The sequence below is a fragment of the Pseudomonas sp. TE6288 genome, assembly GCF_054062095.1.
Map to the genome: position 1 here is coordinate 173,015 of NZ_JBSSEW010000009.1, position 57,671 is coordinate 230,685.

48 protein-coding genes (2 of these 48 running past the window's edge) are annotated in these 57,671 nt (G+C 62.5%); 12 read left to right on the forward strand and 36 right to left on the reverse strand.

Features of this window, described 5'->3' with window-relative positions; translation table 11 throughout:
* The 6 genes from ACVWY1_RS11495 to ACVWY1_RS11520 all read right to left on the reverse strand — a co-directional run.
* On the reverse strand, nucleotides 1-53 hold the 5' portion of the coding sequence (locus tag ACVWY1_RS11495; RefSeq protein ID WP_457378293.1) for a hypothetical protein. It extends 580 nt beyond the left edge of the window; only the first 53 of its 633 coding nucleotides appear in the window; the start codon lies at nucleotides 51-53; its stop codon lies off the left edge, out of view.
* A gap of 156 nt (nucleotides 54-209) precedes the next feature.
* Nucleotides 210-482 carry a hypothetical protein gene (locus tag ACVWY1_RS11500; RefSeq protein WP_277503263.1) on the reverse strand — a complete coding sequence of 91 codons (273 nt, stop codon included), beginning with the start codon at nucleotides 480-482 and terminating at the stop codon, nucleotides 210-212.
* A gap of 973 nt (nucleotides 483-1,455) precedes the next feature.
* Nucleotides 1,456-1,884: a hypothetical protein gene (locus tag ACVWY1_RS11505; protein ID WP_146603147.1), complete on the reverse strand. Its 429-nt coding sequence runs from the start codon at nucleotides 1,882-1,884 to the stop codon at nucleotides 1,456-1,458.
* Complete coding sequence (locus tag ACVWY1_RS11510) at nucleotides 1,884-12,656, reverse strand: two-partner secretion domain-containing protein (protein WP_457378294.1); 10,773 nt, start codon at nucleotides 12,654-12,656, stop codon at nucleotides 1,884-1,886. The genes ACVWY1_RS11505 and ACVWY1_RS11510 overlap by 1 nt, the downstream gene beginning before the upstream one ends.
* A gap of 56 nt (nucleotides 12,657-12,712) precedes the next feature.
* Nucleotides 12,713-14,407 (reverse strand): ShlB/FhaC/HecB family hemolysin secretion/activation protein, encoded by a 1,695-nt coding sequence (locus ACVWY1_RS11515; RefSeq protein WP_277503260.1) that lies wholly within the window; start codon nucleotides 14,405-14,407, stop codon nucleotides 12,713-12,715.
* A gap of 149 nt (nucleotides 14,408-14,556) precedes the next feature.
* Nucleotides 14,557-15,456: a DMT family transporter gene (locus ACVWY1_RS11520; RefSeq protein ID WP_277503259.1), complete on the reverse strand. Its 900-nt coding sequence runs from the start codon at nucleotides 15,454-15,456 to the stop codon at nucleotides 14,557-14,559.
* A gap of 133 nt (nucleotides 15,457-15,589) precedes the next feature.
* Between ACVWY1_RS11520 and ACVWY1_RS11525 the strand changes: the two genes are divergently transcribed.
* Complete coding sequence (locus ACVWY1_RS11525) at nucleotides 15,590-16,027, forward strand: Lrp/AsnC family transcriptional regulator (protein WP_277503258.1); 438 nt, start codon at nucleotides 15,590-15,592, stop codon at nucleotides 16,025-16,027.
* A gap of 21 nt (nucleotides 16,028-16,048) precedes the next feature.
* Here ACVWY1_RS11525 and ACVWY1_RS11530 read toward each other — a convergent pair whose 3' ends face one another.
* From ACVWY1_RS11530 to ACVWY1_RS11560, 7 genes are all read right to left on the reverse strand, one after another.
* Nucleotides 16,049-17,161, reverse strand: a complete 1,113-nt coding sequence (locus tag ACVWY1_RS11530) for an SbmA/BacA-like family transporter (RefSeq protein ID WP_277503257.1) — start codon at nucleotides 17,159-17,161, stop codon at nucleotides 16,049-16,051.
* A gap of 128 nt (nucleotides 17,162-17,289) precedes the next feature.
* Entirely contained in the window at nucleotides 17,290-17,445 is a 156-nt protein-coding gene (locus ACVWY1_RS11535) for a hypothetical protein (protein WP_158539556.1), read from the reverse strand.
* A 487-nt stretch (nucleotides 17,446-17,932) separates the two neighbouring features.
* On the reverse strand, nucleotides 17,933-18,154 hold the full coding sequence (locus tag ACVWY1_RS11540) for a hypothetical protein (protein WP_277503256.1): 222 nt from the start codon (nucleotides 18,152-18,154) through the stop codon (nucleotides 17,933-17,935).
* Between the two features lie 51 nt (nucleotides 18,155-18,205).
* A complete protein-coding gene (locus tag ACVWY1_RS11545; protein WP_367856682.1) occupies nucleotides 18,206-18,499 on the reverse strand; it encodes a hypothetical protein in 294 nt (97 codons plus the stop codon).
* Nucleotides 18,500-18,586: 87 nt separating this feature from the next.
* Entirely contained in the window at nucleotides 18,587-19,999 is a 1,413-nt protein-coding gene (locus ACVWY1_RS11550) for a TolC family protein (protein ID WP_277503255.1), read from the reverse strand.
* On the reverse strand, nucleotides 19,996-22,149 hold the full coding sequence (locus ACVWY1_RS11555) for a peptidase domain-containing ABC transporter (protein WP_457378295.1): 2,154 nt from the start codon (nucleotides 22,147-22,149) through the stop codon (nucleotides 19,996-19,998). The genes ACVWY1_RS11550 and ACVWY1_RS11555 overlap by 4 nt, the downstream gene beginning before the upstream one ends.
* A 10-nt stretch (nucleotides 22,150-22,159) precedes the next feature.
* A complete protein-coding gene (locus tag ACVWY1_RS11560) occupies nucleotides 22,160-23,413 on the reverse strand; it encodes an HlyD family secretion protein (RefSeq protein WP_277503253.1) in 1,254 nt (417 codons plus the stop codon).
* A gap of 244 nt (nucleotides 23,414-23,657) precedes the next feature.
* On the opposite strand from ACVWY1_RS11560, the gene ACVWY1_RS11565 reads away from it, so the two are divergent.
* The 5 genes from ACVWY1_RS11565 (at nucleotide 23,658) to ACVWY1_RS11585 (ending at nucleotide 28,953) form a co-directional block, all read left to right on the forward strand.
* Nucleotides 23,658-23,861, forward strand: coding sequence for a response regulator transcription factor (locus ACVWY1_RS11565; RefSeq protein ID WP_110703947.1), 204 nt, complete (start codon nucleotides 23,658-23,660; stop codon nucleotides 23,859-23,861).
* A gap of 156 nt (nucleotides 23,862-24,017) precedes the next feature.
* Nucleotides 24,018-25,739 (forward strand): hypothetical protein, encoded by a 1,722-nt coding sequence (locus ACVWY1_RS11570; RefSeq protein ID WP_457378296.1) that lies wholly within the window; start codon nucleotides 24,018-24,020, stop codon nucleotides 25,737-25,739.
* A 4-nt stretch (nucleotides 25,740-25,743) separates the two neighbouring features.
* A complete protein-coding gene (locus ACVWY1_RS11575; protein ID WP_094010635.1) occupies nucleotides 25,744-26,205 on the forward strand; it encodes a toxin-activating lysine-acyltransferase in 462 nt (153 codons plus the stop codon).
* Between the two features lie 466 nt (nucleotides 26,206-26,671).
* Nucleotides 26,672-28,207: an NCS1 family nucleobase:cation symporter-1 gene (locus ACVWY1_RS11580; RefSeq protein WP_102683572.1), complete on the forward strand. Its 1,536-nt coding sequence runs from the start codon at nucleotides 26,672-26,674 to the stop codon at nucleotides 28,205-28,207.
* Nucleotides 28,208-28,224: 17 nt separating this feature from the next.
* Nucleotides 28,225-28,953 carry an aspartate/glutamate racemase family protein gene (locus ACVWY1_RS11585; protein ID WP_277503251.1) on the forward strand — a complete coding sequence of 243 codons (729 nt, stop codon included), beginning with the start codon at nucleotides 28,225-28,227 and terminating at the stop codon, nucleotides 28,951-28,953.
* A gap of 95 nt (nucleotides 28,954-29,048) precedes the next feature.
* Here ACVWY1_RS11585 and ACVWY1_RS11590 read toward each other — a convergent pair whose 3' ends face one another.
* The 8 genes from ACVWY1_RS11590 to ACVWY1_RS11625 all read right to left on the reverse strand — a co-directional run bounded on the left by ACVWY1_RS11590 (nucleotide 29,049) and on the right by ACVWY1_RS11625 (nucleotide 35,048).
* The gene (locus tag ACVWY1_RS11590; protein ID WP_277503250.1) at nucleotides 29,049-30,239 is read right to left on the reverse strand and encodes a D-amino acid dehydrogenase; all 1,191 of its coding nucleotides are present in this window, start codon (nucleotides 30,237-30,239) and stop codon (nucleotides 29,049-29,051) included.
* 45 nt (nucleotides 30,240-30,284) lie between these two features.
* Nucleotides 30,285-30,947, reverse strand: a complete 663-nt coding sequence (locus tag ACVWY1_RS11595; protein ID WP_102683575.1) for a histidine phosphatase family protein — start codon at nucleotides 30,945-30,947, stop codon at nucleotides 30,285-30,287.
* Between the two features lie 189 nt (nucleotides 30,948-31,136).
* Nucleotides 31,137-31,475: an FKBP-type peptidyl-prolyl cis-trans isomerase gene (locus tag ACVWY1_RS11600; protein ID WP_023629100.1), complete on the reverse strand. Its 339-nt coding sequence runs from the start codon at nucleotides 31,473-31,475 to the stop codon at nucleotides 31,137-31,139.
* Nucleotides 31,476-31,549: 74 nt separating this feature from the next.
* Nucleotides 31,550-31,963, reverse strand: a complete 414-nt coding sequence (locus ACVWY1_RS11605; protein ID WP_277503249.1) for a GFA family protein — start codon at nucleotides 31,961-31,963, stop codon at nucleotides 31,550-31,552.
* 107 nt (nucleotides 31,964-32,070) lie between these two features.
* On the reverse strand, nucleotides 32,071-32,631 hold the full coding sequence (locus ACVWY1_RS11610; protein WP_111532699.1) for a DUF1285 domain-containing protein: 561 nt from the start codon (nucleotides 32,629-32,631) through the stop codon (nucleotides 32,071-32,073).
* 11 nt (nucleotides 32,632-32,642) lie between these two features.
* Nucleotides 32,643-33,248, reverse strand: coding sequence for a DUF4823 domain-containing protein (locus ACVWY1_RS11615; RefSeq protein WP_023629097.1), 606 nt, complete (start codon nucleotides 33,246-33,248; stop codon nucleotides 32,643-32,645).
* Nucleotides 33,249-33,314: 66 nt separating this feature from the next.
* The gene (locus ACVWY1_RS11620; RefSeq protein WP_139672613.1) at nucleotides 33,315-34,283 is read right to left on the reverse strand and encodes a GTP 3',8-cyclase MoaA; all 969 of its coding nucleotides are present in this window, start codon (nucleotides 34,281-34,283) and stop codon (nucleotides 33,315-33,317) included.
* Nucleotides 34,284-34,412: 129 nt separating this feature from the next.
* The gene (locus tag ACVWY1_RS11625) at nucleotides 34,413-35,048 is read right to left on the reverse strand and encodes a TetR/AcrR family transcriptional regulator (RefSeq protein ID WP_023630645.1); all 636 of its coding nucleotides are present in this window, start codon (nucleotides 35,046-35,048) and stop codon (nucleotides 34,413-34,415) included.
* A 73-nt stretch (nucleotides 35,049-35,121) separates the two neighbouring features.
* On the opposite strand from ACVWY1_RS11625, the gene ACVWY1_RS11630 reads away from it, so the two are divergent.
* The gene (locus ACVWY1_RS11630) at nucleotides 35,122-36,255 is read left to right on the forward strand and encodes an aminotransferase class V-fold PLP-dependent enzyme (RefSeq protein ID WP_277503248.1); all 1,134 of its coding nucleotides are present in this window, start codon (nucleotides 35,122-35,124) and stop codon (nucleotides 36,253-36,255) included.
* Between the two features lie 248 nt (nucleotides 36,256-36,503).
* Here ACVWY1_RS11630 and ACVWY1_RS11635 read toward each other — a convergent pair whose 3' ends face one another.
* Together ACVWY1_RS11635 and ACVWY1_RS11640 are read right to left on the reverse strand one after the other, a co-directional pair.
* Entirely contained in the window at nucleotides 36,504-37,286 is a 783-nt protein-coding gene (locus ACVWY1_RS11635; RefSeq protein WP_102683581.1) for a TatD family hydrolase, read from the reverse strand.
* Between the two features lie 34 nt (nucleotides 37,287-37,320).
* Complete coding sequence (locus tag ACVWY1_RS11640) at nucleotides 37,321-38,307, reverse strand: DNA polymerase III subunit delta' (protein ID WP_277503247.1); 987 nt, start codon at nucleotides 38,305-38,307, stop codon at nucleotides 37,321-37,323.
* A 29-nt stretch (nucleotides 38,308-38,336) separates the two neighbouring features.
* Here ACVWY1_RS11640 and ACVWY1_RS11645 point away from each other — a divergent pair, with 29 nt between their 5' ends.
* The 3 genes from ACVWY1_RS11645 to ACVWY1_RS11655 all read left to right on the forward strand — a co-directional run bounded on the left by ACVWY1_RS11645 (nucleotide 38,337) and on the right by ACVWY1_RS11655 (nucleotide 41,770).
* Nucleotides 38,337-39,248, forward strand: coding sequence for a deoxynucleotide monophosphate kinase family protein (locus tag ACVWY1_RS11645; protein WP_256582683.1), 912 nt, complete (start codon nucleotides 38,337-38,339; stop codon nucleotides 39,246-39,248).
* Between the two features lie 75 nt (nucleotides 39,249-39,323).
* Nucleotides 39,324-40,796 (forward strand): AAA family ATPase, encoded by a 1,473-nt coding sequence (locus tag ACVWY1_RS11650; RefSeq protein WP_277503246.1) that lies wholly within the window; start codon nucleotides 39,324-39,326, stop codon nucleotides 40,794-40,796.
* Nucleotides 40,793-41,770 carry an HNH endonuclease gene (locus ACVWY1_RS11655; protein ID WP_457378297.1) on the forward strand — a complete coding sequence of 326 codons (978 nt, stop codon included), beginning with the start codon at nucleotides 40,793-40,795 and terminating at the stop codon, nucleotides 41,768-41,770. Before ACVWY1_RS11650 ends, ACVWY1_RS11655 begins: the two co-directional genes overlap by 4 nt.
* Here ACVWY1_RS11655 and mltG read toward each other — a convergent pair.
* From mltG to ACVWY1_RS11700, 9 genes are all read right to left on the reverse strand, one after another.
* Nucleotides 41,688-42,848, reverse strand: a complete 1,161-nt coding sequence (gene mltG / locus ACVWY1_RS11660) for an endolytic transglycosylase MltG (RefSeq protein ID WP_277503244.1) — start codon at nucleotides 42,846-42,848, stop codon at nucleotides 41,688-41,690. The two genes, ACVWY1_RS11655 and mltG, sit on opposite strands and share 83 nt — an antisense overlap.
* A 3-nt stretch (nucleotides 42,849-42,851) precedes the next feature.
* Nucleotides 42,852-43,667, reverse strand: a complete 816-nt coding sequence (pabC, locus tag ACVWY1_RS11665) for an aminodeoxychorismate lyase (RefSeq protein WP_102683586.1) — start codon at nucleotides 43,665-43,667, stop codon at nucleotides 42,852-42,854.
* Nucleotides 43,667-44,911, reverse strand: a complete 1,245-nt coding sequence (fabF, locus tag ACVWY1_RS11670) for a beta-ketoacyl-ACP synthase II (protein ID WP_277503242.1) — start codon at nucleotides 44,909-44,911, stop codon at nucleotides 43,667-43,669. The genes pabC and fabF overlap by 1 nt, the downstream gene beginning before the upstream one ends.
* Before the next feature lie 154 nt (nucleotides 44,912-45,065).
* Nucleotides 45,066-45,302: an acyl carrier protein gene (gene acpP / locus ACVWY1_RS11675; protein WP_046856533.1), complete on the reverse strand. Its 237-nt coding sequence runs from the start codon at nucleotides 45,300-45,302 to the stop codon at nucleotides 45,066-45,068.
* A 203-nt stretch (nucleotides 45,303-45,505) separates the two neighbouring features.
* Nucleotides 45,506-46,246: a 3-oxoacyl-ACP reductase FabG gene (gene fabG, locus ACVWY1_RS11680; protein ID WP_203647546.1), complete on the reverse strand. Its 741-nt coding sequence runs from the start codon at nucleotides 46,244-46,246 to the stop codon at nucleotides 45,506-45,508.
* A 16-nt stretch (nucleotides 46,247-46,262) separates the two neighbouring features.
* Entirely contained in the window at nucleotides 46,263-47,201 is a 939-nt protein-coding gene (gene fabD, locus ACVWY1_RS11685) for an ACP S-malonyltransferase (protein WP_139672631.1), read from the reverse strand.
* Nucleotides 47,202-47,369: 168 nt separating this feature from the next.
* Complete coding sequence (plsX, locus tag ACVWY1_RS11690; RefSeq protein ID WP_102683589.1) at nucleotides 47,370-48,380, reverse strand: phosphate acyltransferase PlsX; 1,011 nt, start codon at nucleotides 48,378-48,380, stop codon at nucleotides 47,370-47,372.
* Nucleotides 48,381-48,383: 3 nt separating this feature from the next.
* Nucleotides 48,384-48,566 carry a 50S ribosomal protein L32 gene (rpmF, locus tag ACVWY1_RS11695; RefSeq protein ID WP_028690987.1) on the reverse strand — a complete coding sequence of 61 codons (183 nt, stop codon included), beginning with the start codon at nucleotides 48,564-48,566 and terminating at the stop codon, nucleotides 48,384-48,386.
* Nucleotides 48,567-48,579: 13 nt separating this feature from the next.
* On the reverse strand, nucleotides 48,580-49,107 hold the full coding sequence (locus tag ACVWY1_RS11700; protein ID WP_023630499.1) for a YceD family protein: 528 nt from the start codon (nucleotides 49,105-49,107) through the stop codon (nucleotides 48,580-48,582).
* A 96-nt stretch (nucleotides 49,108-49,203) separates the two neighbouring features.
* Here ACVWY1_RS11700 and ACVWY1_RS11705 point away from each other — a divergent pair, with 96 nt between their 5' ends.
* A complete protein-coding gene (locus ACVWY1_RS11705) occupies nucleotides 49,204-49,782 on the forward strand; it encodes a Maf family protein (protein WP_277503236.1) in 579 nt (192 codons plus the stop codon).
* 124 nt (nucleotides 49,783-49,906) lie between these two features.
* Here ACVWY1_RS11705 and ACVWY1_RS11710 read toward each other — a convergent pair whose 3' ends face one another.
* The 3 genes from ACVWY1_RS11710 to rluC are packed head-to-tail and all read right to left on the reverse strand — an operon-like array spanning nucleotide 49,907 to nucleotide 52,533.
* Nucleotides 49,907-50,893 (reverse strand): S49 family peptidase, encoded by a 987-nt coding sequence (locus ACVWY1_RS11710; protein WP_102683591.1) that lies wholly within the window; start codon nucleotides 50,891-50,893, stop codon nucleotides 49,907-49,909.
* A gap of 2 nt (nucleotides 50,894-50,895) precedes the next feature.
* Nucleotides 50,896-51,576, reverse strand: coding sequence for an HAD family hydrolase (locus ACVWY1_RS11715; RefSeq protein WP_277503235.1), 681 nt, complete (start codon nucleotides 51,574-51,576; stop codon nucleotides 50,896-50,898).
* A gap of 3 nt (nucleotides 51,577-51,579) precedes the next feature.
* A complete protein-coding gene (gene rluC, locus ACVWY1_RS11720) occupies nucleotides 51,580-52,533 on the reverse strand; it encodes a 23S rRNA pseudouridine(955/2504/2580) synthase RluC (RefSeq protein WP_102683593.1) in 954 nt (317 codons plus the stop codon).
* Nucleotides 52,534-53,327: 794 nt separating this feature from the next.
* On the opposite strand from rluC, the gene rne reads away from it, so the two are divergent.
* Nucleotides 53,328-56,543 carry a ribonuclease E gene (gene rne, locus ACVWY1_RS11725; RefSeq protein ID WP_277503234.1) on the forward strand — a complete coding sequence of 1,072 codons (3,216 nt, stop codon included), beginning with the start codon at nucleotides 53,328-53,330 and terminating at the stop codon, nucleotides 56,541-56,543.
* 194 nt (nucleotides 56,544-56,737) lie between these two features.
* Here rne and murB read toward each other — a convergent pair whose 3' ends face one another.
* Nucleotides 56,738-57,671: the 3' portion of a UDP-N-acetylmuramate dehydrogenase gene (murB, locus tag ACVWY1_RS11730; protein ID WP_277503233.1), read on the reverse strand. 86 nt of this gene lie beyond the right edge of the window; only the last 934 of its 1,020 coding nucleotides appear in the window; its start codon lies off the right edge, out of view; it ends in the stop codon at nucleotides 56,738-56,740.

Genomic DNA, 57,671 nt, shown 5'->3' on the forward strand with positions numbered 1-57,671 from the left:
TAATCCGCATGTTTTGGAATGTGATTCAAAAGCTCGTATGTTTTCGGCTTCATAAAAAACCTATTTTTTACCGTTTTAATATAGTCGGCCGGCACACAGCCCTTGATCAAACACTCACCGAAAAAGGGGACAGATTTATTTTCCCTACTGCCAGGAGCTGGAATTAGAGTAGGAAAAATAAATCTGTCCCCTTTCCTCTTGCTTTCCTCTTAACTACTTAAATCCCTAAACGGATCAAACAAAACACTTTCTCCAAGCACCCTTGCCTCTAAAGCAAGATCGTCCAAAGAACAAAAAAATCCATCCATTCCACTCGTTGCTCTTGACATATTTTTCAACTCAAGCCGCAACCGATCCAACTGCCCTCCAGAGTACAACCCATAATCATCAAGACACAGTTCCGAGAGCAATGGATAATTTTTAGAATCCGCATTTATGAGCATTGGAATGGCATCTTTAGGAATTTCAATTACCTTCAGCACTCCATCCAACCCCGCAGCGGCCCTTTCCTTACTCCACAACATAGCACAGTACATTCAGAATGTTTTCCCTGGAAAAGCGTTCACAAGATTACCTTTATGATCAGTAATCACTGTCATAGTACTCGTTGGCTTACCTCCAGTTTTTGCGTCTACGCCAATCACCCTATTCATATCGACTAAGAAAAGGGTAAGAAAAGGGGGACAGATTTATTTTCTCGATTTATTTTCTCTACTCTAATTTCGGCCTACCTACATGATGGCTAGATCCCTTCGCCGCCAAGAACCGAAATTAGAGCAAGCAACTTAAATCTGCCCCTTTTTGTCGCGCTTTTCTAGCCCTACATAGTTAACCTACAAAAAGATACTGCCCACCATCTTGGTCAAGCAAATGCCCGCCCAGGCACATTTCATTTAACAGCAGCGAAACTTGACTCTCACCCATGCACTCTCCAGATGACTCGAAGAACTGAAGCAGCCGCCAATCATCGATTATCCTGGGATCATCAAAACACTTATGAACATCCACGACCCAGCACGACTGATACGCTTTTTTTCAAAACGCAAACCTGAACCATGCCTAATAAATCGCCATTTATCGCCACCAACAAAAACCTCACCAGCCTTAGGAAAGTCGAGAAGCCATGTAAAGTCTTTTACGTCGGGGTGTGTCCGCATGAACTCAAGCACCAACTGACACTGAAGCTCTACAAACCGAAAAACACTATCCTTATTTATTTGCCCCATGGATTAGTACCTCACTCGAGCTTCAGCAGCTTCTAAAAAAGGGGATAGATTTATTTTTCCTAATCTAATCTCGGCCTACCTACATGATGGCTAGACCTCTTCGCCGCCAGGAACCAACGTTAAAGTAGCAAAAATAAATCTGCCCCCTTTCTACCGCCTTTTCAATTTTCGGCCATGTATTTTCTCAACATAATTTGAAGCCATAAGCCCTGCACAGGAAAATCTCTCCTCACATTTCACACATGGATCTTATATCTTCCAATTTAGCAACACCTTTCTGATCATCGAAGTACAAACAACCGTCATCATATACAACCTTCCCTCCCCCACCCACACCCACACTATACGAAACTGCAAGAGCGAGATTCCTTCCTTTGCCAACGCTACCTGAAATATGCGCAATAAATGGCATACCAAACTCGTCCTCTTCCAGCAAACAGTCATCTGCACTCAAGAACGTCACCCAGCAACAGACATTTCTTTCATGATCAAAAATATAGATCATGTTCGAGAGCAAGTCAGATGTACCAACCAAATTAACACCAACCGTAACTCTATTAACCACAAACCCTAAAGCAGACAAAGCCTCTTGAAGCCAGTTTTTTAACTCTTCAAATTCAGGCACACGCGTCACAGGGACAAATAAACTTGCTGCCACTACTGCCACCCCTTATGCTGGGAAACCCTACCAGCCGATACATTCAGCCAGCCATCCTGAGTTTTAATATAAACATTTGAGACCGTTCCTTCCCCCACAACATTAGATACCGGAGAGCCAGCCCGGAAATGGTCAATCATTTTCTCCATCGAGACGCCTGTTTTCGAAGCATCAACATACATATCGCCTTTATACCCAGCCTTACGCATATCCTTGGCGCCACTGATAATATTCCGCCGTACAGCATTGATGCTTGTTCCTTCTACGACTTTAAGCTGCACGGGAACTCCATCTAGCCAACCATCAATACCCGCAAAGCTTTTGCCCTCCGCACCTTTGAACTCACCGCCCCTGAAGGCAACGATTTCTGAAGCCTGCTTGAATTCATGGTCCTCCAAAGCTCCCCTGATAACAATGCCTGGCCTTGCTGAGGGCAATGCCAAAGGAGGGTCAAGTTTGGGAGTCTCCTTACTTATAGCCGAACCACCTGCCTCAGCCATTGCAGCACTAACCCGCTTGGCCAGCAACGCCCGCAACACAGCAGGCGCCCCTGTCATCGCCAAAGCGACATCCAGGTCCACCGTTACATCCTTCACACCGCCCGTGGCGATGACCGAGATTCGCTCCATCAGGTCTTTCATTTCCGCCGGGCTGCTTGAGACCTGCCCAATCTCGCGCATGTAGATCGCGGCATTCTTCTCACCAAACTGCCGCTTCCATGCCTCGGGCACCGTATCGACTTCACCGGCCCAGCTGTTACCCGACGCCTGCGTCCATTTCGAGTCGGTATTGAACAACCCGTGGTCCTGGAACTGCTTTCCAGTGGACTGGAATGCTTTGACCTCATCACCATCGGCCGTGATCGGACGGCCATCCTTCCAGGTCAGGACGATGTCCTGGGCCGCCAATTTGGCAATGCTCTGCTGGGCGATCAGCAGATTTTCGGCAAAATGCTGCCCCTCAGGTTTTTTCGGGTCGTACATCTGCAGAAGCGCCTGCAGCCGCTTGTTCTCCGTCTCATCTACCTGCGCGTTGGCAGCCAGCAGCAGCAAGTCGTCCCAGGACAAATCGGTCCCTGGCTTGCCAAGTCGCTTCTGCAGTTCTGCTGCCTCGGTCGTAAGTGCCTTCTTTTCGGCGTCATGCAACAGGCGATTGTAAGAGGTTGCACTGCTCGCGACCCACGACCCCGTCTGCAGGTCCTTGGCGTCGCCGCCAGCGGCGGCAGCGGTCAATACGCCAATGAGCTGCGAGTTCATCACCAACAGCCGGTTTTTTTCTTCTTTCGGCATCTTGGTGTACTGATCGGCCAGCAGTCCGACCACAGCTTCGTTCACACCAGCTGACAGGGCCCCCATCCTGAAGTTGCCTCCCGCAGCCTCCGCTGCAAGGCCGCCCATGAGCGCATGGAGCGCGATCTTGGGTAACCCCCCATCCTTCAGGTTGAGTTTGTTCTCTGCGCTGATATCACCAACCCATTTGAATCCAGCCGCCGCAAAGGTGTTGACCAGGCTATTGCGCAATGCATCGCTGAACGAGCTGTTGCCGCCCAGTGCGCGGTCGAGCACAGCGGACGTACCGTTCTGCAACATCTGGCTACCGGCGAAACGCCCGATACCGTCCAGCGTGGAAAGCCCGCCCGGCGGCAGCACCGCAGTTGTCTTCGCAACGACCCCGGTCGCGCCAGCCGCACCAGCAACGTCAGTCTTCGTCTCCGTCCACCCGTCGAACAGCCCCGCGGTCAGCCCGGCGGTGATACCCGAGACGGCGTATCCTCGCAGCGCATCCTTGGACGTCACGTCCTTGAGCACCAGACTCAGGTTGCCCTTGTTGTTGATCGTGCTGATGGCTGCATTGCTGGTCATGCCCATAGCGCCTGCAGTCACCATTGCGTTGGCCCAACCAATACCCTGCAAGGACGCCCCCGTACCGGCCGCCCACATGCCACTGGCTGTAGTCGCAGCCGTGGAAGCACCTGCGGCCGAGGCTCCGCTGGCAACCAACCCACTGGCCGCACCTGCGGTGAAATAGGCGATCAGGATGGCGATGACCATCTGCGCCCCTGCCCCAAGCCCGGAATGGCTGTACTTGAAGGAGTCATGCACCTCCTTCACCTGCCGCCAGTCCACATCCCCGCGCTTCTCGACTTCCTTCAGCCAAGCCAGCTGTGGATCGGCCGCGACCATGGCGTCGATGCTCTGGCTGATGGTCGCCTGGTCGACATGTTTCACATCGACCTTCAAGCCATCCACCGCCTTGATCACCAGGTCGCCCTTGGCCGTCAATTGGCTCTGGCGCAGGGTCTCGTCGGTGCTGCCCTTGCCCTTCATGCTGTTCCAGGCAAGGTCACCCTTGCTCTTCTCGTGACTCTCCTGATGCATGTCCTTGACCGCTTCGAAGGTCACCGAACCGCCGCTATCAATGGTCAGGTCCGCACCGGAGGCGAGTTTCGCGCCCTGGTACAGCTGGTCACCGCCGCTCTCGAGGGTCAGGTCGCCACCACTGGTGATCTCACTGCCCACCGCCTTGACGTCGGTCACTTCATCACGCAGGGTCTTCTTGCTCCCCCAACCACCCTTCTTGTTCATGTCATACAGCGAGTACTGGCTGTCGTTGGCGGCCAGCAGCTCGAGCTTGTCGCCGGCCACCAGGTAGGCTTCGTCGCCGGCGCTGGCCTTGCTCGCCACCATGCGCAGGTCGCGCCCGGCGTCGATGGTCAGGTCGCCGCCGGCCTTCACATCAGCCGACTGCTGCTCGACGTCGTCTTCCTGGCGCTCGTACTTGGTCTTGCCCTTCTTGCCCTTGGCGTAGCTGTGCTCCTCGTTCGCCGCAGCAGCCAGGGTTACGTCACGGCCGGCCTGCAGGGCCAGGTCGCGGCGGGCCTCGATCTCGCTGGCGACGATGCTCAGGTCCTGGCCGGCCGTGGCGGTGAGGTTGCCGCCGGCCTTCACCTCGCTGCCGTACTGGGTGATGCTGGTGTCGTGGCCACTGACGCGGCGGCGCTGGTACTCGTGGCTGTCGACACCTTCCTGGCTGGCGATGATCAGGTCACGCCCGGCATCGAGGTCGATGTTGCCGCCGGCCTGCACGGCGCCGCCGACAATGCCGATGTCCTGCCCCGCCGTGATGGTCAGGTTGTTCGCCGCCTCGATGCGCGCGGCGGTGTCGACCAGGTCCTTGGTCACGTGCTCACCGCCCGCGCGGCCTTCCAGGCGGGTGACGCTGCGCTCGTTGATCACGTCGCCGGTCAACGCGGTAAGGCTCACTTCACGCCCGGCAATGATCCCGCCCTGGGCATTGCGGATCGACTCGGTGGCCAGCATGTCCAGGCGCCCGCCCGCCTCCATCAACCCGGCGTTGCCGATGTTGGTGGCGCTGACAGCGAGGTTGTTGGTGGCGCGCAAGGTGCCGACGTTGACCAGCTCGCCGCCGCTGATCAGGTTGACGTCGCGGCCCTGGATCAACGCGCCGTTGGGGGCCACGCGGCCGTTGGCGTGGGCCAGGTACAGCACCGGGGCCAGCACCGTCTCGCCGTTGACCTCAATGTTTTCCATCCACACGATGTCGTGGGTCAGCGCCGCCACCTGCTCGGCGCTGAGCGACACGCCCACGCTCAGCGACAGCTTGTCCTTGCTGGCGATGGCGTTGTCCATCAGGTAGCGGAACAGCGTCTCGTCGCTGGTCATGCCGTCGATGTAGCGCTGCCCGGTACGGGCCACCACCGCCTCGCGGATCAGGCGTTGCTCGTAGAGGCCGTCGCCCAGGCGCTTGATCGCCTGGTCCGGCTTGATATTGAGCTGGCCGAGCATGTAGTCGGAGCTGAGGAACTGCTTGAGGTCGGTCAGGACCGGGTTGGTCTCTACCAGGTACTTGTGCGAGACGCTCGGCACGCTGCGCTCAGGTACGCCCTGGACCAGCTTGACGCCAGCGGCCAAACCGCCCAGCGCCACGCCGGAGCCGGCCACGGCGCCTTGGGCAGACGCCGCGCTGTCGGCACCGAGCGCCGACGCCGCGCGGCTGTCGGCGCTGGCTGCTGTGGCCAGCGGTGCGATGAAGGTGCCGCTGCCGGCCTGGGTGCGGTCAGCGGTCGCGCCCAGGGCGTCGCCGCTGATCGCGGCCTGGCCGGCCTGGCTGCTGATGCGGAACAGGCCGTTGTCGCCCTGGGGCAGGCTGAAGCTTGGCAGGGTCACCGGGTTGACCTGGCGCTGGGCCAGGTCGGGCGGCAGCTGCGGGTTCAGCGCGCGCACCTGGGTCTGGGCCAGGCGCGGGTCGGCGGAGGCATCGCCACGGGCATTGATGGCGCCAGCACCGGCCTGGTTGGCGCGCACCACGCTGTTGTCGATGCGCTGGGTGGCGTTGATGGTTACCGAACCTGCCGACTGCACCACGGCAGGCGCCACCACGGCGCCGGCAATCGGCGTCTTGTTGTCGATGACGTTGTAGATGCTGTACTGCGGGTAACCCGCCGCGGCCATCACCTGGTCGAGGGTCAGCGAGCCAGGGTTCTGGTTGAACTGGTTCTTGGCCTGGATGAACGCGTTGTACTGGGCGCGGTTGCGGGTGTACATGCTCGCGCTCAGGTTGCGTTGCTCGCCGCCACCGGCACCCTTGTTCTCGAACACGGCCGTGTTGATGCCAATGTCACCGCCCGCCGACACACTGCTGTAGTGGTTGCGGAACGCGGTGCCTGCGAAGTTCAGCTTTTGCCCGGCGGTGATGAAGGCCGTGGAGCTGTCCTCATCGATAACGTCCTGCCAGCTTTCGGTGGCCGAGAAGTAAAGCTCGCAGCCTTTGCCTTTGCAGCCGTCATCGGAATAGACATTGACGTTGCCGGCCACCAGTTTCTGTTTGGAGGTGAGTTTCTCCTTGCGGTTGAGCAAGGTGTCCACGGCCAGGGTCATGTTGCCGGCACTTTCCAGGCTGCCGGAGATGTTCTCCAGCAGCACGGCGCGGGCGCTGGCGTTACCGGCCAGGTCCAGCCCGCCAAGGCTGTAGAGGTCGCCGTAGTAGTTGGTGAAGGTGCCCACGCGCAGGGTCATGTCGCTGCCGCTGAACAGCAGGCCGCGCTGGTTGCTCACTGTGTTGGCGGTGAGCTTCACCGCCGTGGCGCCGCCGAGGGTGCCACGGTTTTCCAGGGTGGCGGCGTTCACCGTGAGGCCGCCCAGGGCGGTCAGGCGGCCATCGTTGCTCAGCAGGTTGCGGGCAGTCACCACCGTGGTGCCGCCACCGGCCAGGCTGGCGGCGCTGGGCAGGCGGATATCGCTGGCCGACAGCCCCAGATCACCAAGGCTGCTCAGGCGGCCATTGCCGTCATAACTGCCACGCAGGTCCAGTTGCAGGCTGCCGTCACTGGCCAACAGGCCATGGTTGGTCCAGTCGCCGCCCCGGCCCTTGAAGCTGTCGACGGCCAGCAGCTTGCCGCTGGCGGTCTGCTCAAAGCGCTCGATGTCCAGCTCCAGACGCCGGGCCTGCAGCACGCTGCTGTTGGTCCAGTTGGCCGCAGCGATGCTCAGCAGGCCATCGGTATGCAGCACGCCACCGGCACGGGTGACTTTGTCCGAAGCCAGGCCGAAGGTGCCCTGGCCGGTATGCAGCAGTTGCCCGCCCGTGTTGCTCAGCCCACCCACCTGCAGGTCGAGGTCCTGGTTGGCAGTGGCCAGCACGCCGTTGTCGTTGAGCAGGTCGCCTGCAACGATGAAGCGGCTGGTGCCGGCCTTGCCAAGGGCGCGCAGGTTACCGTTGCGGTTGTCCAGCAGGCTGGCGCGCAGTTGCAGGTCGCTTTCGCTCTCCAGCTGGCCAAGGCCGTTGTACAGCGCACCGCTCAGGCCGAAGTCGATACGCCCGGCGCCGACTTTGCCGCCCTGGTTGAGCAGTTGCTGGCCCTGCAGGTGCAGCAGCCCGGCGGCGTACAGGCCGCCGCCCTGGTTGTCGAACTCGGCGGTGACGAGCTGATTGTCGCCACCCAGGGCCGAGAGGTAGCCGCCCTGGTTGTTCACCCGGGTGTCGGCCTTGATGTCCACCGACTGCGCCTGGGTGGTGCCGCCGCCGTTGTCGAACAGGCCGCTGAAGACGCCCTTGAACAGGCCTTTGGCCGCGCTGAGCATGCCGCTGCCGCCGTTGTCGAGGCTCGCGGCGTGCAGCTCGAGGCCGCCGGCCTGGCTCTCCAGGCGCCCGCCGTGGTTGTTCAGGGCCTTTTCCAGGCGCACTTCGATGGCGCCCTGGCTCTTCAGCGTACCGGCCTGGTTGTCCAGGGCATCGGCGTGGATGTCGAGCTTGCCGTGTTCGCTGAACAGCAGGCCATCCTGGCCGTTGAGCAGGTCACCGTCCAGGCGCAGTACCAGGTTCTGCTGGCTGGCCAGGTTACCGCCGCGGCTGTTGTCCAGCGTCGTTGCGTCAACGCGCAACAGGCCGTGGCTGATCAGCTTGCCGCCGTTGTTGGCGACACTGCCGGCCTTGAGCAACAGGTCGGCGCCACTGACCAGGCGCGCGCCGTCGGTGTTGAGCAGCGCCTCGGCCAAGGTCAGGTCAAGCAGCGCGCGGCTGGTCAGCTGGCCCTTGGCGTTTTCCAGGCGCTTGCCAGTGACGGTGATCACCTGGCCGTTGATCTGCCCGCCCTGGTTGTCGATGACGGTGTCGTCCTGGTCGAACGCCAGGTCGCCGGTGGCGGAAACGAGGCCGCCGCCGCTGTTGTCGAGCCGCTCAGCGACACTGAGGGTGATGGCCTGTTCGGAAGAAATGATGCCCTTGCGGTTGTGCAAGTTGGCCGCGGTAATCTGCTGGCTACCCTTGCTGACCAAGGCGCCGAGGTCACGGTTGTCGAGGGTACCGGCCAGGGTCACGGTGAGGTCGCCGTCCTTGCTGGACAGGGTACCTTCGCCGCTGTTGTTCAGGTCGGTCCCCTTGACCAGCAGGCCCTGCGCGCCAGAAATCAGGCCCTTGGCGCTGTTGTCCAGCTGCGGCGCCTCCACGGTCAGCCGGCCATCACTGAGGATGCGCCCCTGCTGGTTGTCGATGCGTTTGGCGAGCAGGTTGTAGGATTGCTGGCTGGTGATTTCGCCGGCGCTGTTGTCGAGCTTGCGCAGGTTCTGGATGTTCAGTGGGCCGTTGGCGCTGATCAGGCCGCCCTGGTTCAGCAGGTCGCCGCCGTTCAGGTCGAGGTCGAGCTTCTGTTCGCCGATCAGCCGCCCCTGGCGCTGGATCAACGTGCTGACGCGCAGCAGCAGGTCGCCCTTGGCGGAGATTTCGCCGCCCTGGCTGGAATCGACCTGCCCGGCCACCAGCGTCAATGCGTCATCGCTGTGGATCCGGCCGCCGCGCTGCAGGGCATCGGCGTCGTTGCGCAGCTCGCCGGTGGTCAGCTTCATCGCCTGCTTGCTGCTCAGGGTACCGCCACGGTTGTCGAGTTCACTGCTGTCGACGGTCATCGCCGCCTGGCTGGTGAGCTGGCCGCCTTGATGGTTATCCAACTGGCCGGTAGTAACGGTCACGCCGGTGTTGCCCGACAACAGGCCGCGCTCGCCGTTGAGCAAGCCGGCGCTGGTCACGGTCAGCCCGCCAACGGCGGACAGGATGCCCTCGTCATGGTTGTCGAGCTGGCCGTCGATCGTGGCCTTGAGGGCCTGGCCGCTGGCCAGGCTGCCGCCGCTGAAGTTGTCGAGGCTGACGGCCGCGACCTCGAGGTCGCGGCTGGCCGACAACACCCCCTTCAGGCTGTTGTCGAGGACGCCGGCGATGCGCAGGGTCAGGTCCTGGCTGCTGACCACTCGCCCACCCCGGTTGTCGAGGCGGCTGGCGACCAGGCTGAAACCACGGCTGCTGGAAATCTCCCCGGCGTCGCGGTTATCGACCACGCCGATCTGGCGCAACAACAGGTTGCCCGGCGAGCGCAGCAGGCCGTGATCACGGTTCACCAACTGGCCGTGCTGCAGGTCGAGGTCGATACCGGTCTCGCTGACCAGTTGCCCGTGGTCATGCTGGTCGAGGCCGGTCAGCGTGGCGTCGATCTGGCCGGCGGCGCTGATGCGGCCATAGCCGTAGTTGTCGAGCTGGGTACCGACCAGCAGCAGGCTGCCGGCACCGATATTGCCCTTGGCGCTGTTGTCGATGGCGCCGCTGCGCAGCTCGGCGTGCTCCTGGGCGCTGATGATGCCGAGGTGGCTGTTGTCCAGGCGACCGGCCTTGATCAGCAGCCCGGTATTGGTCACCAGGGTGCCGCCCTGGTTGTCCAGCAGCTCCTGGCTGGTCAGGTCCAGGGCCGCGATGGCCGAGACCTTGCCGCTCTGGCGATTGAGCAGCGTGCCGACATTCAGGGTGACGCTGGCGTCACTGACGATCAGGCCGGCGTCGCTGTTGTCCAGCTTGCCGTCCAGGGTCACGTCGATGTGCTGGTGGCTGCTCAGCTTGCCGCCGTTGTTGAGCAGCTCGGTGCCTTGTAGGCTCAGGCGGTCATGGCCACTGAGCAGGCCCTTGTTCTGGTTGAGCAGGCGCTGCACGGTGAGGGCCAGGCCACGGTCGCCGATGACCTTGCCACCCTGGTTGTCCAGCAATTCGCTGGCATTCAGGATGACCTTGCCGGCGCTGGAAATCTCGCCCTGCTGGTTGAGGATGCGCGCCGCGCTGATGTCGGCCACGCTGGTCGCGCCAATCTTGCCGCCCTGCTGGTTGTCGATCGTGTCGGCGGTGAGCAGCAGGCTGCCCAGGCTGGTCAACCTGCCGCCTTGATGGTTCAAGGTGCCCAGGTGGGCCTCGAGGTCGCCCTTGGCGGTGATGTTGCCCAGGCGCTCGTTGTCGACCTTGCCGGCGATCAGGTCGAGGCGACCATCGCTCTGCAGGTGGCCAGCATCGCTGTTGGCCAGGCTCTCGACGTCGATAAGGGCCTTGCCCTTGGTAGTCGCCGCGCCCTTGTCACGGTTGTCGAAATGCCCGCCGCTGACGGTCAGCGAGCGGTCGGCGAGGACCAGGCCGCCGCGGTTGTCGAGGCGCTTTCCATCCAAGGTCAGGTCGCCGAGGCTCGACAGCAGGCCGTTGTCACGGTTGTCCAGGGTCGCCACCTTGACGCCCAGTGTGCCGTCGCTGCGCAGGTTGCCCTTGCCGCTGTTGTCCAGGCCCACGGCCTTGAGGTCGAGCAGGCGCTTGGCCGAAACCAGGCCGAGGCGGTTGTCGATGTCGGCGCTGGCGTTTACCAGTACATCGCCGCCGAGCAACTGGCCGCCACCGTTGAGCAGGCCGGCGGTGGTGATGTCCAGGCGGTCGGCACTGAGCTTGCCGCCGCCCTGGTTGTCCAGCAGCGCGTGGGTGGTCAGCCTGGCCCGGCCGTCGCTGCCGACCAGGCCTTGGTCACGGTTGTCCAGCCGGGTGGCGGTGACCTGCAGGCCGCCCTGGCCCACCAGGCGGCCGCCACGGTTGTCGAGGGTGGTGCCGACGTCCACCACGGCCTTGCCCTTGCCTTGCAGCAGGCCCTGGTCACGGTTGTCGATCGCGTTGGCATTGACCGTCAGGGTGTCGTCGGCCAGTGCCTGGCCTTTGCGGTTGTCCAGCTGGCCAGCCGTCAGGGTGGTGACTTGGCCCTTGAAGGTGCCGCCCTGGTTGTCGAGGGTGGTACTGCCGGTGGCCTCCAGGGTGCGGTTGGCCACCACGCTGCCACGGTTGCGCAGGGTCTGGCCGGTGAGGGTCACATCGCCGTGGGCATTGCGGGTGTTGTCCGGTTCCACGCCGGCTTCGATGATGCTCTGGTTGTCGATCCGCGCGCCGGTCACGGTGATGCTGTCCTTGGCGGCGAGGCTCTGGCCGACCGTTACCTCGTCACGCACGCGCACAGTGGCACTGCCGGCGGCGTAGGTCTTGCCGGTCAGCTCGGCGCTCTGCGCGGCGACCGTCAGGTTGCCGGCACTGGACGTCTGCGCCAGGGTCACCTTGCCGTTGGCGTCCACCTGGATGTCGCCGGTGGTGGCGGCCATGTTGCCGGCCAGCTTGACGCCCACGCCCTGCTCGGTGCCGACCAGGCGAATGGTGTTTGCATACATGCCACCCAGCGCCGAACTGTCGATGGCCAGCAGCGGTTTTTCGCCGCCCTCATCGGCACGCGGCGTGGCCTGCAGGGTGTCAGCCTTGACGTCGTTGCGCCCGGTGACGATGTTCAGCTGCTTGGCGTGCAGTTCGGTGTTGAGCTTGGCGCTGCGGGTAATCAGGTCGAACTGGTCGAGGTTGGTGGCATTGAGCGCATCGCCTTCGATGGCGATGTCGCCACCGTCCACCTGGAAGCGGTCGAGGCGCTCGCCGTCCATGATTGGCTTGCCGGTGGTGAGGGTCGCCCGCGGCGTGTTGATGAAGCCGCAGCCCTTGCAGGTGATGCCATGGGGGTTGGCGACGATGACCCGGGCCGCCTGCCCCGCCACCTCGGTGTAGCCCTGCAGGGTACTGCGGTTGCCGCCGGTGACCTGGTTGAGAATCACCTGGGCCGCCTGGCCCCTGAGGTTGGGGTTGCCGACGATGATGCCGCCCAGCTGGGTCGACTGGGTCTTGCTGGTGGCGTTGTTGAGGATCAGCCCGTTGCTGCCGACGTTGTAGTCGCGGAAGGTGTTGGTCGACAGGCCGCTGCCATTGGGCGTGGCGATATTGACGATCGGCACGCCGTTGCCGGCCTGCTTGAGGCTGGTATTGGCGTTGGCTGCCGCATCGACGGTCAACTGCGCGGCCGTGGCGACGATGGGGTTGAGGAACAGCACCCCCGCGACGATCAGGGCAATGCATTGGTTCAGTGGGGTGCGGATATCCATGTCGAACAAACTCCAGGCGCGGGCGGCGGTGTCACGGGCAAAGGGCGGGTCGGGGCTCAGAAGAACGCGTCGACACGGAAATAGATCGGGTGTTCACGGCGGGTGATGACGTCGGGGCGCTCCAGCGAACGGGCGAAGGTCGCGCTGGCGGCGAAGTACTGGCCGCGCACGTTGAACTCCAGGGCATTGCCGCTCAGGCGGCCATGGTCCTGGCCGTTACCGTGCTGGCCCTTGATCACCCCCGCGTCGTAGGCGAACGCCATGCCGTATTCGCGCAGCCAGGGCTGCAGCGGCGCCCAGGTGACCGGCCGGCGCCAGCGCAACTGGTTGCGCCAGTAGCCGCCGCTGTCGCCGGTGAGGGTCTGCTCCTTGAAACCGCGCACCGAAGTAAGCCCGCCGACGCTGATGCGCTGGCCGCTGTAGAGGGCATCCTCGCTGCGCTGGCCGGTGGCCAGGCTGTCGAAGCTGAACTGCTCGCCCCACAGCTGGAACGGCTGCAGATAGCTCAGGGTGAGGGTGTACTTGTTGTAGCGCGCCACCGGTTCGTTGCCGCGCGGATCGCCCGCTCCCTGGGCGTCGAGCGCGCCGATACCCTGCTGCCAGCCGGCATCGAGGTTGACGAAGGCATTGCCGATGCGACGACCGTGGTTGACGCCCAGCTGGCGCTCGGTGATACGGGTGCTGGAGACGTCGATCAGGGTGTCGTCCAGGTAGTTGCGCGCCCGCAGGTGGCTGACGCCGACATTGACCGCGGTCTTGCTCAGGCTGTCGCGGTGGATCACCCGTTCGGCCTGGAACTGGTGCACGCTGTTGTCGCCGTCGAGCTTGAAGGGGAAACCGCTGGAGGTGTCGCGGGTGCGGTAGTAGTTGTGGTTGTAGCTGTAGTTGAAGGTCCACCAGCCCCACGGCAGGCTGTAGTTCAGGCCATGGCTGTCGGAGTGGCGCCAGTGGTCGCTGACCACATCGCGCCCGCCACGCAGGCTCAACTGATCGGCCAGGCCCAGTGGGCTGTCCCACTCCAGGCCAAGGTTCATCTGCTGCTCGCCGCTGCTGGCGTCGCCGTTGTTGTGACGGCTGGCCGAGACCCGCCAGGGCTTGTCACGCTGGCCCTTGAGCTGCACGCGACTGCCGCCGACCTCCTGGCCGGGCACCAGCTCCACCTCGACCTGGCGCGAGGGCAAACGACCGAGCTGGTCGACCATCTGCTCCATGTCGCGCAGGTTGAGTACCTCGCCAGTCTTGCCGGGGAAGGCCATGGCCATTTCCCGGGGGCTGGCCAGGGCGGAGCCGTCCAGCCCTTCCAGGCGGCCTTCGACAATGATGATCTGCAGCACGCCGGAGCCCAGGTCCTGCTGGGGCAGGTAGGCCCGGGTGGTCAGGTAGCCACGGTTCAGGTAATGGTCGGTGATGCGCTTGAGCAGCTCGTTGAGCTGGCCGACCTGCAGGCACTTGCCTTCGTAGCCTTCGAGCAGCGCCTTGCGCTGTGGCTCGTCGAGCAGGCTGGCGCCTTGCAGGTCGATGCGCTGGATCTGGAAGCAGCGTCCTTGCTCGGTGGGCGCGACAGGCGCTGGCGCAACCTGTTTGCCAGTTAACTGCTGCAACTCTTCAAGACGCCTGCGCTGCTCTTGCAACAGGTTTTCCTGACGGTCACGGATCAGGTCACGGTCACCGGGAGACTGGAACGGAGCCGCGCTGGCAAACAGCGGCAGCAGCGCCAAGTTGACAGCCAGGGCGCGAAGAACGAGGGGCATACGAGATGGTCCATCACGTGAAAACTGATCGCATCACTGCGAAACGGCTGCGAAGGGTACAAGACCAGCCATGAGCCATCAATACGACATCAATCTGCCACCTATAGGATAATTCTTTTTCGCATATAGGATTCTTCCTGACCCCTGATTCAGCGCTGCTGGGCGGGCTTGGCGGCAGCACGAAACCACCACCCCTGCTGCATGCCCGCCGCCGCCAGCAGAATCAGCCCCACCCCAAGCCATTGCAACGGCGCCAGACGATGGTCGAACGCCACCCAGTCGACCAGGATCGCGGCAATCGGGTAGATGAACGACAACGCTCCGGTCAACGCCGTGGGCAGGCGCTGGATGGCGCTGTACAGCAGCACGTACATCAACCCGGTATGCACGATCCCCAGCGTCACCAGGCTGCCAAGCGCCGGCAGCTCACCCGACAGCCCGCCAAGCGTTACCCAGGGCGCCAGCAGCAATACGCCGGTACTTACCTGGATCAGCGCGATCAGGTGCGGCGGCGTGCCGGTCAGGCGCTTGATGATCAGCGCTGCCACGGCATACAGGAACGCGGCGCCCAGCGCCAGAAGGATACCCAGCAGGTACTCCTCGCCATTGGCCTGCCCCGCGCCATGAGCGCTGACGATGGCGAGCATGCCGAGGAACGCCACGCTCAGCCAGGTCAGCTTGGCCAGGGTGATCTTCTCGCCCAGGAACAGTGCCGCCAGCCCCACCAGCATGAACGGCTGGACGTTGTACACGGCGGTACCGATGGCGATCGATGCCCGCGAGTAGGAGGCGAACAGCAGTACCCAGTTACCGACTATCGCCACCCCGCTGACCACCGCCAGCAGGAAAGTGGCACGGGTCAGCACGCCCGGTTTGAGGAAGCCCATGGCAGCGCAGATCAGCAGCAAGGTGCCGGCACCGAACACGCAACGCCAGAACACCACCTCCAGCACCGGTTGCCCGGACACCAGCACGAACCAACCGATGGTCCCGGAAATCAGCATGGCGGCGATCATTTCCAGCGAACCACGGCGCAACGAATTGTCCATCTCACACCTCCTGTCGACGATGGACACAGTATGCGGAGGGTTGAGGCTGACCTTCCAGCGGATAACCAAGGCAGATCAGCTCATGCATCTTTACTATCAAGGCAGATTTGGAAAATCACCTAACGAGGTAGCCATGACCGATGACATCGACCAGTTACTGATAAACGCCCTGATGGAGGACTCCCGCCGCTCGCTCAAGGCCCTGGCGCAGATCAGCGGCCTGTCGGCGCCCAGCGTCAGCGAGCGCCTGCGCCGTCTGGAGGAGCGCGGCGTGCTGCGCGGCTACACAGTAGAGGTGGACCCGCGCTGTTTCGGCTACCAGTTGCAGGCCATCGTGCGCATTCGCCCGCTGCCGGGGCAACTGCAGGAGGTGGAACGGCAGATCGTCGCCATCCCCGAGTTCACCGAGTGCGACAAGGTGACCGGCGAGGACTGCTTCATCGCCCGCCTGCATGTGCGCTCGATGGAGCAGTTGGACACGCTGCTCGACCGACTGAATGTGCTGGCCGAGACCAATACCGCGATCATCAAGAAGACGCCGGTGAAGCGGCGCTTGCCGCCGATGAATTGATAAAGGCGCCTCAGGGTGAGGCTACTTCGCGAAGACAGTTCCGTGCCCACGCGTCACACCCTCTATTACGGAGCGTTCGGCCAATGCGCCATCGAACGAGATCAACCTGTCCGTCGTGGCTTTCCAGTCGGCCAGGCGGTGATAGGCATTGATGAACCAGCTGAGATTATCGCAAAGGTTGCCGAACGCCGAGTTGATCTGCATGACGTCACCAAACTGGATGGCACCGGAAAAGAAGCGCGGAACCGCCAGCAGGCTGCTGAACACCAGCGAGAGCTGGCTGTAACTCTCGGTGAACAACGAAAGACGCATCTTCACGCGGATAGTGCGGCGCATGTTGGCCAGGCTGACATCGAGCTTTTCACTGATGCGGTCTTTTTCGCCATTGCGGCCTGACTGATCCCCCTGCTCGCAGGAGTGGTCACGGAAACGGATGAGGAAATATCGCAGGTCCGCCTCGGAACGCTGCTGGTTGTTGCTCAAGGAGACCAGTTTGAAGCCGATTTTCTGGCTGATGAAGGTGCCCAGCAGCGCATAGAAAATGGCAGCCCAGAACATGTAGGCGGGGATACTCAAGCCCCACAGTTGCGCACTGCCTGAAATACTGATCAACACCACGCTGAACGAGACCACGCTGGCCAGGGTGTAGAACAGGCCGCAGGCCAGATCGATGGTCTCGAACGTGAATTTGTTGATGTCCTCGGCGATGCGCTGATCGGGGTTGTCGACCTGCTGCTCGATCTGCTCGGGGCGATTCGACTCGACCACCCATGCCGACAGATAGTGATTGGTCAACCAGCGCCGCCATCTTAATGCGAAAACGTCGACCCAATAGGTGATCAAGACAGAGCGCAGTACCGACAGCAGCACGATGGCAACGAATACCAGCACCAGTCGATAGAAGGAATAAGCATCGAGCGCTTGGATGGCATTGTAGAAGTGCTTGTACCATTCATTGATAGCCAACGCGGTGGCTACGGCCAGCAGCGACAACACCGCCAAGGCCACCAGTGAACACCAGGCGAATAGCTTCTCTTCACTCTTCCAGTACAACGACACCAAACAAAAGGTCTTACGCAAAAATGACGCGTCTTCAGGGACGCCATCATTCCCGCTAGCGATTTTCGAATTCATTGGACATCACGGAATAAAAATTCATTATTAGCGGAGTGTGTACCACTCCTTATATACACGCTGCACGCACCATCTAACCCTTGCGCGCAGGGCCGCGAACCGGCCACTGAAAACCAAGAACAACTGCCTTACAGTTTACTTCCACGCAGTACCCGTAGCGACAGCGTTATCACCACTGCCATCAATGCGTACTTTATAAATTTATCAAGCATCCAATAATCGGCAGCCGTACCCACGGCTATTCCGATCAAGATGGTTACGACCATCGCGACAAAAGCATTCATCAGTACTACTCCAGATCATCTATCGTCTGACTTTTTTCGTCGAACCGAGGCCAGATGCCACCACTCACATTCAGTGTATCGCCACCCGACCGCGCCCGACACCCTACAGGTGTAGGGCTGGATCTAGTGTGGTGTTTCACAAATAACGACCATAACTCGTGGCGCTTTTTGCGCTCATGCGGCGTTGTCGCTCCTCGCCGTAGCTGGGCTACGAATCGTCGCGACGCCTTGCCTGAGCGCAAAAATCGCTCGCGATTTATTGGTCGTATTTGCAAAACACCACACTAGTTGACTCGCCCAGTCGAAAAGAAGCTCAAACACCCAGCGAATACGGGATGTTCAAGCCTCTTTCGACGTTGAAGCGGTCAACCGGTCAAAATTGACCGCACTGCCTTCCCTGATGGTGGGCCATCGAAAGCACTTTGCAGCCACCCTGTTACTGCGCGCCTGTAAGGCAATCGAGCTTTACAGGCGAGCGGCAACCTGTCTAGAACCACTTGGACAACGACGGGTGAACAACAAAATAAATCAACAGGTAGATGACCGGCACCGATATCAGACCCAGCACGCCGTCAGTGTTCCAACCGAACTTGCCCTTCAGCAAGCCGGCCACTTTTTTGAACAACACTGCCAACAGCAAGGCCGACAGCAAATCCACAACATATATCAACCTTACCTCCAACCGGCGGGCATTGATGTAACGTGCCATCGTGAGGAAAAACCGTTCTCACCTCGAAATCACCACCATCGGGATAAACGCTCAAGCCCCCGTCGAACCACTGCCCCACATACGCGATCCATTACCTGTAATCACTCCGCCACCAAAACCTGCGGTCGTTCCCGCAGCAATGCTGCCGATGCCGGCAGGGCCGGTAATAGCACCTATCAGAGCACCAGCCCCTGCCGCCAACGCCAGATCAGCTCCATTGATACTTCCACCACCGGTCTGGCTACCGAGATAAGTAGCAACTCCAACTGCCGCACCACCGACTGCCCCAACAGGACCAAAGGCGCCTGCCACCATCTCGAGCTCTTCTGCTGTGATATCTCGCATTGTTACAACTCCCTATGAGTTCATGGAAAAACGTTTGGCATTTACCCTTTGGCTACACGCGCGAACCCACTTGTCGTACAGCAGCGATCAAAGCGCCCAGAACCCCAGGCGCCCCAAGCTCGCCGCCAGACGCAATCGCGCGCGGTGCCAACCATTCAATGCAGCAATATGCTCCTGCTCCGCCATTGCATAGGCGGAAGAAGCATTGAGCAGCTCGATCATGCTGCCCACTCCAGAGCGATAACGGCCCTGGACCACGGTCAGGGCGAGCATTGCCTGCTCGACCCACTCGGCGGTTCTGTCCAGCGCCTGGGTTTCGATACCCAGGGCCTGGTAACTGGCCCACAGCTCCAGCGCCACTCGCTGCCGTGCATCGGCCAGTTCTGCTTCCTGGGCCTGCATCCTGGCCCGGGCACCCCGAACCTGATAGGTGCGCCCGAACCCTTCGAACAACGGGATGCTGACCTGAAGACCAACGCTGTTGTCACGGATATGGCTATCGCCGTTGTACGCCATGGCTTGATGGGTCTTTACATCCGACAGCGAGGCGATCAACGACAGCGATGGGCGGCCGGCAGCCTCACGTTCGGCAACGGCTGCCTTGGCCGCCTCCAGTTTCGCCTTGGCGGCGATCAACGCAGGATGGTCGTTGCCGGCCTGCTCGAGCAGTGCGTCCAGGCCTTTGACGAAGGCGGTGTCCGGCCGTCGTGTCAGCGTTTGCGCCAGCATCAGCCGCGTCTGCGGCGCCAGCCCCATGCGCAAGGCGATCTGGCCTTTGGCATCGTGTACCGCCCCCTGGCCGCGGACCAGGTTCAGGCTGGCCTGCGAGTAGGCGGTCTGCGCCTGGAGGCGGTCGCTCAGCGCAGCGGCGCCAGCGTCGAACTTGGCGCTGGCATCCTTGAGGTTTTCAGCGGCCAGCGCGGCAACCTGCTCGGCGGCCCGTTGCCTGTCCTGGGCGGCCAGAGTGTCGTAGTACAGGCTGGCTGCCTGCACAAAGGCCTCCTGCAAGCGCTCATCCTGATTGGCATTGGCCGCCACCAGCAACTGCCGCGCATTGCGCAGGTCGGCTTCACGCCGGCCGGAATCGAACAGCACCCAGCTCAGGCTCAGGCGATGGTCGAGCTGACGTTGACGCCCCTGGGCCGAGGAGTCGGTCTGTTCGTATTGGGTGTCATTGCGGCCGCGGCTGTAAGTGGCCGTGGCATCGAGCCTGGGCAGGTACGCCGAGCGCGCTACCCCGACCTGCGCGGCCTGGGCCTTGGCCTGCGCCCAGGCGTGCCGGGACTGGGGGTCGTGACACAACACCCGCTCGACCATGACCTCCAGGCTGAGCACCTCCGGTAGCGCCCCATCCACGCAGGCCGCACCCAGTCCTGGGCCTTGGGGCACGGCCGCAGGCGCCACGGCGTCGGCGGTCGAGAACACGTCCAGTGCAGCCGCACAGGGCGCCCATAGGCACACAAGCACCAGCAGGCAACGATTGAAGACACCTGCATTCATGACGTGACAGCTTCGCCCAGGCCCGACGACACGCGCGCCACCTGCTGATCAAGCACTACCCGCCCCGCTTCAAGACGCACCACCCGATCTGCGGAGGCGATCGTCTCGGCACGGTGGGCAACGATGATTCGCGTCACGGCGAGTGCCTGCACCGCAGCATTGACCCGCTGCTCACTGGCCACATCGAGATGGCTTGTCGCCTCGTCGAGGATGAGGATATCCGGCCGCTTGTACAGTGCCCTGGCCAGCAGCAAGCGCTGCTTCTGGCCTCCCGACAGCACCGTGCCCATGTCGCCCACCAAGGTGTTGTAGCCCATTGGCATGGCCATGATTTCGGCATGAATGGCCGCCATGCGCGCGCATTCCATGGCCCATTCCAGATCGGGGCTCGACTCGAAGAAGGTGATATTGTCCGCGAGCGAGCCGGCGAACAGGCAGTCGTCCTGCATCACCGTGCCAATCCGCCCACGCCAGGACGCCATATCCAGCTGGCGCAGTTCATGTCCGCCCATGCGAATCTGTCCGCTGGTGGGCGGCAGGACCCCTAGCAGCACATTCACCAAGGTACTCTTGCCGCCCCCAGAGGCACCAGTGATGGCAACGGACTCCCCAGGCGCAATGCGCAGGTCGATGCCATCGAGCACCAGCGGCTCGTGCTCGGAGTAGCGATAGCTCAAGCCCTGGATGTCGATGGTCATCTGGCGCGCGGGCCAGTCCACGCCCTGGGTGGCATCCCGCTGTTCCTCGGGGGGGTGCATGACGATGTCGGCCAGCCGCTCGCCCTGCAAACGCAACATGTGCAGTTCGAACAAGTGGTCTACCAGGCTGGCCACACGACTGACGAACTGCCCCTTGTACGCCATGAACGCCATCAGCACGCCTACCGTGAAGTGATTGTCCATGACCAGCGACGCACCTAGGCCGATGGTGCAAAGGTTTTCCAGGCCGAAGATCAGCGCGTTGAGCTGGGTATAGAGCAACTGCAGTTTCTGCGTGCGCAATCCGGCGTTGATCTGGGCAACCAACAACCCGAGCCAGGTGGAGCGCCTTTCGCCTTGACGCTGGAACAGTTTGAGCGTGCGTACCCCTCGCAGCGTTTCGAGGAAATGGCTCTGCTGGCGTGCCGCATGAACGATCTGTTCCTCGCTGGCACGGCGCAGTGGGCCATACCACGCCCAGCGAACCAGAATATAGGCCACCATCGCCAGTACAGCGATCATCGCCAGCGACGGGCTGTAGAGAAACATCAACACAAGGGTGGCGACAGTCATCAGGCCGTCGAGTATCGCCGAGAAGAACGCCGCGGTGAGCGTATGCTGAATCTGGTCGACAGCCCCGAAACGGGACACCACGTCCCCCAGGTGACGCTTCTCGAAGTACTGGATCGGCAGACGCAGCAGGTGACTGAAGAGATTCGCCCGCCACTGCACGCTGAGCAACGTGCTCATGTGCATCATCACCCAGGCGCGTGTGGCACTGACCAGCTGCTGCATCAACAGCAACAGGCCGAAGCCGATCATCAGCGTGGTCAGTAGATCACGGTCCTGGGTGACCACCACGTTGTCGAGGGTCCATTGCAACAGGAACGGACTGACCAGCGAGAACACTTCCAGCACCAGCGCCAACAGCAGCACCTGGGCCAAGCCACGGTACAGCCCGCTCACACGGCCGAGCATCTTGGTCAAGCCCAACCGGGGCTTGGCGGCCTGCGCCTCGAAGCCCTGCTCGGGCCATACCTCCAGGGCAACGCCGGTGAAGCTTTCACTGGCTTGGGCAAAGCTCAGCTGGCGCACCCCTTGGCCGGGATCATGCAGGGTCAGGTGCTGCCCATAGACAGCCTTGAGCACCACGAAATGGTTGAAGTTCCAATGCAGCACGCAAGGTAGCTTGAGCTTGTTCAGATCGTTCAGCTCCAGCCTGACCGCACGGGTGCCCAGGTTGAGGCGCTCGGCAGTCTGCATCAGTTGCCTGAGGGTGATGCCCTTGAGCGAAACGCTGAACTGCCGGCGCAGCTCCATCAGGGTCGTATGGTGGCCGTGCAGGCCAGCGATCATGGCCAGGCAGGCGAGCCCGCACTCGGTAGCCTCGGTCTGCAGGATCAGCGGCAGGCGGCGCCCCAGTGTCGGGGTAATGGCATCGATGTAGTTCATGCATGCATTCCTAGAGCTTGCCGGTCAGGCTGTAGAGCGGTTCGAGCACCCACTCGTACAGATGCCGGGTTTCCTGCAGGACATCCGCCTCGAGCAGCATGCCCGCCTGCAAGGGCCGGGACTCACCGTAAGCCAGCACCGCCTGTTTCTGTATCTCCACGCGGATGCGATAGATCTGTTCACCATCGCCTCCCAGGCCCGGCACGGTCCCCACCACACTGGCAAGCTCGGCGGCCGAAAGCGTCGTTCTGGACACGGAAATCACCTGGCCATGGTGCTGGCCGAACTTTTGATAGGGGTAGGCCTGGTAACGCAGCAACACGGCATCGCCCGCCCGGATGAAGCCGATGGCCTTGCTGGGGGCATACAACTCGGCTTGCAGGTTGGCGTCCGCCGGCACCAGGCTCATCAGCGATCGCGAACTGTCCACGACCTGCCCCGGCTCGGCCAGGATGGAGGTGGCCACGCCTTGCTGCGGCGCCGTGATGACCAGTGAGCGCTTGGCTTCGCTTTCGATCAGCGCCTGCTGCACCGACGACAGGGAGCGGCCGATGCTGGCCAGCTGATTGCCGTGCAATGCGGCCAGCCCGGCCCGTTCGTGCTGGCGCTCGACCAACTGCTGCTTGAGCACCGTGGACTCGCGCACCAGCCCCTGCAGGCTCCGACGCTGACCAAGAAGCTCGGCCTGCCGCTGCTGCAGCTGGTCCATGGAGATGTAGCCCTTGTCCATCAAGCCCTGGTAACGCTCCACCGCATTGCCGGCCAGTTGCACAAGGCGCTGCTGGCTGGCGATTTGCTGGGCCAACGTGTCCAGTTCCTGAGTCAGGCTTTGCAGTTTGCTATCCAGGCTCAGCCGCGCCTCGACTTGCAGTTGCTGCTGCTTGCGCAGCTCTTCCTCCAAGGAATGACGCTGGCGCTGGAGCTGGTCGCTAACCTCTGCCTGGACAGGCCCCGAGTCGACCGAACGCTCACTGGAAATCAACAACAACCGAGCCCCCTGCTCTACCAGCTGGCCCTCTTCAACGAAACGTTCCAGCACGACACCGTACTGCGGTGCGTGTATTTTCAACTGCCCGGATGATGGCACCAGTTGGCCCGGTACTGTGCTGCGCCGGGTATAGCTGCCGTAGAAGAAAAAACTCACGACCATCGCCGCGAGCAACAACGCCACGAGTGTCATCACCGTGAAGGAAACGGGCCGGACCAGCACGATGTCACCCAGCCAGTTGCTCTGTCGCGCGGCCAGCGCTTCGTGTCGAAACAAGGGGGCCTTACCTGTCACGCAGTCATCCTTTTTTTGGCCGGGCGTCATGATCCCGGCTCAACCCAACAGGGCCAATCGCGTCAAGAGGTCGCCCTCGGTGGCCGATAAAAAATTGGCCTGCGCACTAAATTTTTAACCTGACCGCTCGTCCCACCCCACCATGAGCAGGACAGCACATACAGCCACTCGATTTTTGCCATCCGCCGCCTGACAGTCGGCAACTGCGACACTAAGGGAACATGCGTTGAACATCACGGAACGAGAACATGACGTCATTCACTGTTTATCAAAAGGATTGACCAACAAGGAAATCGGGCAACAATTGGGTATCAGCCAGCACACCGTCAGAGACCATTTGTCTTCGGTGTTCAAGAAATTGAATATCAGCAGCCGTATTGAACTGGCGATTCTTATCAATGCGTCGAAAGCGCCTGCACACAACGCTTGATTATCCACACTCTTGAAGTTCAGGCCATCCTACACCTGTAGGGTGGCACTTTGGCATGACCGTGAGGTATAAACAGTCACTGCCCCGCCAGTTCGATACGCTGACTGGCCACTTCGGCACCCACCTGCCCACCACTGTCGAAACTACGCTTTCCCGATGAACGCCCCAGACAATAAAGCGGCTCAACTCAATGAGCTGCACGAAGTATTCGTCCCTTTCGACGCCGTACTTATCGAAGGCTGTGAAGTTGTTTATCTCAACGAGTCGCTGTGCCAACAACAGACTTCGGATGACGTACTCGCTTCTTACAGTTACTTGATCAAGCCCGAGGCCGTGCCGCGGTGCGACAGCGCACCGCGCAAGACCTTCATGGCTGAACGCTATGGCGGCGACGGCATTCTCAGCAACGGCGGTGGCGCGCGCTGCGGGTTCGATGGCACCTGGCAACTCAAGGGGCTGGGGGCCAATGCCCTGGTCGGTCATGATGTCGACGCGGGCCATGGGGATGGCAACCTGTCGCTGACCACCGCGCTCTATGAATCGATCTGGGCAGAGATCATCGAGTCGGTGCTGCCTTTCGGGGCGACGCGCACCGTGGCCATCCTCGACACCGGTCTGACCTATGACACGTGGAAAGGGGCGTTGAAACGAGGCCTTCTCGTGCGTCAACCGGTTGTGCGCCCCGCGCATTTCATCAGGTCCGTTTACTTCAGGCAGAAGCGCCTGGATGGTTTGGGCGAGGATGCGCTGCGGGTAAAACAGACCATTCACCGGCTTGTCGAATTCCTCCCTGAAGCACCGGGCTCGCCCCCCCCTCTGCCCACACTCGAACGACGCCTGGAAAGTGGCCTTGTTGAACTGGCCGACCGCTACGCCGAGCAGTTCGCGGCTGCGCGAGCAAAGCACATCATCCATTTCAATGTCAGCGCATCCAATGTTTCACTTACAGGCGGCTGGCTGGACCTCAGCGGTATTTGCCTTTTCACTGACGACGTTATACACGACCGCTCCAGCATCGACCGCTTCAATACCGAATACCTGCCCGCCGTGCAAAGCCTGCAGAGCCTGTGTTACTACCTGGGCAAATATGCGGTCGTGACAGGCGACGTTTCGCTACGCCTTTGGCAAACGACCGCGGAGCACTTTACCCAACGCTACAACCACTACCTGCACCTGTATCAGATCGCTCAGGCCGGGTTCCCGCTCTGGTTGTTGCGCGCGGTGGAAAATGCCCCGGAGTTCACCGCCTTTGCCACGGCACTGCACCGTGCTCTGGAACTTGACCAGTTCACGGCCACCTCCATAGCTGACGCAGTAGGTTGGGACGGATATGAACGCTGGAGTGGAGCGCTCTTTCACGCCCTGCTGGCCAGCCTGGACCAGGACACTGCAGCAGCCGGCCCAGCCTGGCTGGCGAGCAATCCCACGCTGGACGCTCAACTGCACTCAAGTTACGGTCAGCTGTTTGACAGGGTTGCACAGGCGGCTGGCGATCACGGCATCGACCGCCGGCACTTGCACCTCGCCCTGCTGATCAATGCCACGCGGCTGAACCGCAGCCACCGCGTGCTGCATGAGCTGCAAAGCCAGATCGATGCCCTCGACGAGAAACCGGACGGTGACCGAAGAGCGGCACTGCATGCCTTGCAAGACCACGCGCTGCTGGCGGCTCGCTTCAACCTCGGCCATGAACAGCCGGACGCCCTGCCGTTCTGGTCAACTGCCACGCTGGCCATCAGCTTCAACCCTGAAACCGGCTGCTTCACCTTACCAGGGCGTGCTGCACAAGCGCTGACCCTGGAGGCGCTACTGGCCGAGGCCGATGGCGATGAAGAAATCAGACAAGCATTGAACTTCTACCCTGGCCTCGCGAGGTGAAAAGATGACCAGACATTACAACCTGCAGACCAACTGCCGAGATACCAAGCTCAATGACAAGGCGGCGATGTTGGGCCATGCGGCCATGGTCATGGCCTGCTGCCGACGCTCTTCAAGCTTCCAGATACGCACGTTGTACTACTGGCTCGCACCCGCTATCGAGCACGCACAGATCATCATGCTCTTCGATTCGTCATCTACCCCCCGAGGTTTTCTCATCTGGGCGCACCTGGCGCCCGATACCGAACAACGCTTTGTGCAGGACCCGAATTTCCTGTTGCACCCCAGCGAGTGGAATGAGGGGGGACGGGCCTGGGTGATCGATTTCTGCTTCCCTGGCGGCGCTGTCAAGGAAGCGCTTGCCATGTTCCGGAAGCATTTGCGCGAAGCCGGCGTCAGCCAGATTTCCTGGGCACGCAGACGCGCTGACTATTCGATCCGGCGCGTTGGAAGCTGCAGGACATGAATGTCCTGGCCGGAAAAAGGATCCACTCGCACAAATAGTTGTACACACAAACGTCACCATTGGTGCCATTTTTGTGTGCACTTTCACAAGGTAACGCCCCAATAAGTTACACATCAATCGTTATAAAATTTGACCAAATGATCAACTAATTCAACATCATAAATTTTAAACCTGTTCATTCGGTCAGTTTATAATCTACTACTTTCATTAACTTACCTACCAACTAGATCGATTCGAAATAAAAGCTACACCGCACTCCGATTCCCTCTGGCATGGAACTGGCTTTTGTGTGTCCGTGTTTTGTATACAAATTCAACAAAACATAAATACACAAGAACTCGCAGCGCCGCCCCATCGGCGGCCGTTGCGCCCAGAACCCAGTGATGCCAACGCCTGCACCGACGAGATGGCGAGCCCGTGCGCCAGCGCCCGCTCATCGCAGTCACGCGCATCAGGAGCCGCCGGAATGAGTAGCAGCCTCCCCCTTGCCCCTGAACTTTCCGTTGCCAGCACCCATCCCTCGACCACCAGCCTCGAAGGCCACCCGGCCGACCTTGAACTGAGCCCACGCCTGCACAACCGCGACCTCGCCCCGACCAAACTTGCGGGCCGCCGCTGGGGCGGCTACAGCATCTTCGCGCTGTGGACCAACGATGTGCACAATATCGCCAACTACTCGTTCGCCATGGGGCTGTTCGCCCTGGGCCTGGGCGGCTGGCAGATCCTCCTGTCGCTGGCGATCGGCGCGGCGCTGGTGTACTTCTTCATGAACCTGTCCGGCTACATGGGGCAGAAGACCGGCGTGCCGTTCCCGGTAATCAGCCGTATCGCCTTCGGCATCCACGGCGCGCAGATCCCGGCGCTGATCCGCGCGGTGATCGCCATCGCCTGGTTCGGCATCCAGACCTACCTGGCCTCGGTGGTGCTGCGCGTGCTGCTGACCGCGGTGTGGCCGCAGGTGGCGGCCTTCGATCACGACAGCATTCTCGGCCTGTCGAGCCTGGGCTGGGTGTGCTTCGTGGCGATCTGGCTGGTGCAGCTGGTAATCCTCGCCTACGGCATGGAAATGGTGCGCCGCTACGAGGCGTTCGCCGGGCCGGTAATCCTGCTCACCGTGGCCAGCCTCGCCGTGTTCATGTACTTCAAGGCCGATGCGCGTATTGCCTGGTCGGTGGCCGAGCCCCTGAGCGGCTACGAGATGTGGCGCAACATCTTCGCCGGCGGCGCGCTGTGGCTGGCGATCTACGGCACCCTGGTGCTCAACTTCTGCGACTTCGCCCGCAGCTCGCCATGCCGCAAGACCATCCGCGTCGGCAACTTCTGGGGCCTGCCGGTGAACATCCTGGTGTTCGCGGCGATCACCGTGGTGCTGTGCGGCGCGCAGTTCCAGATCAACGGCCAGATCATCGACAGCCCGACGCAGATCGTCGCCAGCATCCCCAACACCGCGTTCCTGGTGCTCGGTTGCCTGGCCTTCCTGATCGTCACCGTGGCGGTGAACATCATGGCCAACTTCGTCGCCCCGGCCTTCGTGCTCAGCAACCTGGCGCCGCGGCATCTGAACTTCCGCCGCGCCGGGCTGATCAGCGCCACCCTGGCGGTGCTGATCCTGCCGTGGAACCTGTACAACAGCCCGCTGGTGATCGTGTACTTCCTCTCCGGCCTCGGCGCCCTGCTCGGCCCGCTGTACGGGGTGATCATGGCCGACTACTGGCTGCTGCGCAGGGGCCGCATCAATGTGCCCGAGCTGTACAGCGAGAACCCCGCCGGCGCCTATCACTACACCAAGGGCATCAACCTGCGCGCCGTGGCGGCATTCATCCCCGCCGCGCTGCTGGCCATCGTCCTGGCCCTGGTGCCCAACTTCCAAAGCGTCGCGCCGTTCTCGTGGCTGATCGGTGCCGGCATCGCCGCCGCCGTGTACCTGCTGATCGCGCCGCGCCACGTCCAGTACCACGACGTCAGCGGCGAATGCATCGCCGTCGACCACAGCAGCCACTGAATTCAGGAAGATCCGTCATGCGTATTCTGATCGCCAACGTCAACACCACCGCCGCCATCACCGAGGCCATTGCCGAACAGGCGCGCAGCGTGGCCGCGCCCGGCACCGAGATCGTCGGCCTGACCCCGTGGTTCGGCGCCGAGTCGGTGGAGGGCAATTTTGAAAGCTACCTGGCCGCCATCGCGGTGATGGATCGGGTGCTGGCCTATGACCAGCCCTTCGATGCAGTGATCCAGGCCGGCTATGGCGAGCATGGTCGCGAAGGCCTGCAGGAGCTGCTGGACGTGCCGGTGGTGGACATCACCGATGCCGCCGCCAGCACCGCCATGTACCTGGGCCACGCCTACTCGGTAGTGACCACGCTGGACCGCACCGTGCCGTTGATCGAGGACCGCCTGAAACTGTCCGGGCTATACGAGCGCTGCGCCTCGGTGCGCGCCAGCGGCCTGGCGGTGCTGGAACTGGAAGCCGATCCACGGCGTGCGGTGGAAGCCATCGTCGAGCAGGCCGAGCGTGCCGTGCGCGAGGACAAGGCCGAGGTGATCTGCCTGGGTTGCGGCGGCATGGCCGGGCTCGACGAGCAGATTCGCCAGCGCACCGGGGTGCCGGTGGTGGACGGCGTGAGCGCGGCGGTGACCATCGCTGAATCGCTGGTGCGGATGGGGCTGAGCACCTCCAAGGTGCGTACCTATGCCACGCCGAGGGTGAAGAAGGTGGTGGGCTGGCCGATGCGCTTCGGGCGCTGATCTGCCAGTAGCAAGCCCACTCCCCCAGCGCCAAAAGCAATCCGTGGGAGCGGCGATGCGGCGACCCGACTTGCCCCGCGATGAGGCCAACAAGGTCAGCGCAACAGCCTCGCCAGCCGCTCGCCACTGCCACACGCCAAGGTGAACCCCAGCGCGCCATGCCCCAGGTTCAGCCAAAGGTTGCGATACCGCGTGGCCTCGATGATCGGCACCCCCGTCGGCGTCGCCGGCCGCATCCCCGCCCACTCCACCGCTTGCCCGTAGTCAGCGGCCTGCGGCAGGGTCTCGCGCGCCAACCGGCGCATGCTCGCGAGCCTGCCGGCGTCCACCGCCTCGTCATAACCGACGATGTCTACCATCGCCGCCACCCGCAGTTGATCGTCCAATCGGGCATAGACAATCTTGCGTTCGTAGTCGGTGATGCTCACCTCGGGCGCCCGGTGCGTGGCACCGACCGGCGCGGTCAGGCTGTAGCCCTTCAATGGGTAGACCGGCAGCTGCAAGCCGGGCAAGGCCAGGCCGGCGCTACGGTGCCCGGCGCTGAGCACCAGGCGCTGCACCTCCAGCCTTTCACCGCCCAGCTCCAGCGCGACCACACGCTCGTCGCGCGGTATCAGCCGGGTCACCGGCCGCCCCAACAGCAACCGGCACTGTCCTGACGCCTGCAGGCGCTCGGCCAGGCGCAGGCAGAAGCGGTGGCAGTCGGCGACCTCCTCGTGCGCAGTGAACACGCCGCCCACGAAAGGGGCTTCGGCAAGCGCCGGGTCGAGCCCGCGCAGATCGGCGGCATTCAGGACCCGTTGCGTGTCGGGATCCAGCAAGTGTTGGCGGCCGTGCTCGAATGCACGCTGTGTTCGAAACGCGACCAGCTTGCCATTGCGGCGCCAGGCGAAGCCATCGAGGCCGTCCTCTTCACGCCAGCGGGCGAGAACGGCCTGGCTTTGCAAGGCCAGATCCAGCAACTGGGCGGCATTGCGCCGATTGACCCGGGTACGGCAGGCCATGACGAAGGCCGCCAGCCAGCGCCACTGCGCGGTATCCAAACGTAGCCGCAGCCGTAACGGCGAGTCGCCCCGCAACAGCCAGCCCAGCGCTTGCCATGGCACCCCGGCATCAGCCAGCGGCGCCACGTAGCGATATGACAACTGCCCACCATTGGCGAAGCTGGTCGCGCTGGCCAAGCTATCGCGAGCTTCGACCAGGTCGACCTGCCAGCCTTCGCGCACCAGTGCATAGGCCGTGGCCAGCCCGACCACGCCGCCACCGATCACCGTTACCCGCTCCATCGGCACATCCCTGCCCGGCCCAGAAAGCCAGACAGTAACAGCAGCTCAGGTCGGGCAGCCAGACTCGCCGTTATCCAGGCCCTGGCGCACGTTACGGCTGAGCAGGGTCGCCTTGCCATCGCGCCAGGTCAGCGTGAGCACGTACAGGGAGTCGAAATCGTCGCGGTGCCAGTCCTCGGTGAGCACCCGGTCTTCACCCAGGGCCTTGCCGGCCACGGTGTTGATCAGCTCCGGCAGATACCCCCGTGACCAGGCCGTGTAGACCGTCGCATTGCGGTACTTGTCACTGAGCAGTTCATCGGCCAGCGCGGCTGTGTCATTGGCGCCGTAGTCGATGTTGACCGGCAAACCGAGGCGGATGGCGGCGGGGCTGATGGTCATCAGCGGGCGGATATAACTGTAGCGCTCATCCTGGCTGCCCTCCTCGACACCTCGTGAAGGGTTGGCGGCGAAGACGTAGTCGGCATCACCGAAACGCTCGGGCAACAGGGTGGCCAGATCCAGGGCCCGGTTCAAGCCCTGGCAGTTCAACTGCCCGAGACCCTCGCCGGGTTTCTCGGCGTGACGCAAGAACACCAGGGTCTGTGTCCCGTCGACCGGTTGCGCCCGGCTTTCGACCACATCCAGGGCCAGCGGCACGGCGGCGGCGACGAGCGTCAGGCTCAACAGCAGGTGGCGGCGACGGCGAAGGAAGGCTGGCAGCTTCATACAGGGCGGGCTCTATGTGGCACTGGATATCGGGTTGCCCCGCCACATGTCCCTGTCGTGATCGCCATCCTTGGCAGCGAGTGAGGCTCAGAGTGCCTGCGGCCCGTTTGGTTCCTCCATGACTGCACATACCTTCCTTGGACAATCAGCACCTTAGCGCATCGGTGTTGCTGAAGTATTACAGGCGGTTCAGTCGTCGCGGGTCAGCACTTCCAGCAATTCGATCTCGAACGTAAGGTCCGAATTCGGCGGAATCGCACCGACCGAGCGTTCGCCATAACCCAGGTGCGCCGGTACCTGCAGCTTGCGCTTGCCACCCACGCGCATGCCCATCAGGCCCTGGTCCCAGCCCTTGATCACCCGGCCGGTACCGATGACGCACTGAAAGGGTTTGCCACGCGCCCATGAGGAATCGAACTCGCTGCCGTCGGCCAGGGTGCCGCGGTACTGGGTGGTGATCAGCGCACCCTTGACCACGGCCTTGCCGTCGCCTTCCTGTAGATCGATGACTTGCAGCTCACTGCTCATGGCAGGTTCCTCGAAGCGGTTTTTCGTGGCCGCCGTTTTCTCAGGAATGCGCAGGTTTGGCAAGACGAGCCGTGTCAGGTGGGGGCGAACTGATCGAAGACCTGTTGACCGGTGAGGTTCCTGGTCTCGTTCTTGAAGCAATACCAGGCGGGCTGTTCGTCGACGAATATCTGCTCGGTGAAGCTCCAGTCTTGCTCGCCATCCAGCAGGCCGACCGGTACGACGTACAGGTCGCTCTCTTTCAGGCGGTAGAACAGGTGCGTGCCGCACTGGCCGCAGAAGCCGCGCTGGGCCCAGGGAGAGGAGTCATAGGCGATGGGGGTCGGGCCTTCGATGGCTGGGGGCTTGGTGCATTGCACTGCCAGCAGCGGGCCGCCGGTCCATTTGCGGCACATGCTGCAATGGCAAGCGCTGACATGGTTATTCTCGAGCGTGATACGCAGTCGGGTTTTGCCGCACAGGCAACTGCCTTGCTTTTCCAGTGACATGGCCCGGGCTCCTTGCTGTTGTTCTTGGGGACTTGGAGTATAGGGTCCGGCCGGTCAAGAGCAAGAACACGCATCGATGGGGCTGGGCGGCCCCGAAAACGCCATCGTCAGGCAGCACGCCCAATCGGATAGAACGTGCCCCGGCTCCAAACCCCAAGCCACTCCTCCCCGTCGATCTCGCGCGGCACCGCCAGCTCCACCAACTGGTAGAACACGTTGCGATGGACCAACGCCTCGAGATTGCCGCGCATCAGCACATAGGGCGAAGGCTCTTGGGTGACCGGATCGAGCTCGACCCGCAGCGGATGGTCCGGCCCGGCCTCGACCTGATCCTCGACGTTGCTGGTGAAGCGCAATACCTGCTGCTCGCCACTGCCCTGCACGTCGAGCAGCACAGCCACGAACGGCGCGTCATCCACCGTGATACCGACCTTCTCCACCGGCGTGACCAGGAAGTAGTCGTCGCCATCGCGGCGAATGATGGTGGAGAACAGCCGCACCATGGGCTTGCGGCCAATCGGCGTGCCCAGGTAGTACCAGGTGCCGTCACGCGCGATGCGCATGTCGATGTCGCCGCAGAAATCCGGGTTCCACAGGTGCACCGGGGGCAGCCCCTTGTGCGCGGGGATCTGCGCCAGCAGATCGCTGGCCTTGCCGGAATCGCTCATGACTCGCTCGCTCAGTTGCTCATGCCCAGGAGGCTACGAGCGTACTCGCGCATTGGCGCGGCAAGCAAATCCTGTGGCGTGTTGTCGTGGAACGTCAACAAACCGCCGCGGCTCTTGATCCGCGCCGTATCGATCAGATAACGGGTGCTGGTCTCGATCAACATCATCTGTACCACGCCACGGTCCCAGCCCAGGCGGTCGACGGCCTGCTCGTCGTACCATTCGTCACCGTTGCCGATACGGTCGTCGGTGCGGGCGAAACGGGTGTACAGCACGTAATCGGCGCCGACCGAACGGGCCTCGGCGATTGCGTCCTCCAGCCCCAGCGGGCCTTGGGCACGGCGCACCAGCGGGAAGTATTCGACGAAACTCTTGAAGGCCTCCTCGGCCACTGCGTTCTGCCGTGGCACCGGCCCCTTGCCCGGTGGCACGAAGGCGCCCTGGCCGATGAAGATGAACGAGTCCGGCTGCAGGCGGATCGACAGGGTACGGGTGGTGTCGCTGTGATCCAGCAGGCCCGCATCACTCATGTGGTAACGGACGCCCTCGCCCATATCGCTGACATTCATGCAGCCGCCCAACGCCATCAGCGCCAGCAGCAAGACCAGGCTACGCATCTTTCCTCCAGAAACCGGTGACGAAAAACCGGCGAATAGCCGCAGGATGCAGCTTTTGCGCCAGAGTCAGCCGCCGATCACCTTCATCACCATCACATCGCCGGAAAATGCCACATCCTGCTTGTCCGCCAGGGCCTTCACCAGTAGCCGCTGCAATGCCGGAAGCGCTTGATGACGGGGCTTGTCGAGCAGGTCCCCGACAAAATGACGGTTACTCGACGACAGGCAACCATGCAGCCAGCCGGTGGACGACAGGCGCAGGCGCGAACAACTGCGGCAGAATGGCACGCTCTCGTTGGCGATCACCCCGAAATGACCTTTGCCGGGAATGCGATAGCGCAAGGCCGTGGCATCCAACGGGCGTGGCGCCTGTTCATAGGCATGGGACTGCCCGATCAGCGCCAGCAGTTGCTCCAGGCCTACGAACTGCTGCAGGAAGGCGTTGCCATCACGCGCCAGGTGGCCCATGCGCATCAGCTCGATGAAACGCAGCTCGTAGCCGCGCTCAAGGCAATAGTCGAGCAGCGGCAGCACCTGGTCGAGGTTCTGCCCGCGCATGGGCACCATGTTGACCTTGATCGCCATCCCCGCGTCACTGGCCTGGGCCATGCCCGTCAGCACGCTGGCCAGGTCGCCGCCCCGGGCGATACGGCGAAAGGCCGTGGCATCGAGGGTGTCGAGCGAGACGTTGAGCCGGCGGATACCTGCGTCGCGCAGCAGCGGGAGCTTGCGGGCGAGCAACTGGCCGTTGGTGGTCAGGCTGATGTCCTCGAGCCCCAGCCCGGCCACCGCGCCGAGGAAAGCCTCCAGGCGCGGGCTCACCAGCGGCTCGCCACCGGTGATGCGCAGCCGCTCCACTCCGGCCGCCTCGACCAGGTACGCCACGCCGCGGGCCAGGGCATCCGCCGTGAGCTCGTCCTGCGCCGCCACCAGGCGCTTGCCGTCAGGCACGCAGTAGGTGCAGGCATAGTTGCAGGCAGCAGTCAGGCTGACGCGCAGGTTGCGAAAGCGCCTGCCTTGACGATCGACGATCATGGATGACTCCGGCATGGATGAATCGGGCCGGCAAAACCTGACTCAAAAATCAGGTTTTTGCAAGCCTTCCTGTCGAAGCCTTGAAGCGAGGATGCCTGGCGAAGGTCGACAGGCATCGGGGGAATGGCTTTAGTTCGCGCCTTCCGGATCGCGCTTGCGCTTGTTGCCCATGCGCACGCCGATGTCCATGAGGAACTGGAAGAAGCCTTCCTGGTCCTCGAGCACATTGCTCCAGAACGGCGAGTGATACAGCGCCACGGCGCCATGGACCAGGGCCCAGGCCGCGCAATAATGGAAGTATGGCGGTACGTCCTCGAGCTTGCCCTCGCTGATGCGCCCCTTGATCAATTGCGTGAGGCGGTCAAAGTTGGAGGCACGGATGCTGTGCAACTGCTCGACCATTTCCGGCACCTGGTTGCCCTTGACCACCTTTTCTTCCAGGCGGTCGAACAGCCGGTAACGCTGCGGGTCACGCATGCGGAACTCGAAGTAGGCGCGCGACAGGGCTTCCTTGTCGCGGTCGACGTCAGCCGAGTGCAGCAGCGCGTTCAGGTCGCGCTCGTAGTCGAGCATCAGGCGCAGGTAGATCTCCGCCTTGGACTTGAAGTGCTTGTAGATCGTGCCTTTGCCGATGCCCACGGCGTCGGCGATCATCTCGACGGTGACGCTGTCTTCACCTTGTTCGAGAAACAGCTTGAGCGCCGTGTCGAGGATCTCTTGTTCGCGACGGCGAAACTCACGGACCTTGCGAGGTTCTTTCTGCATAAGAAGGACTGGGATGACAATCGAAGCGGATTATTATGCCTAACTGGCGGCAAAATGCACGGATCTTCCAACCATGTCTGTGTTTCTTGATGAGTTCGAGCAGGCCCCGGGCCTGTGTTACCTGAACCACGCGGCAATAGGCCCCTGGCCACGCCGGGCCGCCGAGGCCGTGGCAAGCTTCGCCCGTGACAATGTACGCCTGGGTGCCAGCGCTTATCCGGCCTGGCTGGCCACCGAGCGACGCCTGCGCGAACGCCTGGCACGCCTGCTCAATGCCCCCACCAGCGGTGATATCGCCCTGGTGGGCAATACCTCCCAGGCGCTGTCGCTGGTGGCGTTCGGCCTGGACTGGCAGCCCGGCGACCAGGTCGTCATCAGCGACGAGGAGTTCCCCTCCAACCGCGTGGTCTGGCAAGCGCTGGCCAACCATGGCGTCGAGGTGGTCGAGGCGAGTCTGGCCGGCGCCGATCCGGAAGCGGCGTTGCTCGCCGCCTGCGGTCCACGGGCGCGACTGCTCTCGGTCAGCGCCGTGCAGTTCGCCAGCGGCTTGCGCCTGGACCTGGCGCGCCTAGGCGTCGCCTGCCGCCAGCGCGGCGTGCTGTTCTGCATAGACGCGATCCAGCAGGTGGGCGCCCTACCCTTCGATGTACAGCGCTATCAGTGCGACTTCGCCATGGCCGACGGCCACAAGTGGATGCTCGGCCCAGAGGGGCTGGGCGTGTTCTATTGCCGTAGCGAACTGCGCAGGCAGTTGAAACTGCACGCCTACGGCTGGCACATGCTGGAACACCTCGGCGACTTCGAGCGCCGCGAGTGGCAACCGGCACGCAGCGCGCGGCGCTTCGAATGCGGCAGCCCGAACATGCTCGGCGCCTGCGCGCTGGAAGCGAGCCTGTCACTGCTGGAAGACGTGGGCATGGCGCTGGTCGCCGAACAGTTGGAGCTGCGGGTCGAGCAACTGCATCAAGGTTTACTGGCGATCCCCGGCGTGCAGGTGCACAGCCCTGCTGATCCTTCACGACGGGCAGGGATAGTCAACTTCAGCATTGACGGCCAGGCCAACGTCGACATTTATCGAGCCCTGAGCAATAACGGGGTAATGTGCGCCCTGCGAGGCCCTGGCGTGCGATTTTCCCCACATTTCTATACTGACCAGCGCCTGATCGACGAAGTACTGTGCCAGATCCGCCAATTGGCAATGCATTGATCGCGCAAGGCGCTGCCTACGTATTCCAAATCTGTTTAAAAAACGATCAGCAGCCGCTGGCAGCGCGCCAATCCTGGCCAATACTTGAAGTGTTGGCGCGGCACATCCCCCCCAAGTGGCGCGCCGATAAAGGTGCCCAGGGACCGTGTACCTTTGTTTTACTCCTAATGGTCTTAACCCGGATTCCCCCCCCAGAACCCGGGTTTTTTTTGTCCGGGCCTCAAGCTTGGGGGCGCTGCGCAGAAGCCTCAGGCCACTCGCGCCAGCGGGAACAAGCGCTTGAAATTCCCCGTGGTCTGCGCGGCCAATTGCTCGTAGCTCACACCGCGCAACGACGCCACGTACTCGGCCACTTCCCGCACGTACTGCGGCAGGTTCGGTTTGCCGCGGTGCGGGATCGGCGCCAGGTACGGCGAGTCGGTCTCCACCAGCAGGCGGTCCACCGGCACCTGCCGGGCCACCTCGCGCAGGGCATCGGCATTACGAAAGGTGACGATGCCGGACAACGAGATGTAATAGCCCAGGTCCAGCGCGGCCTTGGCCATCGGCCAGTCCTCGGTGAAGCAATGCAGCACGCCGGCCTGGGGCAGGCTGGCCTCGCGCAGCAGCGCCAGGGTGTCCTCACGCGCCGCACGGGTGTGCACGATGACCGGCTTGCCAGTCTGCCGGGAGGCTTCCAGGTGCAGGCGGAACGAAGCCTGCTGCAATTCGGCGGCTTCCGGCTCGTAGTGGTAGTCCAGGCCCGTTTCGCCAATGGCCACCACGTGCGGGTGGGCCAGTTCACGCAACAGCCACTCCAGGGCCGGCGTCTCACCGGGCGCCAGGTCGAGCGGGTGCACGCCCACCGAGCAATCGACATCGGCGTAACGCTCGCTCAACGCCTTGACCGCACCGGCATTCTCGGCACTGACGCCAATGCACAGGAAATGCCCCACCCCACGCTCGCGGGCCGCCTGCAGGGCGGCATCGAGGGAACCCTGGTGGGCACTGAGATCGAGACGGTCGAGGTGGCAATGGGAATCTACGAGCATGGGAACACGACACACATTAGGGGAGCGGTGGAAATCAACGCATGCCCGGCAGCTGCACCCAATGGGCGAGCAACGCTTCGAGCAGCAGTACACGATTGAGGTTGGCCTTGCCCAGCACCTTCTGGCGCTGTTCGAGAATCCACGCCTGGACCTCCAGCACCTTGGCCTGCCGGCTCTTCTGCGCCAGGTATTGCAACACCTTGCGCATGTCGGGCAAGCCTAAACCCTCTTCGTCCTGGGTCAACTGATAACGCAGGATCAAGTGCGACCAGTCGCAGAACCAGTCGAACAGCAACAACAGGGGCACCGTGTTCCAGGCTTCGGCCAGTTGGGTAGGCGACTGCTGCTGCTTGAGCAGCTTCTTCACCCCTTCGGTAACCAGCGCCCGCTGCTCACGCACGCCCTGGGCCTGCAGGCTGACCGCCATCAGCGGCGAACCCGCGGCCAAGGTCAGCAGCTCTTCGCGCTCCTGTTCGTCGCTGCCTTCGAGCGCGCCGGCCAGCCAGGCACGGCTCTGTTCCAGGCTTGGCTGCGGGCAGGCGACCTGCTGGCAGCGACTCTTGATGGTTGGCAGCAGGCGGCTGGGCTGATGGCTGACCAGCAACAGCACGGTGTCTCCGGAGGGCTCCTCCAGGCTTTTGAGCAAGGCGTTGGAGGCATTGATGTTCATTGCCTCCACCGGCTCGATCAGCACCACCTTGCGCCCGCCCTGCTGGGCGGTCTGCACCACGAACGACACCAGTTCACGCACCTGGTCGATCTTGATCGGCTTGTCGGCCTCCTCCGGCTCCAGCACGAAGTTGTCCGGGTGGCTGCCGGCCTTGAGCAACAGGCACGACTTGCACTGGCCGCAGGCATCCAGGCCCTGTGGCTGCTGGCACAACAGCCGCGCCATCAGGCGTTCGGCCAGGGCCCGCTTGCCGATGCCCTGGGGGCCGTGCAGCAGGTAGGCGTGGGCGTGTTGGGCACGCCCGGCCAGTTGCTGCCAGAGCGCCTGCTGCCAGGGGTACTGCTTACTCATGGTCGGTACGCCTGAAATGTTTTGCACATATGAATGTGCCGCGCTGGATCTTTGCAAACATCGTCTATGACAAATTAAAATCGGGCCGAAGCCTTCTATTGTACCTGCGCAATCACACTGAAGACACCGGAGCCTACGTGAGGAAAATTATCGGCCTGGCCGCCCCTGCCAGATCGGGAAAGGACACCGTCGCCGCGATGCTGCTCGCATACCCCGGCGTTGCTGCCTACGCGCTCGCCGACCCCTTGAAGATGGGCTGCCAGGCATTGTTTGGCCTGACCGACGAAGAAGCCTGGGCCGACGCGCTCAAGGAACAGAAACTCGATGACTGGGCACGCTCCCCACGCGAGTTTTTCCAGCAGGTAGGCACCGAATGGATGCGAGCCTTCAACTCGGACCACTGGCTGATGCGAGCTGAACGGGCAATCGAGCCACAACCACAATCTGCGCAACCATCGCCCCTGGCGGTGCTTTCCGAGGCGGATGCCCCAATCAGGCTTGCCGCCCAGGCATTTTTTGGTTTTACCGATCAACAGACATGGGACCCGCATTGCTCAAGGCAAATCGACCCATTCTGGCAAGTCGCGCCCCAGGATACGTTTGCGTTCATCGCGCAAAAGGCGGTTGAACTGGACCAGGATTATCTGTTCAAGCGGGCGCTGCGGCCAGTGACTCGACCAAAGCCGCTGCCTTTCCTGCCAGCGCAGATCAATACCATCATAATCAAGGACATTCGTTTCGAAAACGAAGCCCGTTTCCTGCGTAGTCACAACGGTGTCATTTGGCATGTTCGGCGACCTGACGCCCTGCGAGTGAACGCGCATAGCTCCGAGTCAGGCATAGAACTGAACGAGCAAGATACCCTGATCATCAATGATGGAACGATCGCAGACCTTGAACGCAAGGTGGCCAAGGCCTGGACTACTCAGCAGAGCGGATAAGGTGTCCTGCCAGCTCAAGACACTTGATGGGCCACTGCTTGCTCACCTACACCCAGTGACGATGGATCGCACACAATGCTGACAAACTTCCAAATCAAGTCCTCCAAACTCCACGCCTCCATTTCGCTTGGTGATGAACAACGCTTGGAACAACGCGCCTGGATTTCCGTGTTGATTGGTCAGAACGGCAGCCGAAAGAGCTACGTACTCAGGCAGCTAATGGAGTCCTCGCTGGGCAAGCGCTCTTACACAGATCTGAAAAGACGCAAGGTGGTGACCGAGACCACAGGGTGGCCACAAGACAAGCCGTCAGGTGGCACTATCTGCATATCCGGAACACCACTCGACCGCTTCTCTCGTGTCGGCAGCCCGCTGCTCGGCGCTCACACCCCCCGGCAATTCTGGTACCTGGGACAACGTGCATCCAATGGCATGGCTGGCACCGGGCAAAGCGAAAGAGCACTGATCACCGCACTGCTGGAAAATGCCGATCTGCTGCCAGAACGCCAACACTTGCTTGAAGGTGTCTTCTCGCACCTTGGGTTGAAACCGCAAATCATCATTCAGCTAAAGCTGTCAAAAGAATTCGCCAAAGCGGTCAAGAGCTACCATACGGCTACCTATTTCGCTTCTGACATCCTCGAAGAGGTCGCGAAGAAACTCAAAACGCAATATTTGGGCACTACTAGGCTCACACACCTTCATACTCGCCTGCACGCAGCTTTTGAGAAGCTCGACAGCAATGAACATTTCAGTGTGTTCAAGCTGGCAAACCGATTCGACACGTCGAAATCACCTGCCTCGCTGAAATTTGAGCACGGCACCTTTCAAATGGAAAATGGACCGTCGCAGGAGTGGGGTACAGCCGAACTCGAACTTCTGCTCCATGCGGGCTTTCTCGAAATCGATAAAACGTTTTTCACCCGCTCCTCAAAAACTGACGATCCTCGGACCCTATCCGAAGAATGCCTGGAGGGCGAAGACCTGAGCTCTGGACAATGGAGCTGGCTCTGTGGCTTTGCTGGCCTTTGTGCCACCGTGAAGCCGCATAGCCTTGTGCTCGTAGATGAACCCGAGAACAGCCTGCACCCAGCCTGGCAACTGCAATACATCCCCATGCTGAACAGCATTCTGAGAGAATTTCAGGGAACCCAGGCGGTGATCGCAACGCACTCGCCCTTGATCGCTTCTGGCGTAGCGCCTGAATGGGGGAACGTACAGACTCTGGAATACACCGAGGCGGACAAGAATGGCACTCACCGACTCAGCACTCGACCAATAGCTTCAACCTTTGGCTGGACGGCATCCGACGTCTATCAAGAGGTATTCCAACTCGACTCGGCTCGGGCACCGGCATTCACCAAGACTGCCGAGTACGCACTATCGCTTATTCGCTCCAATCAAAGCCTCGACGACAATGCATGCAAGATAATCGCCAATGACCTGTTCAAGGATGTCGACACGCTGCCTGTACATGACCCGCTGCGCAACGTTTTGCTCGACATCACCGACGAGTTGAAACTGCGTGCTGGAGACGAACGACAATGACGTGGTTCGACACCATCATTTTCACTGTCACCGACAACGCCCTACTCGCTCCGATCAGGCTGCACCAAGGAAACGAATGGGAAATCACCGCAGCGGTGAGAAACTACAGGACACGACTTCTGGAACTGCAGAACTACCGCTGCGCCTATTGCCAGAACGTCATCGAGCAGGACATGGTCGGCCATCGCGAACTTGACCATATCCTGCCAAAGTCCCCATCGAAGAAATGCGAGCAGCCAAAAGGCAGCAGTAACGTGTTCGAGGACCGCCAACACACGTTCGGTTACCCCCAGTTCACCTACGAGCCTTACAACCTCATCGTGACCTGCAAGATATGCAATTCCTACAAGAAAAACTTTGACCCGCTACGCAACCGTTCAAGCGGCTGGACCTCCGGCAGCTACCCCAGCCAAGCCGACCTGTTATGGTTCTACCCCTATAGCGAACGCTACTCAGACCACATCGAACTGAGCGACAAATGGCTGTACAGCAAACGGACCGATGAAGGTGACGCCGTCATCCGAACCTGCAAGCTCGATCAGGTGGAAAGCCTCGCTCAACGGTATTCGGCTCGTGCACTCATACGGGCCAGGCAAACGAAAAGCCTCAAGATGGCCGTGATGCACATGGCCAGTGTCGTGGAGATGAACATGCTCAGCGCCGACAGCGCGAAGCAGGCACTTGTTCTGGCATTTGACATTACTGAGCCGCAGGCGGATGAACTGCTATCACTCTTTCGGCAGGTTGGACTATCGGAAAATGGCATCCCTGCCCTGGCCAAAGCACAAATGCTCCTGGCCTCGATTGCCGAGGCAAAGAGCAGCGGTCCCGATCAAGCAGAGTCCCTTCCCACCACCACCGCTTACCTGACGCCAGCCTCGACCCGCCTACTCATTGAGGCAGAGACGGATCCGCAGGCTGAGCCTCCTGCTGCGCAGGCTCCACCGGCACTTCCGGCACCTCCTCGGAATTGACCGGAGGTGGCGCGGATGATGGTTCGTCCGTGGACTCCTTGGGCACAGGCGCAGGGCTCGAACGATAATCCGCCCGCCGCTTGATCTGGAACTCGCGCACCGCGCTGTTGTGATCGTCCAGGTCATCGGAGAACACATGGCTGCCGTCGCCACGGGCGACGAAGTACAAGCTCGAGCCATCGCTTGGGTTCAGCGCGGCGTGGATTGCCTCGCGCCCTACCATGGCGATCGGTGTCGGCGGCAGGCCGGTCATGGTGTAGGTGTTGTAGGGCGTCGGCTCACGCAGGTCGGCGCGGGTGATCTTGCCGTTGTAGCGCTCGCCCATGCCGTAGATCACGGTGGGGTCGGTCTGCAGCATCATGCCCAGGCGCATGCGCCGCACGAACACGCCGGCGATCTGCCCACGCTCCTGGGGAATGCCGGTTTCCTTCTCCACCAGCGAGGCCATGATCAGCGCCTGGTACGGGTCGCGATACGGCAGGTCGGTGCTGCGCTCGGCCCACTCCTTGGCCAGCACTTCGTCCAGGCGCATGTAGGCCTGCTGCAACAACTCGACATCGCTCATGCCGCGCACGAAGCGATAGGTGTCAGGGAAGAAACGGCCCTCGGGGAACACGCCGGTATGACCAAGCTTGTCCATCACCTCGGTATCGGACAGGCCTTCGAGGGTGTGCTTGAGCTTTTCATGCTTCGCCACCGCGGCGCGCACCTGGCGGAACGTCCAGCCCTCGACCAGGGTGAGGTTGTACTGCACCACATCGCCACGCTTCCAGGCATCGAACAACTGTCCCACGGTCATGCCCGGGGTCAGGCGGTATTCACCGGTGTGCAACGCCGTGCCGGCCATGTTGAAACGCCAGTACAGGCGCAGCCACAACGGATCGTCGAGCAGGCCTTCGCCCTGCATCCGGTAGAACATACGGTTTGGCGTCGTGCCATTGGGCACGTCGAGCATGCGCTCCTGTGCCACTTGCAGCGGCTGCTCCAGGACCGAGTTGACCTTCCAGGCGGCCCAGCCCAATGCCAGGCCGGCGAGGATCAAGCTCATTTCCAGCAGCAGCAGGAATTTGCGTCTCACGAATCAGGTATCCAGTAACGTACGGGCAACGGCCTGCAGTTTACGGGTGAGCGGCCCTGCGGGCCAGTTCAGCGCGGCGAATTCACGCACGGGCCAGACGCCATAGACACTGTTGCAGAGGAATACTTCGTCAGCCTGCTGCAGCGCCTCGAACGGAAGGTCGCGCACCTGCGTGGGAATCCCCAGCAGCGCGGCCTGTTCCAGCAATGCCGCACGCATCACCCCGGCCACGCCACAACGGCTCAGGTCGGCGGTGAACAGTACGCCATCACGCACCAGGAACAGGTTGCTGTACACCCCTTCGATCACCCGCCCTTGGGCGTCACGCATCAAGCCTTCGGCAAACGCGCTGTCCTGCCATTCGGCACGGGCCAGCACCTGCTCGAGGCGGTTGAGGTGTTTGAGCCCGGCCAGCAGCGGTTGTTCCGCAAGGCGCGTCTCACAGGGGAACAGCCGCACGCCGAACTCGGCATGCTGCGTCGGATAGGCCGGCAAGGGGCCGCCTTGCAGGATACGCCGCGCCTGCGCACCAGCCAGCGGGGCATAGCCGCGCTGGCTGTCGCCGCGGGTCAGGATCAGCTTGGCGACGCCTTCGCTCAGTTGCCGGGCGAATTGCAACAGTTCATTGCGAACCAGCGTCAGGTCGGCCTCGATCGCCAGGCGCTGGCAACCCAGCGCCAGGCGGTCGACATGCTGCGCGAGCAGGCTGGGCCTGCCGCCGCGCACGGCGATGGTCTCGAACAGACCATCACCGTAGGCCAGGCCACGGTTCTGCAGATTGACCGCAGTCGCGTCCTGGCCATCGACCCAGCTGAGCATCAGCCGGCGAACCGGCGGAACACCAGCGAACCGTTGGTCCCGCCAAAGCCGAAGGAGTTGGACAGCACCACATCGATAGGCATGCTGCGCGCCTGGTGCGGCACGAAGTCCAGGTCGCAACCTTCGTCCGGTTCGTCCAGGTTGATGGTCGGCGGCGCCATCTGGCTGTTGATCGCCAGGACGCTGAAGATCGCCTCCACCGCACCGGCAGCGCCGAGCAGGTGGCCAGTCATCGACTTGGTCGAACTCACTGCCAGCTTGTAGGCATGCTCGCCGAACACCCGCTTGATCGCAGCCACTTCGGCCACGTCGCCAGCCGGCGTCGAGGTGCCGTGGGCGTTGATATAGCTGACCTCTTGCGGCTGGATACCGGCATCGCGCAGGGCATTGGCCATGCAGCGAGCGGCGCCTTCGCCGGAATCGGGCGGCGAGGTCATGTGGTAGGCGTCACCGCTCATGCCGAAACCGACCAGCTCGGCGTAGATGGTCGCGCCACGAGCCTTGGCATGCTCCAGCTCTTCGAGCACCAGGGCGCCGGCACCATCGGACAGCACAAAGCCGTCACGCCCCTTGTCCCAGGGACGGCTGGCACGGGCCGGCTCGTCGTTGCGGGTGGACAGCGCACGGGAAGCACCGAAGCCGCCCATGCCCAGGCCGCAGGCGGCCATCTCGGCGCCACCGGCGATCATCACGTCGGCTTCGCCGTAGGCGATGTTGCGCGCGGCCATGCCGATGCAGTGGGTGCCCGTGGTGCAGGCAGTGGCGATTGCATAGTTCGGCCCCTGCAGACCCAGGTGGATCGACAGGAAGCCGGAGATCATGTTGATGATCGAGCCCGGCACGAAGAACGGCGAAATCCGCCGCGGCCCCTGCTCATGCAGGGTACGGCTGGTTTCCTCGATGTTGGTCAGCCCGCCGATCCCCGAACCCATGGCCACGCCGATGCGCTCACGGTTGGCATCGGTGACTTCCAGCCCGGCATTGCGCACCGCCTGGAAGCCGGCCGCCAGGCCGTACTGAATGAACAGGTCGAGCTTGCGGGCCTCTTTGGCCGACAGGTACTGCTCGACTTCGAAGCCCTTCACCGAGCCGCCAAAACGGGTGGAGTAGGCAGACAGATCCGTATGCTCGATCGGACCAATGCCACTGCGGCCAGCCAGAATGCCCTGCCAGGTGCTCGGTACATCGGTACCCAGTGGCGACAGCATACCCATACCAGTGACCACGACGCGTCTACGCGACACAGTACTCTCCTCATTTCCAAATAACAGAGTCTCTTGCCAGTGCACTTGCCATGGCGAATGGAATGGCAGCAAACCCCGGCTCTCGCAAAGAAAAAACCGCACGCCGGCAAAGGCAGTGCGGTTTTTCCCGACAAGAAGCGTCGACTACAGCGTCTTAGGCCTGGTGGGCGTTGACGTAGTCGATAGCAGCTTGAACGGTAGTGATCTTCTCGGCTTCTTCGTCAGGGATTTCGGTCTCGAATTCCTCTTCCAGAGCCATCACCAGCTCAACAGTGTCAAGCGAATCGGCACCCAGGTCCTCAACGAAGGAAGATTCGTTCTTGACTTCCTCAGCCTTGACGCCCAGTTGCTCGGCGACGATTTTCTTGACGCGTTCTTCGATGGTGCTCATACCTAGTTTTCACTCCTAATGGACATATGTCAGGCAGCTGGCCGGTGACCAAGTTTATAGGAAGACGCCTGCTTTTCAAGCGTAACGCGCCTTCCACCAAGTCACCGGGCCCTCTGCCCGGAATCTGGTTGCAGCTTTATAACGGATTTTAGGCTCGGAGTATGACTCTTTTTTGAAGCAATCCGTCACATTGAGTTGCGGTTTTACATGTACATCCCGCCGTTCACCGGCACGGTGGCGCCGGTGACATAGGCTGCGCCGTCGGAAGCCAGGAAGGAAACCACTTTCGCGATCTCCTCGGCCTGGCCCAGGCGGCCCAGCGGAATTTCCTTCTGCAGGGCCTCGCGCTGCGCTTCTGGCAGCTCACGGGTCATGTCGGTGTCGATGAAGCCCGGGGTCACCGAGTTGACGGTGATGCCACGCGAGCCCACTTCACGAGCCAGGGCCCGGCTGAAGCCTTCCAGGCCGGCCTTGGCGGCGGCATAGTTGGCCTGGCCGGCGTTGCCCATGGCACCCACCACCGAACCGATGCTGATGATACGACCCCAACGCGCCTTGGTCATGCCGCGCAGCACGCCCTTGGACAGACGGTAGAGGCTGTTGAGGTTGGTGTCGATCACATCGAACCACTCATCATCCTTCATGCGCAGCATCAGGTTATCGCGGGTGATACCGGCGTTGTTGACCAGGATGGCCGGCGCGCCGAACTGCTCGCCGATGGCGCCCAGCACTGCCTCCACGGACTCGGCGCTGGTGACGTTCAGCTCAAGGCCGGTGCCGTTGATGCCGTGCTCCTTCAGGGTGGCGGCGATACGCTCGGCACCAGAAGCGGTGGTGGCGGTACCGATCACGGTTGCGCCCTGGCGGCCCAGCTCGAGGGCGATGGCCTGGCCGATACCACGGCTGGCGCCGGTGACCAGTGCAACTTTACCTTGCAGGCTCATGCAAGCTTCTCCGAATTCAGGCCAGCGCCGCACGGGTGGCGGCGACGGCGTCTGGGGTATTGAGGTTGTAGGTGGTCACGCCGTCGGCGCAACGCTTGTTCAGGCCAGCCAGGACCTTGCCCGGCCCGCATTCGACCAGGTTCACCGCACCGCGCTCGGCCAGGGCCTGCACGCACTCGACCCAGCGTACCGGCTGGTAGAGCTGCGCCAGCAGGTCCTGTTTGAGGGCATCGAGGTCGGCGGCGATGGCTGCGGTGACGTTCTGCACCACCGGGATCTGCGGCGCTTTCCATTCGATGGCGTTGACGGCCTCGGCGAAACGCTCGGCGGCCGGCTTCATCAGGGCGCAGTGCGATGGCACGCTGACCGCCAATGGCAGGGCACGCTTGGCGCCCTTGGCCTTGCACAGCTCGATGGCACGATCGACCGCAGCCTTGTTGCCGGCGATGACCACCTGGCCCGGCGAGTTGAAGTTCACCGCGCTGACCACTTCGTCTTCGGCGGCTTCGGCGCAAATCTCGACCACCACGGCGTCGTCCAGGCCAAGGATGGCGGCCATGGCACCATGGCCGGCAGGTACGGCCTCCTGCATCAGTTGGCCACGGCGCTCGACCAGGCGCACGGCATCTTTCAGCGACAGGCTGCCAGCGGCGACCAGGGCGCTGTATTCACCCAGGCTGTGCCCGGCGACGAAAGCCGGCTGCGCGCCACCCTCCTCCAGCCACAGGCGCCACAAAGCGATGGAGGCGGTCAGGATGGCCGGCTGGGTCTTGTCGGTCTGGTTGAGTTGTTCTTCCGGGCCTTCCTGGACCAGTTTCCACAGGTCGTAGCCCAGGGCCTCGGACGCTTCCTTGAAGGTCTCGACGATTACCGGTTTTTCGGCGCCCAGCTCTTTGAGCATGCCCAGCGACTGGGAACCTTGACCAGGAAAGACGAATGCGAGGGATGCAGACATTGAACAAGCCCTTATGATCTTGTCGTCGGATAGGGTGCGCCAGGCCGCGGGCCAGACGCGCAATCTGAAAGCTTGGATGGAGCGGCGGACCAAGCGGTCACATTTAAGCACTTCATGGGCGGTATGCCCAAAAGCTTTGCATTTCCAGTAATGACCTCATCGCGCAGCTCAGGGCAACAAGTCTTCAAGACGCCCGTGCAGGCGCTGCGGCAGGTTTTCCTGGATCTCGATCAGCGCTCGCTGGATCGCGCTCTGCAAACCCTGCACGCCCGCCGAGCCATGGCTCTTGATGACGATGCCCTGCAACCCCAGGAAACTCGCACCATTGTGCCGCGCAGGCGCAAGGTCGGCCTGCAGGCGCTTGAGCAGCGGCATGGCCAGGGCACCTGCGGCTCGCGCCAACACCCCGCCACGGAACAGCGCCTCGATGCGGGCACCGATCATGGTCGCCAGACCCTCGCTGGACTTGAGCAGGATATTGCCGACGAAACCATCGCACACCACCACGTCCGCCTCGCCCCGGTACAACCCGTCACCCTCGACGAAGCCGATGTAGTTCAGCCCCCGGGCGTTCTGCAATAGGCTGGCGGCCAGCTTGACCTGCTGGTTGCCCTTGATGTCCTCGGTACCGATATTGAGCAGCGCCACCCGCGGCCGATGCACGCCCAGAGCCTGGGCGGCCACCGAGCCCATCACGGCGAACTGGTAGAGGTTTTCCGCGCTGCAGTCGACGTTGGCGCCGAGGTCAAGCAGCTGGCAGTAGCCGGCCTGGGTCGGGATCGCCGCCACCATCGCCGGGCGATCTATTCCGGGCAGGGTCTTCAGCACAAAGCGCGACAAGGCCATGAGCGCGCCGGTATTGCCGGCACTTACGCAGGCCTGGGCCTTGCCATCACGCACCAGTTCGAGGGCGATGCGCATCGACGAGTCCGGCTTGCCCCGCAACGCCTGCGATGGCCGCTCGTCCATGCCGATCACTTCGCTGGCCGCGACAATCTGCAGGCGTGCGCGATCCGCAGCCGCGAGGCCGCCGACAAGATCTTCAAGGAGGGAGGGTTGACCGACGAGGGTCAGGTGCAGCGAGGGGGTAGCCGATAGGCAGGCAATGCTAGCCTGGACAATGCTGCGGGGACCGAAGTCCCCGCCCATTGCGTCGATCGCGATGATCTGAGCGGACAAGGATTACTCGTCAGCGCCCTTGTCGATCACTTTGCGACCACGGTATACGCCTTCTGGCGAAACGTGGTGACGCAGGTGTACTTCACCGGTGCTCTTCTCTACCGACAGAGCTTCTGCCGACAGGGCGTCGTGCGAACGGCGCATGTCACGGGCAGAGCGGGATTTTTTGTTCTGCTGAACAGCCATAATTGATTAACTCCTAAACGTTTGGGTCACGCTTTAACTGCGCCAATACACTGAACGGGTTGGACCGCGATACCTCGTCCTTGCTCGGCTCGGGCTCATCGAGTCCCGCCGGCTGCTGGCATTCTTCCGGATGATGAGCAGGCACGATTGGCAGGGCAAGCAAAAGCTCTTCCTCGACCAGTGCCTGCAGATCCAATGGATCTTCGCCCAGTTCCAGCACGTCATAGCCTTTCGGCAACGACTGGGTGTTCGCACCCTCCTTCACCACAGCGTACGTACATTCGCTATGGATCGGCAGGGTGACCAGCTCAAGACAACGCTGGCAAACCATCTTGACTTCGACATCCAGCGCGCTGTGGATAACCACCACGTGCTGTTCATCTCGTTCAAAATCGAACTTCGCCTGCACCGTACCGACATTGTCGGAAAGCGGGTCGCAGAGTCTTTCCAAATCAGCGAGTTGCAGCGAACCTTCGAGGGTTACGCCACGATCAGCCAATTTGCGCGGGTCAACGTGAGGTGGAATCGGGTCATTCAACATAGGCGCAGCATTCTAGGGATGCACCCCCTCCCTGTCAAAGGAAATTAGGTGCCATCTCGCATGTTAGAATTCGGGGCAATTGCCCAGGAGTCTACCATGCTTCCCTTGTTACTGGCTTCCAGCTCGCCCTACCGCCGCGAACTGCTCACCCGCCTGCGCCTGCCCTTCACCTGGGCGAGCCCCGACCTTGACGAACGGCGCCTCGATGGCGAGCCCGCCGTCGAGCTGGTGCGCCGCCTGGCCCGACAGAAGGCCGAAGCCCTGGCCGCCAGTCACCCCGATCACCTGATCATCGGCTCCGACCAGGTGGCGGTACTGGGCGAGCAGATCCTCGGCAAGCCTCACACCTTCGAACGCGCCTGCGAGCAGTTGCTGGAGGCCAGCGGACAGCAGGTCACCTTCCTCACCGGGCTGGCACTGCTGAACAGCGCCACCGGCCAGTGCCAGGTCGATTGCGTGCCGTTTACCGTGACGATGCGCGAGCTGGATCGGGAGCGCGTGGAGCGCTACGTGACGGCCGAGCAGCCACTGGACTGCGCAGGCAGCTTCAAGGCGGAGGGCTTGGGGGTCAGCCTGTTCCAGAGCACCCACGGCTGCGACGCCACGAGCCTGATCGGGCTACCGCTGATTCGGCTGGTGGACATGCTGCACAAGGAAGGCGTGCAGGCGCCTTGAGAGACTGGGGCCGCTTCGCCGCGGTTCGTCGCTACGACAAGCCGGCTCCCACAGGATGCGGCGTAATTTGTGGGAGCCGGCTTGCCGGCGAAAGGGCCGCGAAGCGGCCCCAATCGACTTCAGATCAACGCAGCGAAGGCCCCTGGAAGCCCATATACAGCGCCATGCGCTCCGCCACACTGGCACCGATGCGCTTGGAGAAACGATCGAACGGCGACTCCTGCACAGTGAAGTCCACCAGTTCCTTCTCGCCGACGATTTCGCGGGCGACATAGCTGGCACTGCCCAGCCCGTCCACCAGCCCCAGCTCCTTGGCCTGCTCGCCCGACCAGATCAGCCCGCTGAACAGCTCAGGGTGATCCTTGTCCTTCAGGCGCTCGCCACGCCCCTGCTTGACCATGGCGATGAACTGGCGGTGCGTGGTATCCAGCACACCCTGCCAGAACGCGGTTTCTTCCGGCTTCTGTGGCGAGAACGGATCAAGGAAGGCCTTGTGTTCGCCCGCCGTGTAGGTGCGCCGCTCCACGCCCAGCTTGTCCATGGCGCCGACAAAGCCGTAGCCCGCCGCAGTGACGCCGATGGAGCCGACCAGGCTGGCCTTGTCGGCATAGATCTCGTCGGCGGCGCTGGCAATGTAGTAGGCGCCGGAGGCCCCCAGGTCGGCGATCACCGCGTACAGCTTGATGGCCGGATATTCGGCGCGCAGACGGCGGATCTCGTCGTACACATAACCCGCCTGCACCGGGCTGCCGCCCGGGCTGTTGACGCGCATGACCACGGCTTTGGTCTTCGGATCCTTGAACGCCTCGCGCAGACTCTTGACGATATTGTCGGCGCTGGCAGGCTCCTGATCGGCGATCACCCCGCGCACCTCGACCAGCGCGGTATGGCTGCCGCTGCGCGAGGCAGCCTTGTCCACATCCATCAATGGCGTGAACAGGAACAGGATGCCGAACAGGTAAACGAAGGTCAGCAGCTTGAAGAAGATCCCCCAGCGCCGCGCCCGACGCTGCTCCTGGACACCCGCCAGCAAGGTCTTCTCCAGCAACTTCCAACTCTTGCGCTCCTCGCCAGCCTCATCGGCCTCGGGCGCCTTCCACTCGTCAGTCATGCTCACCTACCTTGGAAATTGATCTGCGCAGGCTCGGCCAGCCATTCGCGCAACTGGGAAAAATGCTCGATGCACACTTGCGGGCCAAATTCGGCCAGAGCCTGCAGCGACATGGCGCCATAGCCCACGGCGACCGAATGCATGCCGGCATTGCTGGCCATCTGCAGGTCGAACGCCGAATCTCCGACCATCAGCGCCCGCCCGGGTTCGACCTGGCAGTGGGCGAGAATCTCCTCGAGCATCAGCGGATGCGGTTTGCCGCGGGTTTCGTCGGCCGCCCGGGTAATGTCGAAATAGTTTTCCCAGCCATTGGCCTTGAGCACCCGATCCAGACCGCGTCGCGCCTTGCCGGTGGCCACCGCCAGACGATACCCCTCGGCACGGAACGCTGCCAGCGACTCGACCACACCGTCGAACAGTGGCGACGGCTGTTGATCCAGCGCCATGTAGACATCGGCATAATGCTGGCGGAATGTTTCCACCTGCGGCAGCTCAAGATGTGGATACAGGGTGGCGATCGCCTCCCCCAGCGCCAGACCAATGATGCCCTTGATCGCCTCGTCGCTGCTGGCGGCCTCCCCGGCACGCCCGGCGGCCACGTTCATGGCCTCGACAATGCGCCCGATGGAATCGGCCAGCGTGCCATCCCAGTCGAAGACCAGCAGGTCATAACTTTTATTCATGGCTCAGGACGCCAACCGCTCGATAGTCTTGGCCCACATCTCGTCCACCGGCGCCTCGAGCTTGAGCTCGCCGCCGTCGGGCAGCGGCACGGTCAACTGGTAGGCATGCAGGAACAGGCGCTTGCCACCCAGGTCGCGAATCTCGCGGCTGAAGTCTTCATCGCCGTACTTGCTGTCGCCGGCGATCATGTGCCCGGCATGCAAGGTGTGCACGCGGATCTGATGGGTACGGCCGGTGATCGGCCGCGCCTCGACAATCGTGGCGAATTCGCCGAAGCGGCGCAGCACGCGGAACAGCGTCAGCGCCTCCTTGCCCTCATCATTGACCTCGACCATGCGTTCGCCGGAGCGCAGGTTGCTCTTCTGCAGCGGCGCATTGACCTGCTTCTTCGAGGTCGGCCAATGGCCGCGCACCAGCGCCATGTAGCGCTTGTCCACGCCATCGCCGCGCAGCGCGGCATGCAGGTGGCGCAGCATGCTGCGCTTCTTGGCGATCATCAACAGGCCCGAGGTGTCGCGGTCCAGGCGGTGCACCAGCTCCAGCTCCTTGGCGTCGGGGCGCAACTGGCGCAGCGCCTCGATCACCCCGAAGCTCAGGCCGCTGCCGCCATGCACGGCAATGCCGGCCGGCTTGTTCATCACAATCAGCGCCTTGTCTTCATAGACGATGGCGGCTTCCAGGCGCTGCAACAGCCCCTGGGCCACGGGCGCGGGTTCGTCACGCTCGGGCAGGCGCACCGGCGGCACCCGCACGATATCGCCGGCCTGCAGCTTGTACTCAGGCTTGATCCGGCCCTTGTTGACCCGCACCTCGCCCTTGCGCAGGATGCGGTAGACCAGCGTCTTGGGCACGCCCTTGAGCGCGGTGATGAGGAAATTGTCGATGCGTTGGCCGGCAAGCTCCGGCGCGACTTCGATCAGCTGAACGCCGGAAGTCGGAGGGGTATTGGTCGTCATGGCGGGATCATAACAATTTTTTATGGAATTGAAGCACTTAATCATAACTGCTATAGTCGCGAACGCCGCCAAAAGCGGCAGGCCAGCGGCATCAGGCTCTACGCCGGCCCTGACCATCGCAATTCCGAGGACGCGAGGCCGTCCTACGGAGCGTTCGCCAGTTTAACTAAATGCCTGGAATCGCCACCAGCGCTGTGTAGAGAAGACCGGAAAAAAACGACAAGTGCGGTGTTTCACCTGCTTACCCGCTTCTTTTCGCCGTACCTCTGCCCGCCACCGTCGTTTCCGCGCATTCGGGCGAATGCTTCGGAAATACCTGCCTTGGATATGTCATGGCGCCAGCCCGGTACCGGGCTGGCGAAAAATGCAACCCGTTGCGGATTCAGCGCGCGGCAGCACCGAATTTTCAGGGATACGTGCAGGGTGGAGATGCACAGCCTTCGGACCGTGTGGCACCGAACCCGACCCACCGCCCCACTCAACGGGCGATGAGCGGGCAAGGTCCTGAACAGACGCCCTCGTGGCATCCACGGACGACCGGTTGATTCCTCCTCCTGACTGAGTGCACCAGGCCCGCTCGATTGATTCGGATAACCTTCGAAAAGCTCGACAGGTCTTTTGGCACCGCAAAACAGGACGCGTCGTCGCGACAACGGCAGGCTGGGCAACCGGCTGGTGCCGAACGTCGTCAGACACGGGGGTGGTTCGCCACCCTTTGCGCACCTTGGCACCGATCATGAAAAGTCGTGTGTGCCGAACGCCGTTTCCGGCAGCCCGGAAACCGACGGTACAACATGAAAAGAATGCTGATTAACGCAACTCAACCCGAAGAGTTGCGTGTAGCCCTGGTGGACGGCCAACGCCTCTACGACCTGGACATCGAGTCCGGTGCCCGTGAGCAGAAAAAGGCCAACATCTACAAAGGCAAGATCACCCGGATCGAGCCCAGCCTTGAAGCCGCCTTCGTCGACTTCGGCTCCGAACGTCACGGCTTCCTGCCGCTGAAGGAAATCTCCCGCGAATACTTCAAGAAAGCCCCTGAAGGCCGGGTCAACATCAAGGAAGTCCTGAGCGAAGGCCAGGAAGTCATCGTCCAGGTCGAGAAGGAAGAGCGCGGCAACAAAGGCGCCGCCCTGACCACCTTCATCAGCCTGGCCGGCCGCTACCTGGTGCTGATGCCCAACAACCCGCGCGCCGGCGGCATCTCCCGCCGCATCGAAGGCGAAGAGCGCAACGAGCTGCGTGAAGCACTGAACGGCCTGACCGTTCCGGGCGACATGGGCCTCATCGTGCGCACCGCGGGCCTTGGCCGCAGCAGCGAAGAAATGCAGTGGGACCTCGACTACCTGCTGCAGCTGTGGACCGCCATCAAGGAAGCCTCGCTGGACCGTACCGCGCCGTTCCTGATCTACCAGGAAAGCAACGTCATCATCCGCGCCATCCGCGACTACCTGCGCCAGGACATCGGCGAAGTACTGATCGACAGCATCGACGCCCAGGAAGAAGCCCTGACCTTCATCCGCCAGGTGATGCCGCAGTACGCCAGCAAGGTCAAGCTGTACGAAGACAGCGTGCCGCTGTTCAACCGCTTCCAGATCGAAAGCCAGATCGAGACCGCCTTCCAGCGCGTCGTCGACCTGCCGTCCGGCGGCTCGATCGTGATCGACCCGACCGAAGCCCTGGTCTCCATCGACATCAACTCGGCGCGCGCCACCAAGGGCAGCGACATCGAGGAAACCGCCCTGCAGACCAACCTCGAAGCGGCCGAAGAGATCGCCCGCCAGCTGCGCCTGCGTGACATCGGCGGCCTGATCGTCATCGACTTCATCGACATGACCCCGGCGAAGAACCAGCGCGCCGTCGAAGAACGCGTGCGCGAATGCCTCGAGGCCGACCGCGCCCGTGTGCAGGTCGGCCGCATCTCGCGCTTCGGCCTGCTGGAAATGTCCCGCCAGCGCCTGCGTCCATCGCTGGGTGAGAGCAGCGGCATCGTCTGCCCGCGCTGCTCGGGTACCGGCATCATCCGTGACGTCGAGTCGCTGTCGCTGGCGATCCTGCGCCTGATCGAGGAAGAAGCCCTGAAGGACCGCACCGCCGAGGTGCGCGCCCAGGTGCCGATCCCGGTGGCCGCCTTCCTGCTCAACGAGAAACGCAACTCGATCACCAAGATCGAACTGCGCACTCGCGCGCGCATCATCATCCTGCCGAACGACCACCTGGAAACCCCGCACTTCGAAGTCCAGCGCCTGCGCGACGACAACCCGGACGTGCTGAACAACCAGTCCAGCTACGAAATCGCCTCGACCGAGACCGAAGAAGCGCCGCTGCCGACCGCTACTCGCACCCTGGTACGCCAGGAAGCCGCGGTGAAGACCGCGCCGGCCCGCGCCAACGCACCGGTACCGGCTGCCGTCGAAGAGCAGCCAGCCGCACCCGCGGCGCCTGCGCCGAGCGTACCGGAGCCAAGCCTGTTCAAGGGCCTGGTCAAGTCGCTGGTCAGCCTGTTCGCCGGCAAGGAAGAGCCTGCCGCCGCACCGGCCGTCACCACCGAAAAACCGGCCACCGAGCGCTCGCCACGCAACGAAGAGCGCCGCAACGGTCGCCAGCAGAGCCGCAACCGCAATGGCCGCCGCGAGGAAGACCGCAAGCCGCGTGAAGAACGCAGCGAGCGCGCCCCGCGTGAAGAGCGTCAGCCACGCGAAGAACGTGCACCGCGTGAAGAACGCGCCCCACGCGAAGAGCGTCAGCGCCAGCCGCGCGAAGACCGCCGTGGCAACCGCGAAGAGCGCGTGCGCGAATTGCGCGAGCCGCTGGACGCCGCACCGGCCCCGGCCGCCCGTGAAGAACGCGCCCCACGTGAAGAGCGTGCGCCACGCGAGGAACGTGTAGCCCGTGAAGAGCGTGCACCACGTGAAGAACGTGCCCCTCGCGAAGAGCGCGCGCCGCGTGAAGAACGTGCACCACGTGAAGAGCGTGCCCCGCGTGAAGAACGCGCACCACGTGAAGAGCGTGCACCGCGTGAAGAACGCGCCCCTCGTGAAGAGCGTGCGCCACGTGAAGAACGCGCTCCGCGTGAAGAGCGCCAGCTGCGCCCTGAGGCGCAGGCCGTCGAACAGGCCGCCGAGCTCGCCGAAGAGCAACTGCCGAACGACGAACTGCTGCAGGACGAGCAGGAAGGCACCGATGGCGAGCGTCCGCGCCGCCGCTCCCGTGGCCAGCGTCGTCGCAGCAACCGTCGTGAGCGCCAGCGCAACGCCAATGGCGAGCTGATCGAAGGCGACGAAGACGCCGGCGAAGAGCAGCAGCCACAACAGCACCAGGCCACCGAGCTGGGCGCTGAACTGGCCGCCGGCACTGCCGTCATCGCCGCCGTGGCCACCAGCAACATCAGCGCCGATGCCGAAGCCCAAGCCAACCAGCAGGCCGAGCGTGCCAGCGCCGCTGTCGCCGAAACCCAGGTGGAAATCACCGAGGTCGTGGCCGAACAGGTCGCCATCGCCCCGGTGGTCGAGCAACCGGTCAGCGAGCCAGTGGTCGCCGTTGAGCCGAGCATCGAACCGGTAGTCGAAGTAGCGCCGCAGCCAGTGGTCGAAGAAGCCCCTGCCGAGCAGCCTGCCGTCGTCGCCGAGGCGGTGCAAGCCCCTGCCGTGGAAGCCGGTGAAATCGAGCAGCCGCAGGTAGTCGAAGCCACCGTGGTCGAAGCCCCGGTAGCCGAGCAGCCTGTAGCGGTCGTCGAGCCAGTGGTCGAGGCCCAGCCGGAAGTGGCTGAAGCACCTGCCGCCGAGCCTGCGCCGATCGTTGCCGAGCAGGCGCCCGTGGAAGCACCGGCCCCGGTCGAAGCGCCTTCGGCGATGCTGGCCAACGGCCGCGCCCCGAACGACCCACGTGAAGTGCGTCGCCGTAAGCGCGAAGCCGAAGCTGCAGCCGCCGCTGCCGCCCAGGCCGCTGCCGAAGCCGCCCCTGCTGAAGCGCTGGAAACCGCCGATGAGCACAAGCCTCATCACGGTTGATAGCCTCGGCTGAATGAAAAAGCCCCGCCAGTGCGAACTGGCGGGGCTTTTTCTTTGCCGGTGTATCGCAGCGGCTCTACTGGTGATCCGGGCGGTGCGGCCGCTCCCACGCCACCATCCTACGCCTGAGCAGGCATGTGATTATGGCGTGGGAGCGGGCTTGCCCCGCGATTGGGCCGGCGTAGGCCAGCCCATCAGTACAGGTTCGGCTCCATCTCCAGCTCGACCCCAAAGCGCTCAAGGATATCCGCCTGGATCCGCCGAGCCAGCCCATGCAACTGCGCCCCGCTCGCCTGGCCGTAGTTCACCAGCACCAGCGATTGCAAACGGTGCACACCGGCATCGCCATCGCGATAGCCCTTCCACCCCGCCTGCTCGATCAACCAGCCGGCGGCCAGCTTCACCTGGCCATCGGCCTGCGGATACGCCACCACACCAGGATGCTCGGCACGAATGCGCTCGACCAACGCAGCAGGCACCACAGGATTCTTGAAGAAGCTCCCGGCGTTACCCAGCGCAGCCGGGTCCGGCAGCTTTTCCCGACGGATACTGCAGATCGCATCGCTGATCGCCTGCGCGGTGGGCTGCTCGATACCCTGCTCCGCCAGGCGCTGACGCACCGGGCCGTAGTCCAGGTGCGCCTGCAACGACCGGCTCAGCGCAAAGCGCACGCGCAGGATCAGCCAACGGCTCGAATCGCGCTTGAACAAGCTGTCGCGATAACCAAACGCGCACTCAGCCAGCGAGAAGTCACGCAGCTCGCCGGTTTCGCGGTCCAGCGCGGTCAAGCCGGCGAACACGTCCTTGATCTCCACGCCATAGGCGCCGACGTTCTGCATCGGCGCGGCGCCGACTGTGCCGGGGATCAGGCTGAGGTTCTCCAGCCCGCACAGGCCCTGGTCGAGACTCCACTGCACGAACGGATGCCAGGGCTCGCCGGCCTCGGCTTCGACCACCACGCGCTCACCGTCATCGCTGAGCAGGCGCCGCCCACGGCTGGCCATGTGCAGCACCAGGGCGTCGACATCGCGGGACAGCAGCAAGTTGCTGCCACCACCAATGACCAGCACCGGCACCTGCCGCTCGGCGGCCTGGGCCAGTGCCTGGCGGGCCTCGTCGTCGTCATGG

What these genes read in the sequence shown, in the direction of transcription:
- ACVWY1_RS11510 (WP_457378294.1), bottom strand. Translation starts at nt 12,656, where the DNA reads ATGGATATCCGCACCCCACTGAACCAATGCATTGCCCTGATCGTCGCG.
- ACVWY1_RS11515 (WP_277503260.1), bottom strand. Translation starts at nt 14,407, where the DNA reads ATGCCCCTCGTTCTTCGCGCCCTGGCTGTCAACTTGGCGCTGCTGCCG.
- ACVWY1_RS11520 (WP_277503259.1), bottom strand. Translation starts at nt 15,456, where the DNA reads ATGGACAATTCGTTGCGCCGTGGTTCGCTGGAAATGATCGCCGCCATG.
- ACVWY1_RS11525 (WP_277503258.1), top strand. Translation starts at nt 15,590, where the DNA reads ATGACCGATGACATCGACCAGTTACTGATAAACGCCCTGATGGAGGAC.
- ACVWY1_RS11530 (WP_277503257.1), bottom strand. Translation starts at nt 17,161, where the DNA reads ATGAATTCGAAAATCGCTAGCGGGAATGATGGCGTCCCTGAAGACGCG.
- ACVWY1_RS11535 (WP_158539556.1), bottom strand. Translation starts at nt 17,445, where the DNA reads ATGAATGCTTTTGTCGCGATGGTCGTAACCATCTTGATCGGAATAGCC.
- ACVWY1_RS11540 (WP_277503256.1), bottom strand. Translation starts at nt 18,154, where the DNA reads ATGGCACGTTACATCAATGCCCGCCGGTTGGAGGTAAGGTTGATATAT.
- ACVWY1_RS11545 (WP_367856682.1), bottom strand. Translation starts at nt 18,499, where the DNA reads ATGCGAGATATCACAGCAGAAGAGCTCGAGATGGTGGCAGGCGCCTTT.
- ACVWY1_RS11550 (WP_277503255.1), bottom strand. Translation starts at nt 19,999, where the DNA reads ATGAATGCAGGTGTCTTCAATCGTTGCCTGCTGGTGCTTGTGTGCCTA.
- ACVWY1_RS11555 (WP_457378295.1), bottom strand. Translation starts at nt 22,149, where the DNA reads ATGAACTACATCGATGCCATTACCCCGACACTGGGGCGCCGCCTGCCG.
- ACVWY1_RS11570 (WP_457378296.1), top strand. Translation starts at nt 24,018, where the DNA reads ATGAACGCCCCAGACAATAAAGCGGCTCAACTCAATGAGCTGCACGAA.
- ACVWY1_RS11575 (WP_094010635.1), top strand. Translation starts at nt 25,744, where the DNA reads ATGACCAGACATTACAACCTGCAGACCAACTGCCGAGATACCAAGCTC.
- ACVWY1_RS11580 (WP_102683572.1), top strand. Translation starts at nt 26,672, where the DNA reads ATGAGTAGCAGCCTCCCCCTTGCCCCTGAACTTTCCGTTGCCAGCACC.
- ACVWY1_RS11585 (WP_277503251.1), top strand. Translation starts at nt 28,225, where the DNA reads ATGCGTATTCTGATCGCCAACGTCAACACCACCGCCGCCATCACCGAG.
- ACVWY1_RS11590 (WP_277503250.1), bottom strand. Translation starts at nt 30,239, where the DNA reads ATGGAGCGGGTAACGGTGATCGGTGGCGGCGTGGTCGGGCTGGCCACG.
- ACVWY1_RS11595 (WP_102683575.1), bottom strand. Translation starts at nt 30,947, where the DNA reads ATGAAGCTGCCAGCCTTCCTTCGCCGTCGCCGCCACCTGCTGTTGAGC.
- ACVWY1_RS11600 (WP_023629100.1), bottom strand. Translation starts at nt 31,475, where the DNA reads ATGAGCAGTGAGCTGCAAGTCATCGATCTACAGGAAGGCGACGGCAAG.
- ACVWY1_RS11605 (WP_277503249.1), bottom strand. Translation starts at nt 31,963, where the DNA reads ATGTCACTGGAAAAGCAAGGCAGTTGCCTGTGCGGCAAAACCCGACTG.
- ACVWY1_RS11610 (WP_111532699.1), bottom strand. Translation starts at nt 32,631, where the DNA reads ATGAGCGATTCCGGCAAGGCCAGCGATCTGCTGGCGCAGATCCCCGCG.
- ACVWY1_RS11615 (WP_023629097.1), bottom strand. Translation starts at nt 33,248, where the DNA reads ATGCGTAGCCTGGTCTTGCTGCTGGCGCTGATGGCGTTGGGCGGCTGC.
- ACVWY1_RS11620 (WP_139672613.1), bottom strand. Translation starts at nt 34,283, where the DNA reads ATGATCGTCGATCGTCAAGGCAGGCGCTTTCGCAACCTGCGCGTCAGC.
- ACVWY1_RS11625 (WP_023630645.1), bottom strand. Translation starts at nt 35,048, where the DNA reads ATGCAGAAAGAACCTCGCAAGGTCCGTGAGTTTCGCCGTCGCGAACAA.
- ACVWY1_RS11630 (WP_277503248.1), top strand. Translation starts at nt 35,122, where the DNA reads ATGTCTGTGTTTCTTGATGAGTTCGAGCAGGCCCCGGGCCTGTGTTAC.
- ACVWY1_RS11635 (WP_102683581.1), bottom strand. Translation starts at nt 37,286, where the DNA reads ATGCTCGTAGATTCCCATTGCCACCTCGACCGTCTCGATCTCAGTGCC.
- ACVWY1_RS11640 (WP_277503247.1), bottom strand. Translation starts at nt 38,307, where the DNA reads ATGAGTAAGCAGTACCCCTGGCAGCAGGCGCTCTGGCAGCAACTGGCC.
- ACVWY1_RS11645 (WP_256582683.1), top strand. Translation starts at nt 38,337, where the DNA reads ATGAATGTGCCGCGCTGGATCTTTGCAAACATCGTCTATGACAAATTA.
- ACVWY1_RS11650 (WP_277503246.1), top strand. Translation starts at nt 39,324, where the DNA reads ATGCTGACAAACTTCCAAATCAAGTCCTCCAAACTCCACGCCTCCATT.
- ACVWY1_RS11655 (WP_457378297.1), top strand. Translation starts at nt 40,793, where the DNA reads ATGACGTGGTTCGACACCATCATTTTCACTGTCACCGACAACGCCCTA.
- pabC (WP_102683586.1), bottom strand. Translation starts at nt 43,667, where the DNA reads ATGCTCAGCTGGGTCGATGGCCAGGACGCGACTGCGGTCAATCTGCAG.
- acpP (WP_046856533.1), bottom strand. Translation starts at nt 45,302, where the DNA reads ATGAGCACCATCGAAGAACGCGTCAAGAAAATCGTCGCCGAGCAACTG.
- fabG (WP_203647546.1), bottom strand. Translation starts at nt 46,246, where the DNA reads ATGAGCCTGCAAGGTAAAGTTGCACTGGTCACCGGCGCCAGCCGTGGT.
- fabD (WP_139672631.1), bottom strand. Translation starts at nt 47,201, where the DNA reads ATGTCTGCATCCCTCGCATTCGTCTTTCCTGGTCAAGGTTCCCAGTCG.
- rpmF (WP_028690987.1), bottom strand. Translation starts at nt 48,566, where the DNA reads ATGGCTGTTCAGCAGAACAAAAAATCCCGCTCTGCCCGTGACATGCGC.
- ACVWY1_RS11700 (WP_023630499.1), bottom strand. Translation starts at nt 49,107, where the DNA reads ATGTTGAATGACCCGATTCCACCTCACGTTGACCCGCGCAAATTGGCT.
- ACVWY1_RS11705 (WP_277503236.1), top strand. Translation starts at nt 49,204, where the DNA reads ATGCTTCCCTTGTTACTGGCTTCCAGCTCGCCCTACCGCCGCGAACTG.
- ACVWY1_RS11710 (WP_102683591.1), bottom strand. Translation starts at nt 50,893, where the DNA reads ATGACTGACGAGTGGAAGGCGCCCGAGGCCGATGAGGCTGGCGAGGAG.
- ACVWY1_RS11715 (WP_277503235.1), bottom strand. Translation starts at nt 51,576, where the DNA reads ATGAATAAAAGTTATGACCTGCTGGTCTTCGACTGGGATGGCACGCTG.
- rluC (WP_102683593.1), bottom strand. Translation starts at nt 52,533, where the DNA reads ATGACGACCAATACCCCTCCGACTTCCGGCGTTCAGCTGATCGAAGTC.
- rne (WP_277503234.1), top strand. Translation starts at nt 53,328, where the DNA reads ATGAAAAGAATGCTGATTAACGCAACTCAACCCGAAGAGTTGCGTGTA.